The organism is Streptomyces sp. NPDC012888 (genome assembly GCF_042900645.1).
Classification (GTDB): Bacteria; Actinomycetota; Actinomycetes; order Streptomycetales; family Streptomycetaceae; genus Streptomyces.
Window position 1 is genome coordinate 1 of the sequence record NZ_JBIBBM010000001.1, and the last position, 54,993, is coordinate 54,993.

Annotated in this window: 53 protein-coding genes, 1 other RNA gene and 1 riboswitch (1 of these 55 only partly in view); of the genes, 27 read left to right on the top strand and 27 right to left on the bottom strand. The window is 74.8% G+C overall.

Features of this window, described 5'->3' with window-relative positions; translation table 11 throughout:
- Positions 1-251 precede the first annotated feature (251 nt).
- From ACFY61_RS00005 to ACFY61_RS00025, 5 genes are read right to left on the bottom strand one after another with little or no spacing between them, the layout of a single operon-like run.
- Positions 252-1,115 (bottom strand): ECF transporter S component, encoded by an 864-nt coding sequence (locus ACFY61_RS00005; protein ID WP_389464709.1) that lies wholly within the window; start codon positions 1,113-1,115, stop codon positions 252-254.
- Positions 1,112-2,998, bottom strand: coding sequence for an ABC transporter ATP-binding protein (locus tag ACFY61_RS00010; protein WP_389464712.1), 1,887 nt, complete (start codon positions 2,996-2,998; stop codon positions 1,112-1,114). The genes ACFY61_RS00005 and ACFY61_RS00010 overlap by 4 nt, the downstream gene beginning before the upstream one ends.
- Positions 2,995-4,101 (bottom strand): energy-coupling factor transporter transmembrane component T, encoded by a 1,107-nt coding sequence (locus tag ACFY61_RS00015; protein ID WP_389464715.1) that lies wholly within the window; start codon positions 4,099-4,101, stop codon positions 2,995-2,997. The genes ACFY61_RS00010 and ACFY61_RS00015 overlap by 4 nt, the downstream gene beginning before the upstream one ends.
- Positions 4,098-4,820 (bottom strand): SCO2322 family protein, encoded by a 723-nt coding sequence (locus ACFY61_RS00020; RefSeq protein WP_389465881.1) that lies wholly within the window; start codon positions 4,818-4,820, stop codon positions 4,098-4,100. Before ACFY61_RS00020 ends, ACFY61_RS00015 begins: the two co-directional genes overlap by 4 nt.
- Entirely contained in the window at positions 4,820-6,100 is a 1,281-nt protein-coding gene (locus ACFY61_RS00025; RefSeq protein WP_389464717.1) for a prenyltransferase/squalene oxidase repeat-containing protein, read from the bottom strand. The genes ACFY61_RS00020 and ACFY61_RS00025 overlap by 1 nt, the downstream gene beginning before the upstream one ends.
- Positions 6,101-6,203: 103 nt before the next feature.
- A riboswitch (cobalamin riboswitch) is annotated at positions 6,204-6,282 on the bottom strand.
- Between the two features lie 196 nt (positions 6,283-6,478).
- Here ACFY61_RS00025 and ACFY61_RS00030 point away from each other — a divergent pair.
- Positions 6,479-6,619: a hypothetical protein gene (locus ACFY61_RS00030; RefSeq protein ID WP_389464720.1), complete on the top strand. Its 141-nt coding sequence runs from the start codon at positions 6,479-6,481 to the stop codon at positions 6,617-6,619.
- On the opposite strand, the gene ACFY61_RS00035 is transcribed toward ACFY61_RS00030, so the two are convergent.
- Positions 6,598-7,812: an MBL fold metallo-hydrolase gene (locus tag ACFY61_RS00035; RefSeq protein WP_389464721.1), complete on the bottom strand. Its 1,215-nt coding sequence runs from the start codon at positions 7,810-7,812 to the stop codon at positions 6,598-6,600. The genes ACFY61_RS00030 and ACFY61_RS00035 overlap by 22 nt on opposite strands.
- Positions 7,813-7,928: 116 nt before the next feature.
- Here ACFY61_RS00035 and ACFY61_RS00040 point away from each other — a divergent pair, with 116 nt between their 5' ends.
- The 3 genes from ACFY61_RS00040 to ACFY61_RS00050 all read left to right on the top strand — a co-directional run bounded on the left by ACFY61_RS00040 (position 7,929) and on the right by ACFY61_RS00050 (position 10,382).
- On the top strand, positions 7,929-9,401 hold the full coding sequence (locus ACFY61_RS00040; RefSeq protein WP_389464723.1) for an aldehyde dehydrogenase: 1,473 nt from the start codon (positions 7,929-7,931) through the stop codon (positions 9,399-9,401).
- On the top strand, positions 9,401-9,634 hold the full coding sequence (locus ACFY61_RS00045; protein WP_389464725.1) for a ferredoxin: 234 nt from the start codon (positions 9,401-9,403) through the stop codon (positions 9,632-9,634). The genes ACFY61_RS00040 and ACFY61_RS00045 overlap by 1 nt, the downstream gene beginning before the upstream one ends.
- Positions 9,635-9,719: 85 nt before the next feature.
- Entirely contained in the window at positions 9,720-10,382 is a 663-nt protein-coding gene (locus ACFY61_RS00050; protein WP_389464727.1) for a hypothetical protein, read from the top strand.
- A gap of 36 nt (positions 10,383-10,418) precedes the next feature.
- On the opposite strand, the gene ACFY61_RS00055 is transcribed toward ACFY61_RS00050, so the two are convergent.
- Positions 10,419-11,063 carry a TetR family transcriptional regulator gene (locus tag ACFY61_RS00055; protein WP_389464730.1) on the bottom strand — a complete coding sequence of 215 codons (645 nt, stop codon included), beginning with the start codon at positions 11,061-11,063 and terminating at the stop codon, positions 10,419-10,421.
- A 219-nt stretch (positions 11,064-11,282) separates the two neighbouring features.
- On the opposite strand from ACFY61_RS00055, the gene ACFY61_RS00060 reads away from it, so the two are divergent.
- From ACFY61_RS00060 to ACFY61_RS00070, 3 genes are read left to right on the top strand one after another with little or no spacing between them, the layout of a single operon-like run.
- The gene (locus ACFY61_RS00060) at positions 11,283-12,626 is read left to right on the top strand and encodes a glycosyltransferase family 4 protein (RefSeq protein ID WP_389464731.1); all 1,344 of its coding nucleotides are present in this window, start codon (positions 11,283-11,285) and stop codon (positions 12,624-12,626) included.
- Between the two features lie 43 nt (positions 12,627-12,669).
- Complete coding sequence (locus tag ACFY61_RS00065; RefSeq protein ID WP_389464734.1) at positions 12,670-13,404, top strand: class I SAM-dependent methyltransferase; 735 nt, start codon at positions 12,670-12,672, stop codon at positions 13,402-13,404.
- On the top strand, positions 13,401-14,483 hold the full coding sequence (locus ACFY61_RS00070; RefSeq protein WP_389464737.1) for a prenyltransferase: 1,083 nt from the start codon (positions 13,401-13,403) through the stop codon (positions 14,481-14,483). Before ACFY61_RS00065 ends, ACFY61_RS00070 begins: the two co-directional genes overlap by 4 nt.
- 46 nt (positions 14,484-14,529) lie before the next feature.
- Here the strand turns inward: ACFY61_RS00070 and ACFY61_RS00075 are convergent, their stop codons facing one another.
- Positions 14,530-14,826 (bottom strand): hypothetical protein, encoded by a 297-nt coding sequence (locus tag ACFY61_RS00075; RefSeq protein WP_389464739.1) that lies wholly within the window; start codon positions 14,824-14,826, stop codon positions 14,530-14,532.
- Between the two features lie 190 nt (positions 14,827-15,016).
- Between ACFY61_RS00075 and ACFY61_RS00080 the strand changes: the two genes are divergently transcribed.
- On the top strand, positions 15,017-15,505 hold the full coding sequence (locus ACFY61_RS00080; RefSeq protein ID WP_389465884.1) for a hypothetical protein: 489 nt from the start codon (positions 15,017-15,019) through the stop codon (positions 15,503-15,505).
- A 25-nt stretch (positions 15,506-15,530) separates the two neighbouring features.
- Here the strand turns inward: ACFY61_RS00080 and ACFY61_RS00085 are convergent, their stop codons facing one another.
- The 5 genes from ACFY61_RS00085 to ACFY61_RS00105 form a co-directional block, all read right to left on the bottom strand.
- Entirely contained in the window at positions 15,531-16,541 is a 1,011-nt protein-coding gene (locus tag ACFY61_RS00085) for an LLM class F420-dependent oxidoreductase (protein WP_389464741.1), read from the bottom strand.
- Between the two features lie 126 nt (positions 16,542-16,667).
- Positions 16,668-17,564: a DUF5336 domain-containing protein gene (locus tag ACFY61_RS00090; protein WP_389464744.1), complete on the bottom strand. Its 897-nt coding sequence runs from the start codon at positions 17,562-17,564 to the stop codon at positions 16,668-16,670.
- A 104-nt stretch (positions 17,565-17,668) separates the two neighbouring features.
- Positions 17,669-18,697 (bottom strand): N-acetylmuramoyl-L-alanine amidase, encoded by a 1,029-nt coding sequence (locus ACFY61_RS00095; RefSeq protein ID WP_389464747.1) that lies wholly within the window; start codon positions 18,695-18,697, stop codon positions 17,669-17,671.
- 1,531 nt (positions 18,698-20,228) lie between these two features.
- Positions 20,229-20,873, bottom strand: coding sequence for a class I SAM-dependent methyltransferase (locus ACFY61_RS00100; RefSeq protein ID WP_389464748.1), 645 nt, complete (start codon positions 20,871-20,873; stop codon positions 20,229-20,231).
- Positions 20,874-20,958: 85 nt separating this feature from the next.
- Entirely contained in the window at positions 20,959-21,462 is a 504-nt protein-coding gene (locus ACFY61_RS00105; protein ID WP_389464751.1) for a YfbM family protein, read from the bottom strand.
- Positions 21,463-21,559: 97 nt separating this feature from the next.
- Here ACFY61_RS00105 and ACFY61_RS00110 point away from each other — a divergent pair, with 97 nt between their 5' ends.
- Both ACFY61_RS00110 and ACFY61_RS00115 read left to right on the top strand, forming a co-directional pair.
- Entirely contained in the window at positions 21,560-23,722 is a 2,163-nt protein-coding gene (locus tag ACFY61_RS00110; RefSeq protein WP_389464754.1) for an acyl-CoA dehydrogenase, read from the top strand.
- A gap of 12 nt (positions 23,723-23,734) precedes the next feature.
- Entirely contained in the window at positions 23,735-24,922 is a 1,188-nt protein-coding gene (locus tag ACFY61_RS00115; RefSeq protein ID WP_389464756.1) for a lipid-transfer protein, read from the top strand.
- Between the two features lie 28 nt (positions 24,923-24,950).
- Here ACFY61_RS00115 and ACFY61_RS00120 read toward each other — a convergent pair whose 3' ends face one another.
- Positions 24,951-25,310 carry a DNA-binding response regulator gene (locus tag ACFY61_RS00120; RefSeq protein ID WP_389465887.1) on the bottom strand — a complete coding sequence of 120 codons (360 nt, stop codon included), beginning with the start codon at positions 25,308-25,310 and terminating at the stop codon, positions 24,951-24,953.
- Positions 25,311-25,538: 228 nt separating this feature from the next.
- Here ACFY61_RS00120 and ACFY61_RS00125 point away from each other — a divergent pair, with 228 nt between their 5' ends.
- Genes ACFY61_RS00125 through ACFY61_RS00135 form a run of 3 tightly spaced genes read left to right on the top strand, consistent with a single transcriptional unit; the run spans position 25,539 to position 28,480 of the window.
- Entirely contained in the window at positions 25,539-26,393 is an 855-nt protein-coding gene (locus ACFY61_RS00125; RefSeq protein WP_389464759.1) for a MaoC/PaaZ C-terminal domain-containing protein, read from the top strand.
- 33 nt (positions 26,394-26,426) lie between these two features.
- Positions 26,427-27,503, top strand: a complete 1,077-nt coding sequence (locus tag ACFY61_RS00130) for a Zn-dependent alcohol dehydrogenase (protein WP_389464761.1) — start codon at positions 26,427-26,429, stop codon at positions 27,501-27,503.
- 35 nt (positions 27,504-27,538) lie between these two features.
- Positions 27,539-28,480 carry a 3-oxoacyl-ACP reductase gene (locus tag ACFY61_RS00135; protein ID WP_389464764.1) on the top strand — a complete coding sequence of 314 codons (942 nt, stop codon included), beginning with the start codon at positions 27,539-27,541 and terminating at the stop codon, positions 28,478-28,480.
- Positions 28,481-28,632: 152 nt separating this feature from the next.
- Here the strand turns inward: ACFY61_RS00135 and ACFY61_RS00140 are convergent, their stop codons facing one another.
- On the bottom strand, positions 28,633-29,769 hold the full coding sequence (locus tag ACFY61_RS00140; protein ID WP_389464767.1) for a hypothetical protein: 1,137 nt from the start codon (positions 29,767-29,769) through the stop codon (positions 28,633-28,635).
- Positions 29,770-29,980: 211 nt separating this feature from the next.
- On the opposite strand from ACFY61_RS00140, the gene ACFY61_RS00145 reads away from it, so the two are divergent.
- The 3 genes from ACFY61_RS00145 to ACFY61_RS00155 are packed head-to-tail and all read left to right on the top strand — an operon-like array spanning position 29,981 to position 32,953.
- Positions 29,981-30,832 (top strand): Nif3-like dinuclear metal center hexameric protein, encoded by an 852-nt coding sequence (locus ACFY61_RS00145; RefSeq protein ID WP_389464770.1) that lies wholly within the window; start codon positions 29,981-29,983, stop codon positions 30,830-30,832.
- A gap of 10 nt (positions 30,833-30,842) precedes the next feature.
- Complete coding sequence (locus ACFY61_RS00150; RefSeq protein ID WP_389465888.1) at positions 30,843-31,586, top strand: zinc ribbon domain-containing protein; 744 nt, start codon at positions 30,843-30,845, stop codon at positions 31,584-31,586.
- Positions 31,586-32,953 (top strand): bifunctional RNase H/acid phosphatase, encoded by a 1,368-nt coding sequence (locus ACFY61_RS00155; RefSeq protein ID WP_389464772.1) that lies wholly within the window; start codon positions 31,586-31,588, stop codon positions 32,951-32,953. Before ACFY61_RS00150 ends, ACFY61_RS00155 begins: the two co-directional genes overlap by 1 nt.
- Before the next feature lie 76 nt (positions 32,954-33,029).
- Here the strand turns inward: ACFY61_RS00155 and rnpB are convergent.
- Positions 33,030-33,431: RNase P RNA component class A (gene rnpB / locus ACFY61_RS00160), an RNA gene on the bottom strand.
- 77 nt (positions 33,432-33,508) lie between these two features.
- Here rnpB and ACFY61_RS00165 point away from each other — a divergent pair.
- Positions 33,509-34,249: a MerR family transcriptional regulator gene (locus tag ACFY61_RS00165; RefSeq protein WP_389464774.1), complete on the top strand. Its 741-nt coding sequence runs from the start codon at positions 33,509-33,511 to the stop codon at positions 34,247-34,249.
- Positions 34,246-35,085: a hypothetical protein gene (locus tag ACFY61_RS00170; RefSeq protein WP_389464776.1), complete on the top strand. Its 840-nt coding sequence runs from the start codon at positions 34,246-34,248 to the stop codon at positions 35,083-35,085. The genes ACFY61_RS00165 and ACFY61_RS00170 overlap by 4 nt, the downstream gene beginning before the upstream one ends.
- On the opposite strand, the gene ACFY61_RS00175 is transcribed toward ACFY61_RS00170, so the two are convergent.
- Entirely contained in the window at positions 35,072-36,514 is a 1,443-nt protein-coding gene (locus ACFY61_RS00175) for an RNB domain-containing ribonuclease (protein ID WP_389464778.1), read from the bottom strand. The two genes, ACFY61_RS00170 and ACFY61_RS00175, sit on opposite strands and share 14 nt — an antisense overlap.
- Before the next feature lie 117 nt (positions 36,515-36,631).
- Here ACFY61_RS00175 and yaaA point away from each other — a divergent pair, with 117 nt between their 5' ends.
- On the top strand, positions 36,632-37,432 hold the full coding sequence (gene yaaA / locus ACFY61_RS00180) for a peroxide stress protein YaaA (protein WP_389464781.1): 801 nt from the start codon (positions 36,632-36,634) through the stop codon (positions 37,430-37,432).
- A gap of 389 nt (positions 37,433-37,821) precedes the next feature.
- Here the strand turns inward: yaaA and ACFY61_RS00185 are convergent, their stop codons facing one another.
- On the bottom strand, positions 37,822-38,565 hold the full coding sequence (locus tag ACFY61_RS00185; RefSeq protein ID WP_389464784.1) for a bifunctional DNA primase/polymerase: 744 nt from the start codon (positions 38,563-38,565) through the stop codon (positions 37,822-37,824).
- Positions 38,566-38,805: 240 nt separating this feature from the next.
- Complete coding sequence (locus ACFY61_RS00190) at positions 38,806-39,408, bottom strand: TetR/AcrR family transcriptional regulator (RefSeq protein WP_389464787.1); 603 nt, start codon at positions 39,406-39,408, stop codon at positions 38,806-38,808.
- Between the two features lie 163 nt (positions 39,409-39,571).
- Here ACFY61_RS00190 and ddaH point away from each other — a divergent pair, with 163 nt between their 5' ends.
- Entirely contained in the window at positions 39,572-40,381 is an 810-nt protein-coding gene (gene ddaH, locus ACFY61_RS00195) for a dimethylargininase (protein WP_389464790.1), read from the top strand.
- Positions 40,382-40,452: 71 nt separating this feature from the next.
- On the opposite strand, the gene ACFY61_RS00200 is transcribed toward ddaH, so the two are convergent.
- Positions 40,453-41,454 carry a small ribosomal subunit Rsm22 family protein gene (locus ACFY61_RS00200; protein WP_389464791.1) on the bottom strand — a complete coding sequence of 334 codons (1,002 nt, stop codon included), beginning with the start codon at positions 41,452-41,454 and terminating at the stop codon, positions 40,453-40,455.
- 9 nt (positions 41,455-41,463) lie between these two features.
- Positions 41,464-42,891 (bottom strand): Bcr/CflA family multidrug efflux MFS transporter, encoded by a 1,428-nt coding sequence (locus ACFY61_RS00205; protein ID WP_389464794.1) that lies wholly within the window; start codon positions 42,889-42,891, stop codon positions 41,464-41,466.
- 105 nt (positions 42,892-42,996) lie between these two features.
- Between ACFY61_RS00205 and ACFY61_RS00210 the strand changes: the two genes are divergently transcribed.
- Positions 42,997-43,758, top strand: coding sequence for an SDR family oxidoreductase (locus ACFY61_RS00210; protein ID WP_389464796.1), 762 nt, complete (start codon positions 42,997-42,999; stop codon positions 43,756-43,758).
- A gap of 108 nt (positions 43,759-43,866) precedes the next feature.
- Complete coding sequence (locus ACFY61_RS00215) at positions 43,867-44,727, top strand: PhzF family phenazine biosynthesis protein (RefSeq protein WP_389464799.1); 861 nt, start codon at positions 43,867-43,869, stop codon at positions 44,725-44,727.
- 354 nt (positions 44,728-45,081) lie between these two features.
- Here the strand turns inward: ACFY61_RS00215 and ACFY61_RS00220 are convergent, their stop codons facing one another.
- The 3 genes from ACFY61_RS00220 to ACFY61_RS00230 all read right to left on the bottom strand — a co-directional run bounded on the left by ACFY61_RS00220 (position 45,082) and on the right by ACFY61_RS00230 (position 48,302).
- The gene (locus tag ACFY61_RS00220) at positions 45,082-45,948 is read right to left on the bottom strand and encodes a heme ABC transporter ATP-binding protein (RefSeq protein WP_389464802.1); all 867 of its coding nucleotides are present in this window, start codon (positions 45,946-45,948) and stop codon (positions 45,082-45,084) included.
- Positions 45,945-47,057 (bottom strand): FecCD family ABC transporter permease, encoded by a 1,113-nt coding sequence (locus ACFY61_RS00225; protein WP_389464805.1) that lies wholly within the window; start codon positions 47,055-47,057, stop codon positions 45,945-45,947. Before ACFY61_RS00225 ends, ACFY61_RS00220 begins: the two co-directional genes overlap by 4 nt.
- 177 nt (positions 47,058-47,234) lie before the next feature.
- On the bottom strand, positions 47,235-48,302 hold the full coding sequence (locus ACFY61_RS00230) for a hemin ABC transporter substrate-binding protein (protein WP_389464807.1): 1,068 nt from the start codon (positions 48,300-48,302) through the stop codon (positions 47,235-47,237).
- 118 nt (positions 48,303-48,420) lie between these two features.
- Between ACFY61_RS00230 and ACFY61_RS00235 the strand changes: the two genes are divergently transcribed.
- The 3 genes from ACFY61_RS00235 to ACFY61_RS00245 all read left to right on the top strand — a co-directional run bounded on the left by ACFY61_RS00235 (position 48,421) and on the right by ACFY61_RS00245 (position 52,190).
- A complete protein-coding gene (locus ACFY61_RS00235; RefSeq protein ID WP_389464810.1) occupies positions 48,421-49,968 on the top strand; it encodes an HtaA domain-containing protein in 1,548 nt (515 codons plus the stop codon).
- A 61-nt stretch (positions 49,969-50,029) separates the two neighbouring features.
- On the top strand, positions 50,030-51,484 hold the full coding sequence (locus ACFY61_RS00240; protein WP_389464813.1) for an HtaA domain-containing protein: 1,455 nt from the start codon (positions 50,030-50,032) through the stop codon (positions 51,482-51,484).
- A gap of 19 nt (positions 51,485-51,503) precedes the next feature.
- Entirely contained in the window at positions 51,504-52,190 is a 687-nt protein-coding gene (locus ACFY61_RS00245) for a PhzF family phenazine biosynthesis protein (RefSeq protein ID WP_389464815.1), read from the top strand.
- A 15-nt stretch (positions 52,191-52,205) separates the two neighbouring features.
- Here ACFY61_RS00245 and ACFY61_RS00250 read toward each other — a convergent pair whose 3' ends face one another.
- Positions 52,206-52,853, bottom strand: coding sequence for a heme oxygenase (biliverdin-producing) (locus ACFY61_RS00250; protein ID WP_389464818.1), 648 nt, complete (start codon positions 52,851-52,853; stop codon positions 52,206-52,208).
- Between the two features lie 130 nt (positions 52,854-52,983).
- A complete protein-coding gene (gene map / locus ACFY61_RS00255) occupies positions 52,984-53,841 on the bottom strand; it encodes a type I methionyl aminopeptidase (protein ID WP_389464821.1) in 858 nt (285 codons plus the stop codon).
- Positions 53,842-53,900: 59 nt separating this feature from the next.
- Here map and ACFY61_RS00260 point away from each other — a divergent pair, with 59 nt between their 5' ends.
- Positions 53,901-54,155, top strand: coding sequence for a hypothetical protein (locus ACFY61_RS00260; protein ID WP_389464824.1), 255 nt, complete (start codon positions 53,901-53,903; stop codon positions 54,153-54,155).
- Between the two features lie 15 nt (positions 54,156-54,170).
- Here the strand turns inward: ACFY61_RS00260 and ACFY61_RS00265 are convergent, their stop codons facing one another.
- Complete coding sequence (locus tag ACFY61_RS00265) at positions 54,171-54,773, bottom strand: hypothetical protein (RefSeq protein ID WP_389464827.1); 603 nt, start codon at positions 54,771-54,773, stop codon at positions 54,171-54,173.
- A gap of 94 nt (positions 54,774-54,867) precedes the next feature.
- On the opposite strand from ACFY61_RS00265, the gene npdG reads away from it, so the two are divergent.
- Positions 54,868-54,993 carry the beginning of an NADPH-dependent F420 reductase gene (npdG, locus tag ACFY61_RS00270; RefSeq protein ID WP_389464830.1) on the top strand. The gene runs 579 nt beyond the window's last position, so the window shows 126 of its 705 coding nt (coding positions 1-126); it begins with the start codon at positions 54,868-54,870; its stop codon lies off the right edge, out of view.

Genomic DNA, 54,993 nt, shown 5'->3' on the forward strand with positions numbered 1-54,993 from the left:
GTGAGCCACTCACGCCAGGGAGAGGGGTTCGTCAGCGGGGGATCGGAGGACCCCGTCCGCTCTGCGACAACACCAGTTAGCCAGCCCCCCGCCCCGCTGGCAACGCCCCCACCTACTAGCCACGACCGCAGACCGGACCGCACCGACCGGCGGTAGCCGCGGTGCAGGGCGGGTGGAAGGGCTACTGTCCCGGGTCGTATGTGACGTGGGTCCTGTGGGCCGCCTCACCGGATACCGGCCCTAATGTCACCTTACGTGTCTGGTTGTACCCCTTTGAGGGGTGTGTCGCGGGCCACTCCCACCCCCGAATCGAAGGCCACGGCCGCGTCGAACGCCGCTTTCCTCGTCGCCCGCCGCAGGGCCCGCAGCACCGTCCCGCCCAGGGCGAGCGTCAGGACGACCGTCAGCGCGGCCCGTCCCAGGTCCCAGCCGAGGCTGGTGGCCACGCAGTACGCGAGGAAGCGCGTGAGGTTCGCGGACAGCGGGTCGCCCGGGTGGAAGGAGACGCCCTGCCCCATGCCCTGGAGGACCACCCAGCCCTGCAGGTTCATGACCGTGCCGTACGCGAACGAGCCGGCGAACCCGTAGGCCGCGAGCATCCAGAGCTCGGCCCGCCCGCGTATCCGCCCCGGCCCCGGCAGCAGGCCCGCTCCCAGCGCGAACCAGCCCATGGCCAGCATCTGGAACGGCATCCAGGGGCCCACCCCACCGGTGAGCAGGGCCGACGCGAACATGGTCACGGCGCCCAGCACGAAGCCGAAGCCCGGCCCCAGGACGCGGCCGCTGAGCACCATCAGGAAGAACATCGGTTCCAGGCCGGCGGTACCGGCACCCAGCGGACGCAGGGCCGCCCCGACGGCGGCGAGCACGCCGAGCATCGCCACGGCCTTGGCGTCCATGCCCTGGTCGGCGATGGTCGCGACGACCACGGCGACGAGCAGCGGCAGCAGGGCCGCGAAGAGCCAGGGCGCGTCCTGGGAGTGCGCGAACCCGGACTGCCGGTCGGCGAGCAGCGGCCAGCCGAAGGCGGCGATGCCGATGAGGGTGACCAGCACCAGGGCGGCGGCGGCGCGGGGGCCGATGCGCACGGGCCGGACGGGGCGGGCGGTCGTCATGGGGTGGGCCCCGTTGCCGCATGCCCGGGCGTGGGGCCGCTGCGGTAGGTGCGGCCGGGGCGCGGGGGATGGTCTCGGGGGCCGGGGACGGGCGGGGGAGCGGCGCCCAGGCGGGCGGCCACCTGGGCCACCGTGAGCCAGTGGCCAGGCGCGAGGACCTTCGCCACCTGGGGGGCGAAGGCCGGGGAGGAAACGACCACCTCGGCGGTCGGCCCGTCGGCGACGATCTCCCCACCGGCCAGGATGACCACCCGGTCGGCCAGCTCGGCCGCCAGTTCCACGTCATGGGTGGCCAGGACGATCGCGTGGCCGTCGGCCGCGAGGCCGCGCAGGATCCCGACCAGCCGGGCCTTGGCGGCGTAGTCCAGGCCGCGGGTCGGCTCGTCCAGGAGCAGCAGCGCCGGGCGGGCCGTCAGCACCAGCGCCAGGGCCAGGGCGAGGCGCTGGCCTTCGGACAGGTCGCGCGGATGGGTGTCGTCGGACACGTCCGGGAGCAGGGCGGACACCAGCTCGCGGCAGGTGCCGGGCGGCGTACCGGCGTCGGCGTCGGCCGCCGCGCACTCCGCGGCGACGGTGTCGGCGTACAGCAGGTCGCGGGGGTCCTGCGGGACCAGGCCGACCCGGCCCACCATGTCGGCGGGAGGCGTCCGGTGGGGGACGGCTCCGCCGACGGTCAGGGTGCCCGAGGAGGGCTCCAGCATGCCGACGAGGGTGCTGAGCAGGGTGGACTTGCCGGCGCCGTTGCGGCCCATGAGGGCGACGGTCTCGCCGGGGGCGACGCCGAGGTCGACGGAGCGGAGGATCTCGCGGCGGGCTCGGCGGACGGCGAGGGCGGTCGCGGTGACGGGTTCGGACGCCGCCGGGGCCGCGGACGGGGCCGCCGGGGTGGTGGGTGCGCCGCGGCGGCGGAGCAGGCGGGCGAGCAGGGTGGGGCGGGGGCTGGGCCCGCCGCCCAGGGCACCCTCTCCGCCCCGCCCTTCCCCGGCCACCGCCGAAGGTGCCTCCGGCTCCTCGAACGCCGGAGGGGCCGAAGCGGCGGCATCGGCCGGCCGGGCGGCCGGGCCGGTTCCGGTCAGGCGGCTGCGGAGGGCCGGAGCCGCTCGGCGGGCGTCGCGGACGGTGAGGGGGAGGGGGGACCAGCCGGCCAGGCGGCCCAGGGCCACCACCGGGGGGTGGACCGGGGAGACGGCCATGACGTCCCCGGGCTCGCCCAGGACCGGCGCCGCGCCCGGGGCCGGGATCAGCAGCACCTTGTCGGCGTACTGCACCACCCGCTCCAGCCGGTGTTCCGCCATGAGGACGGTGGTCCCCAGGTCGTGCACCAGCCGCTGGACGACGGCCAGGACCTCCTCCGCGGCCGCCGGGTCCAGCGCCGAGGTCGGCTCGTCCAGGACCAGCACCCGCGGGTGCGGGGTCAGCACCGAGCCGATCGCGACCCGCTGCTGCTGGCCGCCGGACAGGGTCGCGATGGGCCGGTCGCGCAGCTCGTTCAGGCCGAGCAGGTCGAGCGTCTCCTCCACCCGGCGCCGCATCACCGCGGGCGGCAGCCCCAGCGACTCCATGCCGTAGGCCAGCTCGTCCTCCACCACGTCCGTGACGAAGTGGGCCAGCGGGTTCTGGCCGACCGTGCCGACCACGTCCGCCAGCTCGCGCGGCGGGTGCGTACGGGTGTCCCGGCCCGCGACGGTGACCCGGCCGCGCAGCGTGCCGCCGGTGAAGTGCGGCACCAGCCCGGACACCGCGCCGAGCAGGGTCGACTTGCCCACGCCCGACGGGCCGACGAGGAGGGTGAGCTCACCCTCGGGAACGGTCAGGTCCACGTCCCGCAGGGTGGGTGCGGACGAGCCGTCGTACGTGACGGACACCTGCTCGAAGCGGATCACGGTAGGCGGGTCTCCTTCGGCGGAACGGGCGCCACCAGGGCGGGGAGCAGGCCGACCAGCACCGCCGCGGCGGGCCACAGCGGCAGGCCGGGAGCCACCAGCGGCACCACCCCGGGCCGCAGCCCCTCCGGGTCGGCCGTCCCGGACAGGACCATCAGCGCGGCCACCGCGGCACCGGACCCGGCGACCAGCCAGGCCCGGGCGCCCCACCGGTCGGGCCGGTAACGGGTGCGGAGGCTGCGCCGGCCGCCCAGCCGCAGCCCCGCCAGGGCCAGGACCAGCCCGCCGCCGAGCAGCGGCAGGCCGTATCCGGCGCCTTCGGCGGCGAGCAGGCCGTAACTGCCGGCGCACATGCCGAGCAGCCCGCCCAGGGTGAGGGCGGTGGTGGCGTGGCGGACGGCCGGCGGTACGGCGGCGGTGCGGCCGTAGCCGCGGGCGTCCATGGAGGCGGCCACGGCGACGGAACGCTCCAGCGCCCCCTCCAGCACCGGCAGGCCGATCTGCAGGACCGCCCGCACCCCGCCGGTGGGGCGGCCGCGCAAGCGGCGGGCGGTCCGCAGCCGGACCACGTCCGCGACCATGTTCGGCGCGAAGGTCATCGCGACGACCACGGCGACCCCGGCCTCGTAGAGCGCGGCCGGCAGCGACTTCAGCAGCCGGGCCGGGTTGGCCAGGGCGTTCGCCGCGCCCACGCAGATCAGCAGGGTGGCGAGCTTCGCGCCGTCGTAGAAGGCGAAGACCAGCTGTTCGGCGGTGACCCGGCCGCCCAGCCGGACGCCCTGCGCCCAGTCCGGCAGCGGCACCTCGGGCAGGGTGAGCAGGACGTGGCTGCCGGGGATCGGCGAGCCGAGCAGGGCGGAGAACACCAGGCGCAGGCCGAGGACGGCGAGGCCCAGCTTGACGAAGGCGCCGTAGGAACGGGCCCAGGGCGCGTCGGTCCGGCGGGCCGCGACCACGTAGCCGGCCACGCCGACGATCAGGCCGAGCAGCAGCGGGTTGGTGGTGCGGGAGGCCGCGGTGGCCAGGCCCAGGGCCCACAGCCACCACGCCCCCGCGTGCAGGGCGTTGCCCCGGCTCGCCTCGGGTGCGGCCGGCAGCCTCATCGGCCGTGGCGGCGGCGGGACTGCCAGATCGCGGCGGCGCCCAGCGCGAGGACCGCCGCGATGCCGCCGAGCAGGCCGAAGGACGGGCCCGAGTCGGCCCGGGCCGGCTCCGCCGAGGCCGGGGGAGGCGTCGTGGTCGCGGGCTCGCCGGCACCGGTGCCCGTGCCGGCGCTGGTGCTCGTGCCGGCGCTCGTGCCCGGGTCGGAGACCTGGTCGCCGCAGCCCTGGGACGGGTACCCGGAGATCGCGCACAGCAGCGCCGCGCTGTCGTAGCGGAGCGGTTTCGCGACCGCCGCCAGCGCCTCCGCGGCGGTGGCCCCCGGGGCGACCTGGGCGCAGGCGGTGCGCGGGCCGGCCTGCGGCGGGGCCTCGCCGGAGGGCGCGTCGGCCTGGACGCCGAAGTCGATGACGAGCGCCACCCGCTTGCGGCCCTCGGCCGCCGGGGTCGTCCCGCACACCGCCGCGAAGTCCGCGGCGGCCCGCGGCCGTGCCGCCTCCGCCGCCGCGTCCTGGCTCACCGCGAAGCGGAAGCCCAGCACCTCGCCGTCGGCCGGCCGGGCCGTCGAGGGCCCCTGCGAGGCGTACTTCCACGGGCCGCCCGTGCCGCCGTCCCAGAACGACCAGTACCGGTAGCCCGCGGCCTGCGCGGGCGCGGCCGACAGCACGGACAGCAGCGGGACGACGAGCACGGCGGCCAACGCCGGCGCCAGGCGCCGGATCACGGCTGCTGCTTCTTGCGGCGGCCGCTGAGCAGGATGCCGATGCCCACGCCGGCGGCGGCGCCCGCACCCACGATCCACCACACGGAGGAAGACGAGGAGGAGCCGTCCTCCTTCTGCCGCTGCTCCTCGTCCTTCTTCTCCTGGGCGCCGGCCGCCTTGGGTGCCGGGCCCTGTGCGTTCAGTTCCGCCACCAGGTCGGTGCCGCCGAAGGCCCGGGGGTCTGCGCCGGTCGCGTGCGCGGCGAGGATCAGCTGGGCGTACGCGGCGGGCCCCGCCGTCTTCGCCCACCCGGCGGCGTTCTGCCGCAGCCAGGCCAGCGGCTTCTCAGCGGCCGACTTGTGGCCGCCGGCGGCGAGCGCCACCACGGCGTCCGCGGTGTTGCCGAAGTCGGGCTGGTCGGTGGCGCCGGGCATCGAGGACATCAGGTGGTGGCCGGAGGAGGCCAGCTTGACGTTCAGGTAGTCGGCCGCGGCCGACGCCGACTCGGCGGGGTCCTTCGCGCCGCCCGCCTCGCAGGACAGCGGCTTGGCGGGGACCGGCCGGTCGGCGGCCGGAGCGGGCACGACCATGCCCTTGCCGAGCACGCCCAGGGCGGCCGCGGCGGTCGCGTCCGCGTTGGCCGCGAGCCCGCCCGCCTTGTCCGGCTGGAAGGCGAAGGCGCCCAGGTCGTCGGGGGCGGAACCCGGCTGCGGGCAGGCGAGCTGGAGTGCGCGCAGCGCCTCGTACGGGGTCTTGCCGCCCTTGGACCTCACCGCGTCGGGCTTCTCGCCGGCCGCCGCGAGGGCACCGGCCACGATGCCGGTGGAGTTGGCGTCGGTGCCGGTGTCCATGGCGCCGCCGGGGCCGTAGCTCCAGCCGCCGTCGGCGTTCTGCACGGACTTCAGCCAGTCCGCCGCCTTCTTCACCTGCTCCTGACGTCCGCCCAGCGCGGCCAGTGCCTGCACGGCGGCCGCGGTGGCGTTGGTGTCCAGCATGGTCGTGGCGTCACAGGCCTTCGCCGGGTCGGGGCGGAACGCCGCGAAGGCGCCGTTCGCGCACTGCTGCCCGACCAGCCAGTCCACGGCCTGGGGGGCCGGGGTCACGCCGGAGGCGTGCTGGGCGAGGAAGGCCAGCGACTGGCGGAACACGCCGTCGTACGTCGGGTCGCCCTTGCCGTAGAGGCCGGCTGGCAGCACGGGCGCGGGTGAGGGAGACGGTGCGGCGAGGGCGGCGGGAGCGGCGGCCGCGCAGAGCACGGCGGAAGCGGCGAGCGCGGCTGCGCTGCGGCGGATGTTCATGGCGGGGCGGATGCCTCTCCTGCTGGGGAGCGGGAGGCGGGCACGCGCGGCACCGGGCTCCGGCTCCGTTGACCTCGACGGTGCCGGTCACCTCTCCCGTTCGGGGCATTCCGGCTTCCGACGGCCCCGGGGGGCGGCGGTACACGGTTGCGGGTCAGCGCCGGATTCGCACCGGCTTCCCCCCGTGAGGAGCGTGGACGACGGCCTTCACTGTACCGGCCCGTAGCGTCGGGCCCGTGGGCCGGTACGGGGCCGGTGCGGGGCCGGGTACGGGGCCGATACGGGGCCGGCCGGGCGGCGGTCCGGGCCGCGGGGCCGACGCCGGTCCAGGGTCCGGGGCATGACAGAGGATCAGCGGAACCAGGCGGCTGGGAGGCGGTGCCGGCCCAGGCCGGGCCCGCGGTGGCGGAGACCGCCCGGCGGGCCCGCGTGCTGCTGCGGGAGCCGGTCCTGGACGCGGTCGACCCGATGCGCAGCGAGGGCGCCGGGCCGGCCGGTCAGGCCGGCACGGCCCGGTAGGTGATGGGGTCGCTGCCCGGCACGGCCTCGGCCCGGCCCAGCTTCACCAGCCGGCGCAGATGGGCCTCCGCCTCGGAGACGGCGATGTTCCGGGAGCCGTACGGGATCTGCTCCCAGGGCCGGTTCCACTCCATCCGCTCGGCCAGCGCCCACGGCGTGAGCGGTTCGGCGAGCAGCTCCAGCAGCCCGGCCAGCCGTTCCGCGTGGTGGGCGAGGAGGTCCCGGACGCGGGCGGCCGCGCCGGTGAACGGGTGCTGGTGCGCGGGCAGGACCTCGGCCGGGCCGAGCCGGGCGATCCGTTCGAGCGAGTCGAGGTAGTCGCCGAGGGGGTCGGTGGCCCGGGTGACCCCGTTCTCGTCGGGGGCCTCGTACAGGCCGATGTGCGGGGTGATCCCGGGCAGCAGGTGGTCGCCGGAGAAGAGGCGGCCGTTGCCGGGCAGGTCCGCCGGGTGCCGTTCGTCCAGGTGCAGGCAGACGTGGCCGGGGGTGTGGCCGGGCGTCCACACGGCGCGCAGCCGGCGTCCGGCCAGCGGCAGCAGCTCGCCGGGGACGATCTCGCGGTCGGGGACGGCGGCGTGCAGCCCGGGCAGGGTGCGCACGCGGCCGGCGCGGCGGGCGGCGCGCAGCGGGGTGACGTGTTCCTCGGGGGCTCCGGCCAGGCTCAGCTTCTCGGCCATGTAGTCGAACCAGACGCCCGGCTCGGCGGAGCGGGTGCGCAGGACGACCTCGGTGTCGGCGGCGTGCATGGCGATCCAGCAGCCGGAGGCCTCGCGGACCCGCCCGGACAGGCCGTGGTGGTCGGGGTGGTGGTGCGTGATGAGCACCCCGTGGAGGTCGGTGACGCGGATGCCGAGGGCGGCGAGTCCGCCGGTCAGGGTGGACCAGGAGGCGGGGTCGTCCCAGCCGGTGTCGATCAGGACCGGGCCGCGGTCGGTGTCGAGGACGTGGACCAGGGTGTGGCCCAGGGGGTTGTCGGGGATGGGCACGCGCAGGGACCAGACGCCCCCGCCGTGGTCGGTGACCCCGGAGGTGGTGACCGCACCCGCACCCGCCTCCGTACCCGTGCCCGCCCCCGCGTCTGAGCCTGCGTTCGACATGCGATCCCCCTGTGTCCCCTGTGTCCGCGGCGAGAACTCGTTCCACTGGTAGTAGTAGCCCAAGTCGACCATCCGGCGCACCTGTCGGTCGCGCATCGGCTCTCCCGTCGCACTTCCGTCCGGGGCGTGGACTCCTGCAACTAGAACTGGTATCAGTTCTGAAGCATCGTCAGGCCGTCACGGTGGTCGCGCAGCCAGCAGGAGGCAACAGCATGACCGAGCTCGTGGAACACGGAAGACTGTTCATCGGCGGCGAGTGGACGGATCCGCTGGGCGGCGACACCATCGAGGTCGTCTCCCCGCACACCGAGCAGGTCATCGGCCGGGTTCCGCACGCCTCGAACGCCGACGTCGACCGGGCCGTCGCGGCCGCCCGCAAGGCCTTCGACGAAGGGCCCTGGCCCCGGATGACGCTGGACGAGCGGATCGCGGTCGTCTCGCGGATCAAGGACGCGATCGCCGTCCGGCACGAGGAGATCGCCCGCTCGATCAGCTCGCAGAACGGCTCCCCCTACTCCTGGAGCGTCCTCGCCCAGGCGCTCGGCCCGATGATGGTCTACGACGCGGCCATCACCGTGGCCCGCGAGTTCCCCTACGAGGAGCACCGCGCCGGGGCGCTCGGCCCGATCCTGGTCCGGCGCGAGCCGGTCGGGGTGGTCGCCGCCGTCATCCCGTGGAACGTGCCGCAGTTCGTGGCGGCCGCCAAACTGGGGCCGGCCCTGCTCAGCGGGTCCACCGTGATCCTCAAGCCCTCGCCCGAGGCGCCGCTGGACTCCTTCATCCTGGCCGACATCGTCCGGGAGGCCGGCCTGCCGGAGGGCGTGCTGTCGATCCTGCCCGCCGACCGGGAGGTCAGCGAGTACCTGGTCGGGCACCCCGGCGTGGACAAGGTTGCCTTCACCGGCTCGGTCGCGGCCGGCAGGCGCGTCATGGAGGTCGCCGCCCGCAACCTCACCCGGGTGACGCTGGAGCTCGGCGGCAAGTCGGCCGCCGTCGTCCTGCCGGACGCCGACCTGGAGACCGCCGTACCGGGACTGGTCCAGTCGGCCTGGATGAACAACGGCCAGGCCTGCGTGGCCCAGACCCGGATCCTGGCCCCCCGCAGCCGCTACGACGAGGTCGCCGAGGCCCTCGTCGCCGCGGTCCGCGCGCAGAAGGTCGGCGACCCGCTGGACCCGGCCACCCAGATCGGCCCGCTGGTGGCCCGCAGGCAGCAGCGGCGCTCCCTCGACTACATCGGCATCGGTCAGGAGGAGGGCGCCAAGGTGCTCACCGGCGGTGGCGTGCCCGCCGGACTGGACCGCGGCTGGTACGTGGAGCCCACCCTCTTCGGCGACGTGGACAACTCCATGCGGATCGCCCGCGAGGAGATCTTCGGACCGGTGGTGTGCCTGCTGCCCTACGGCGACGAGGACGAGGCGGCGCGGATCGCGAACGACTCCGACTTCGGGCTCAGCGGCAGCGTCTGGACCGCGGACGTGGAGCACGGCATCGACTTCGCCCGCCGGGTGCGGACCGGCACGTACAACGTGAACACCTTCAGCCTGGACATGCTGGGCCCGTTCGGCGGCTACAAGAACAGCGGCCTGGGACGGGAGTTCGGGCCGGAGGGCCTCTCGGAGTACCTGGAGCAGAAGATGATCCACCTGCCCGCCGGCTACCGGGCCCCGGGGACCGGCGCCTGATGGGTGACCGCTGGCACGTGGAGGTGGACCGGGGCGTGTGCATCGGCTCCGGCATGTGCGTGAACCACGCCCCCACGGGCTTCACCCTGGACTCGGCCCGCCAGTCCCACCCGGCGCGCTCCGAGACCGACGCCAACGAGGGGGTCCTCGCAGCCGCCGAGGGCTGCCCCGTCGAGGCCATCATGATCACCCTCCAGGGCTCCGGCGAGCCGGTCTTCCCACCCGAGGAATAGCCGTCCGGCACTCCGTGGGACACTCCTGCGGCACCGCCGGGCGGACCTCGCCCGGCGGTACGGCTATCAGGAGCGGGACATCGGCATGGGCGGGAAGACGGCGGTACGGGTCACCACGGCCGCCGCGGTGGCGGCGGCGCTGACGGTGCTCGCGGCGGGCTGCGGTACGACGGCGGCCACCGGGGACCGGGCGGCCGGCCGGCAGCAGGATCCGGGTGCGGCGACGGCCCCGGCGTCACCCGCGCCCGCGCCCTCGCCCACGGCCTTCGACCGGAACGCCGCACAGACCGACCTCGACCGGTCGGTCGCCGCGGCCGGGCTGTCCGTCGCCGCGGGGAAGCGGCGGGAGACGGCGGCGCCGTCCGGGCAGCCGCTGTCCGCGAAGGACGCCGTGGTCGCCCGGATGGTGAAGTGCAGCGTCACCTGGCAGTCCCTCGGCGGCGGGAAGAGCGAGGCGGCCGGGACCGGCGCGGGGGACGAGCGGGCGAAGTACGACGCGGTCGTCACCGAACTCGGGCGCCGCGGCTGGCAGGTCGACCACCCGGCGCGCGAGGAGCCCCTCGACGAGGAGAGGGGCGAGGGGGCCGCCGTGCACCAGGTCCTCGAGAAGCGGGGCTGGACCCTGAGGGCCGGCTACTACGACATGAGCGGCATCCGGATGCTCAGCTTCCAGGGCTTCGAGGACGCCTGCGAGTCCCGGTTCAGCGAAGACGAACTCGCGCTGCTGGAGAGGCAGGGCGAGGGCTGACCCGACGGTGCCGCCCCGCCGGCAAGCCCGGCAGCGTCAGCTTCCGGACGAATCCCGGGGCGCCGCCGGCGGCGCCGTCAGGTCGATCAGGCGGCACACCGTCTCGATGTCGATCTTCACCTGGGCGATCGAGGCGCGCCCCGACAACCAGGTGATCAGGGCCGAGTGCCAGGTGTGCTCGATGACCCGCACCGCCGAGAGCTGCTCGGCCGTCGGCGGTGCCTCCAGCCCCATCGCGTCCAGGATGATCGCCGTCGTCAGCCGGGAGACGGTGTCGACCTCCGGGCTCACGCTGCGGTCCGCGAAGGTCAGGGCGCGCACCATCGCGTCCGCCAGGTGCGGTTCGCGCTGGAGCGCCCGGAAGGCCCGCATCAGGGTCTCGGCCACCCTGGCCGCCGGATCGTCGCCGGCCGGCGGCCGCTTCCGCAGCGTGGTGTGCATGTGCTGGAGCTGGTCCTGCATCGTGGCCACGAGCAGGTGCACCTTGGACGGGAAGTAGCGGTACAGCGTGCCGAGGGCGACCTGGGAGGACTCGGCGACCTCCCGCATCTGCACCGCGTCGAAACCGCCCCGGCTGGCGAGCTGCGCGCTCGCGTGCAGGATCCGGCGGCGGCGGGCCTCCTGCCGCTCCGTCAGGGGCGGGGACGCCGGGGTGGTCACGGCCTTCGCTTCCGCTGTCATGTGTCCCGTTCCGAGGTGAATGTTTCGCACTGTCCGAGGCTTGGCCAAAGGCCAGCATGGCAGGCGGTGCGGCCGTGGCGCGAATCACCTGCTCCGCCTCTTACGGTGTGGTTTCCGACCGGTAGATTCAATCTCCTTGAAGGATCAAGTCTGAAACTTGTTCTACATTATCCGAGCGGTTACGCTCCGGCGAAAGTCGCAGGCAGAAGGGGGCCGAGAGTGACCGCTGAGGCCATGGTGGCGAGCCCTTCCGAGGCCCTCGCCGCCGACGGTGAGCGCCCGTTGCGCATCGCGCTGCTCACCTACAAAGGGAACCCGTTCTGCGGCGGCCAGGGCGTCTACGTCCGCCACCTCTCCCGCGAACTGGTCAAGCTGGGCCACACCGTCGAGGTGATCGGCGCCCAGCCCTACCCCGTCCTCGACGAAGGCGCCACCCTCACCGAACTCCCCAGCCTCGACCTGTACCGCCAGCCCGACCCCTTCCGCACCCCCGGACGGGGCGAGTACCGGGACTGGATCGACCTCCTGGAGGTCGGCACCATGTGGACCGGCGGCTTCCCCGAACCGCTGACCTTCTCGCTGCGCGCCCGCCGCCACCTCGCCGCCCGCGCCGGGGAGTTCGACGTCGTCCACGACAACCAGACCCTCGGCTACGGACTGCTGGCCGACCTCGGCGCACCCCTCGTCACCACCATCCACCACCCCATCACCGTGGACCGCCGCCTGGACCTGGCCGCGGCCAAGGACCGCAAGCGGCGCGTCTCCGTCCGCCGCTGGTACGCCTTCACCCGCATGCAGAAGCGCGTCGCCCGCCGCCTGCCCTCCGTCCTCACCGTCTCCGGCTCCTCCCGGCAGGAGATCATCGACGACCTCGGCGTCGCCGACGACCGCATCCACGTCGTGCACATCGGCGCCGACACCGACCTCTGGTCCCCGGACCCCTCCGTCGCCGAGACCCCCGGCCGGATCGTCACCACCTCCAGCGCCGACGTGCCCCTCAAGGGACTCGTCCACCTCGTCGAAGCCCTCGCCAAGGTGCGCACCGAACACCCCGACGCCCACCTCGTCGTCGTCGGCAAACGCGCCGAACGCGGCCCCGTCGCCAAGGCCATCGAGCAGTACGGGCTCCAGGACGCCGTCCGGTTCGTCAAGGGCGTCACCGACGCCGAACTCGTCGACCTCGTCCGCGGCGCCCAAGTCGCCTGCGTCCCCTCCCTCTACGAGGGCTTCTCGCTGCCCGCCGCCGAGGCCATGGCCACCGGCACCCCGCTCGTCGCCACCACCGGCGGCGCCATCCCCGAGGTCACCGGCACCGACGGCGAGACCTGCCTCGCCGTGCCGCCCGGCGACGCCGACGCCCTCGCCCACGCCCTCGGCCGCCTCCTCGGCGACCCCGCCCTCCGCGCCCGCCTCGGCACCGCCGGCCGCGACCGGGTGCTGGCCAACTTCACCTGGGCCAGGGCCGCCGAAGGCACCGTCGCCCGCTACCGGGCGGCCATCGCGGCCCAGCCGCCCCGCAAGCCCGCCCGCAAGTCCGCCCGTACGTCCGCTCGTACGTCGTGAAGCTCCACCCTCACCACCCCCTCGACCGCGAAGGCAGGACCTCGTGCTGACCGTCGATTTCTCCCGCTTCCCGCTCGCCGCCGGAGACCGCGTGCTCGACCTCGGCTGCGGCGCGGGCCGGCACGCCTTCGAGTGCTACCGGCGCGGCGCCCAGGTGGTCGCCCTCGACCGCAACGGCGAGGAGATCCGCGAGGTCGCCAAGTGGTTCGCCGCGATGAAGGAGGCCGGCGAGGCCCCCGCCGGAGCCACAGCCACCGCCATGGAGGGCGACGCGCTGGCCCTGCCCTTCCCCGACGAGTCCTTCGACGTCGTCATCATCTCCGAGGTCATGGAGCACATCCCCGACGACAAGGGCGTGCTCGCCGAGATGGTCCGCGTCCTCAGGCCCGGCGGCCGCATCGCCGTCACCGTCCCCCGCTACGGACCCGAGAAGATCTGCTGGGCCCTCTCCGACGCCTACCACGAGGTCGAGGGCGGCCACATCCGCATCTACAAGGCCGAGGAACTCCTCGGCAAGATGGAAGCCGCCGGCCTCAAGCCCTACGGCACCCACCACGCCCACGGCCTGCACTCCCCCTACTGGTGGCTCAAGTGCGCCTTCGGCGTCGACAACGACAAGGCCCTCCCGGTCCGCGCCTACCACAAGCTGCTCGTCTGGGACATCATGAAGAAGCCCCTCGCCACCCGGCTCGCCGAGCAGGCCCTCAACCCCCTCATCGGCAAGAGCTTCGTCGCCTACGCCACCAAGCCCCACCTCCCCCTGGACGCGGCCCAGTGAGCTCCCCCGGGCGCACCGAACACCTCGTACTCCCAGGCGTCCTGACGGCCGAACAGGCCGCCCGCACCGTCGCCGGGATCCTCGCCGTCCAGCGCTCCGACGGCGCCATCCCCTGGTTCCGCGGCCACCACCTCGACCCGTGGGACCACACCGAGGCCGCCATGGCCCTCGACGCCGCCGGCGAACACGAGGCGGCCGGACGCGCCTACGCCTGGCTGACCCGGCACCAGAACGAGGACGGCTCCTGGTACGCCGCCTACGCCGACCGGCCGGACGGCGTGGACACCGCCACACCCCAGGACTCCGGCAAGGAAACCAACTTCACCGCCTACATAGCCGTCGGCGTCTGGCACCACTACCTCGCCACCGGCGACGACACCTTCCTCGACCGGATGTGGCCGGCCGTCTACGCGGCCGTCGAGTTCGTCCTCGGCCTCCAGCAGCCCGGCGGCGAGATCGGCTGGAAACGCGAACCCGACGGGACCGCCGTCCCCGACGCCCTGCTGACCGGCTCCTCCTCCATCCACCAGGCGCTGCGCTGCGCCCTGGCCATCGCCGACCACCGCGGGGAACCCCAGCCCGACTGGGAACTCGCGGCCGGCGCGCTGGGCCACGCGATCCGCAGCCACCCCGAGCGGTTCCTCGACAAGAACCGCTACTCCATGGACTGGTACTACCCGGTCCTCGGCGGCGCGCTGACCGGCGCCGCCGCCAAGGCCCGCATCGAGGAACGCTGGCAGGAGTTCGTCGTCCCCGGCCTCGGCGTGCGCTGCGTGCTCCCCAACCCGTGGGTCACCGGCGGCGAGAGCTGCGAGCTGGCACTGACCCTGTGGGCGATGGGGGAGTCCGAGCGGGCCCTGGACGTCCTCCGCTCGATCACCCACCTGCGGGACGACGACGGCATGTACTGGACCGGCTACGTCTTCCAGGACGAGGCGGTCTGGCCGGTCGAGAAGACCACCTGGACGGCGGGCTCCCTGCTGCTGGCCGTCGCCGCACTCGGCGGCGACCCCGCCACGGTCGCCGTCTTCGGCGGTACCGACCTCCCCGCGGGCCTGGAACCCGCCTGCTGCGCCTGACCGGGCGCCCCGGCCGCGTCGGCGCACCCGACGCGGCCGGCACGCCTCAGGCACGGGGCCGGGCCAGGGCGCGGGCCAGGGCGTGGCCCGCGACCGCGTACACCACCGCGGCCAGGCCGTAGCCGACGACGACGCGCGCCCACTCCGCGTCGAACGAGAAGATGTCGACCGACCAGCCGGCCAGCCAGCTCGCCGCGTCATGGAACCACTCCACCACCTCGTTCGCCCGGTTGGCGCCGAGGAGTGCCATCACGATCCAGACGACGATGATCGCGCAGACCACGTCGGTGACGAGCGCCACCAGCCGGGCCGCGGATCCGCCTCCACTGCGGTAATACGGCATGCCCCTCGTCTTGCCCCGCCGCCGCCGTCGAAACCCGAACGGATCCCCCGGGTGGTGGAAGGCCCCGGACCGGGCGAGGCTGCGGAAGGTCAACCGCACCCCGGAGGTACCCGTGCCCGTACCCGCGCCCGTACGCAGAAGCACCGCCCGGTTCCGCCGCGCCCTGCTGGCGCTGCTCCTGTCCTGCGCCATGCTGGCCGGAGCCACCGCCTGCGGGGGCGGCGGCGGGGACACGGCCGCCCCCACGGCCTCGCCGGCCAACTCCGCCGAGCAGCAGAAGTTCGCCAAGACGCGGTTCGTGGCCAACGCGGGCCTCGCGGCGGGCGCGACGTACCAGTGGATCGTCAAGCCGTACCGCGAGGGAAGGTTCCGGCAGGGCGCGGAGGGCCGCACCCTCGCGCTGGTCAAGGCCGGCCTCGCCGGCGCCTTCACCTACAACCGGCTGAAGGCTGCCCTGAACAACGCCAAGGGCGACGAGCTGCTGTCCCGGGCCGTGGCGCCGCTGGAGGACGGGATCGAGTCCCTCAAGAACCTCGGCACCAAGCTGCGCAAGGGCGAGGCCAGCGAGGCGGACATCGGCAACTTCGAGAAGATGATCAACGACGTGAAGACGGCGGGGGCGAGCGCCGGAGCCCCCGTCCGCGACCAGGTGCCCTCCACCTCCCAGCTCGGCGGCTGACCCGCCGGCCCGGGGGTGCCGGCCCTCAGGAGTTCAGCTCCGCCAGCACCCGCAGGGTGTGCGGGTCGGGCGCCGTGACCAGCAGGTCCGTCACCGGACCCTTCCGCCACAGCTCCAGCCGCTCGGCGATCCGCTCGCGCGGCCCGACCAGCGAGATCTCGTCCGCGAACGCGTCGGGCACGGCGAGCACCGCCTCCTGCCTGCGGCCGGCCAGGAACAGCTCCTGGATCCGCCGGGCCTCCTCCGCGTAACCCATGCGGGCCATCAGGTCCGCGTGGAAGTTCCGCGCCGCGTGCCCCATGCCGCCGATGTAGAAGCCCAGCATCGCCTTCACCGGGAGCAGGCCCTCCGCCACGTCCGCGCAGACCTTCGCGCGGGCCATCGGCGCGACCACGAAGCCGTCCCGCAGGCCGGCGAGGGAGTCCTGGTAGACGTCCGGGCGGGACGGCGACCAGTACAGCGGGAGCCAGCCGTCCGCGATCCGGGTCGTCTGGGCGATGTTCTTCGGGCCCTCCGCGCCCAGCAGCAGCGGCAGGCCGGCGCGCAGCGGGTGGGTGATCGGCTTGAGGGGCTTGCCGACGCCGGTGCCGTCGGAGCCGCGGTAGGGGTGGGAGTGGAAGCGGCCGTCCAGCTCCACCGGGCCTTCGCGCCGCAGCACCTGCCGGACCACGTCGACGTACTCGCGGGTGGCCGTGAGCGGGCTCGCCGGGAACGGCCGCCCGTACCAGCCCTCCACCACCTGCGGCCCGGACAGGCCCAGGCCCAGCATCATCCGGCCGCCGGAGAGGTGGTCCAGGGTGAGCGCGTGCATCGCGGTCGCGGTGGGCGTGCGGGCGGCCATCTGCGCGATCGCGGTGCCCAGCCTGATGCGGGAGGTGCGGGCGGCGATCCAGGTCAGCGGGGTGAAGGCGTCCGAACCCCAGGCCTCCGCCGTCCACACGGAGTCGTAGCCCAGCGCCTCCGCCTCGACGGCGAGGTCGACGTGGGCCGGGTCGGGGCCGCGCCCCCAGTAGCCGAGTGCGAGTCCGAGGCGCATGTACGTCCCCCTCCGCCGGCGCCGGGCCGGCAGCTGATCTGACGAGTCGTCAGGGGACTGTATGGCAACGGCCCCCCTGCCGGAAGAGCAGGGGGGCCGTCGCCGTCGTACGCCGCAGCGGGCCGGTCAGCCGCGCTGGATGTCCGAGGTGTCGTTCAGCACGCCGCGCCGGCCGTCCTGGGTCTGCGCCACCAGGGCACCCGGGCCCCGCTGGTCGACCGCCAGGTACCAGGTACCGGGCGCCAGCTCGGCGATCGGGTTCGGCGAACCGTCCTCCGGGAACAGCGGACGCGCCACCGGGACCGCGAACCAGAACGGCGCGAAGTCCGCGGCCGGCGCGGGCTGCGCCTGCTGCTGCGGCTGCACGTCCTGCGGGCCCTGCTGGCCGTGCTGGCCCTGGGCGCCGCCCTGGCCGGCGTACGGCGGCACCGGCTGCGGGGTCGCACCGTACGGCTGGTGCCCGCCCGGGTACCCGTACCCGGCGTCAGGCTGCCCGGGCTGCCCGCCGTACGGCGGCACCGCGGCCGGGGACGGCGCGGGCAGCAGCGGCCCGGCGAGCGCGGGCACCTTCGGGCCGGCGATGGCGACGCCCGCCAGCAGCACCGTCGCGAGGAACGAGACGATCGAACCGGCGCCCACGTCGGCACCACCGGGCACGATCAGCGACCACAGGGCGGACCAGGCCGCGGCGACGGCCAGGACCGTGCCCCAGCCGGCGAACGGGATGCCCAGCAGCTTGCGGCCCTCCGGCAGGAAGCGGGAGGCGATGATCAGACCCGCGGCGACGAAGCCGAGGAGGAAGATCGACGGCAGGACGATGCCGATCGAGTCGGTGTCCCACGCGCTGGGGATCGAGTCCTCGCAGCGCGCCACGGCGGCGTCACCGACGCCCGGTGCGAGGTCGAGGCCCACGGACCGGGCGGCGCAGTCGATGGAGTAGTAATCGAGGAACGAGGCGATGAACAGCAGCACCGCTGCTCCGATCACCACGCCGTCGCCTCGAGTGAGGGAGCGGATGTTCACGTCGTCGGTGTCCTTCTAGGTCTCGGTCGCGGGCGGGGACCATCGTACGGATGTTTCCGTTCCCGGGTCCGAGCGGGTCGGGGATCCCTTCGGGCCCCGACTCCCTACCCGCCGAGGAAGCCGACGATGCCGTCCGCGATGCCCTGCGCCGCCCGCTGCCGCCATTCCGGATTCGTCAGCAGCGCCGCGTCTTTGGCGTCACGCATATTGCCGCATTCGACGAACACCTTGGGCCGCGTGGACAGATTGAGCCCGCCGAGATCGTCCCGCACCACCAACCCGGTTCCTCCGCCGACGTAGTTGGAGGGGGCCATGGAAGTGGTCCGCACGTAGTTGCCGACGATCCGCTCGCCCAGCTCGCGGGAGGGGCCGACGATCGGCGCGGTGTCCGCGGTGCCGCCCTTGACCCGGGCGGGCAGGATGACGTGGAACCCACGGTTGCCGGCGGAGGACCCGTCCGCGTGCACCGAAACGACGGCGTCGGCCTTCGCCTCGTTGCCGCGCCGGGCGCGCTCGTCGATGCAGGGCCCGAACGGGCGTTCCGCCGTGTGCGTGAACACCACGCGCACGCCGTGCGCCTCCAGGGCGGTGCGAAGCCGGCGCGACACGTCGAGCGTGAAGTCCGCCTCCCGGTAACCGGCGTTGGTGGTGGTGCCGGTGGTGTCGCACTCCTTGCGGTGCGTGCCCACGTCCACCAGCTTGTTGATCTCGCGCGCGTGCTGGAAGTTCCCCGGGTTGTGCCCGGGGTCGATCACCACGACCTTCCCGGCGAGCGGCCCCTTGGCGGGCGCGGGCGCGGGCACCTGGGTGGCGGGCGTGGGCGAACCGGCCGGGCTGGCAGGACTGGCCGGACCGGCCGGCGTGCCCGCAGTGGCCGGTGCCGACCCACTGGCCTTGGCGTCCCCGGCCCCGGGCGCGGACGTGGAGTGGGTGGCGGGCAGCGGCACGACCCTGGGCTGCTCGCCCACGGTCCCCGTCCCGGAACTCACCTGAAAGAGGACCCAGCCGGCCAGACAGGTCGGCGCGAGCGCGGCGAGCGCGACGGCATAGCTGGAACGGCGCGCGAACCAGGGCCGGTCGGGGCTGACCGAGCCGGAGTATTCGGGCGGCGGAGGACTGTCGTCGTACGGCACGTCGCGATGCTAGACCGCCCCACGCCCCTCCGTACGCACCCTCCGCCATCCGGGGGCGAGTACGGGGGGAAGGCGGGGGCGGGGATCGGGGGCGGGGGTGGGGGCGCTGGGCGTGCTCGGGCGGGGTGGGAATGCGGGGCGGGGGTGGGGGTGGGTGAGCCCACAGGACCGGAGTGTGAACGCGGGGCGGGGGTGGGGCGGGTGGGCTCACTGGGGCGGTGGCGTTGGTTGCGTCGGGGTGGTTGCCCGTCCGTCCCATCGTCCTTCCGTGGCCGTCCGCCCTGTCAAGGGCGCTCCTTCGTCGCGTCGCTGCGCGATGGCCTTCGGCCACCCTTGACAGGGCGGCCGTCCCCGGAAAAACGACAGACGACCGGACAACCCAAAACAAGGGCAAGGGGTGTGTCCAGGGATGCGGCCCTGCCCGGCTGCCCGCCGGGGCCGGGGGCGGCGGCAGCCGCCCTCCGGGCGGGAGCCCCACCTTCACCCACCCGGAAGGTGCACCAGACGGGTCGCCCCAGGGCACCCCACACCGCTACACCCTCCACTCGGCAAAGTGTCCCCGTCTGATCGGTGGCCGGACATAGGCCGCCATCGATCGCTACGCGCTCCGGCGGTCTCGGCGGCCGAAAGACCGTCTGGGGTCGATGTCCGCAACGAAAGACCGTCTGGCGCGTCGTGGATTGCAGTCAGGCGCCCCTCGGGCTGACGGAAGGGGTGGCAAAGCCCCTCAAATAGGGCATATCGCGAGCCCTTTGGGCTCGACCGGTCTCCTTGCCTCACTCCAGGACCGTCTGGCGCTCACTAACGACCCACCACGCCCCAAAGGACTCCAGGGGCCGCCAACGAGGCGGATGGCCCTCCGCCCTTGGGCGGTCTATGTCCCGCCACCGACCAGACGGGGACACTGAGACGGCCGAAGCGCGTAGCGATCCGGGGTGCCCCTGGGACGGGTCGTCTGCTGCACCTTCCGGGTGGGTGAAAGTGGGGCTCCCGCCCGGAGGGCGGGTTGGGCCGCCGCCCCCGGCGCCGGACAGCTAACGGGCGGACCCGTAGGGAACGGGCACCCCTTGCCCTTGTTTTGGGTTGTCCGTTCGTCTGTCGTTTTTCCGGGGCGGGTGGCGGGGTCAAGGGTGGCCGGAGGCCATCGCGCAGCGACGCGACGAAGGAGCGCCCTTGACGCCGACGCACGCCCCGGAAGGACGATGGGACGGACGGGCAACCACCCCGACGCACCCAACGCCACCGGTCCGGTGGGCCCAGCCGCCCCCACCCCCGCCCCGCATTCGCGCTCCGGTCCGGTGGGCCCAGCCGCTCCCACCCCCGCCCGGCATTCGCGCTCCGGTCCGGTGGGCCCAGCCGCTTCCACCCCCGCCCGGCATTCGCGCTCCGGTCCGGTGGGCCCAGCCGCTTCCACCCCCGCCCGGCATTCGCGCTCCGCCCCAGTGGGCCCAGCCGCCCCACCCCCGCCCGGGATCCAGGTCGCGCCCCAGCAGGCCCAGCCGCCCCCGCGCCCGCCCCCGCCCCGCCCCCCTCAGATCCCCGGGCCCGTGCGGCGCAGGACGCGGAGGGAGTCGGTGACCGAGGTCTCCTCGAAGGCGCCGGAGGCCAGGGCGCGCAGGTAGATGCGGTAGGGGGCCTGGCCGCCGTCGGCCGGGTCGGGGAAGACGTCGTGGATGACCAGCGTGCCGCCCTCCGCCAGGTGGGGGGCCCAGCCCTCGTAGTCGCCGGTGGCGTGTTCGTCGGTGTGGCCGCCGTCGATGAAGACGAAGCCGAGGGGGCCGCCCCAGGCGGCCGCGACCTGCGGGGACCGTCCGACGATCGCGATCACGTGCTCTTCCAAGCCGGCCCGGTGCAGGGTCCGGCGGAACGTCGGCAGGGTGTCCATCAGCCCGATCTCCGGGTCCACGACGGTCGGATCGTGGTACTCCCAGCCGGGCTGCTGCTCCTCGCTGCCACGGTGGTGGTCCACGGTGACGGCCGGGACGCCCGCCTCGCGGGCGGCGTCGGCGAGGAGGATCGTGGACCGCCCGCAGTAGGTGCCCACTTCGAGGAGCGGCAGGCCGAGCGCCGCCGCTTCCGAGGCCGCCTGGTACAGGGCCAGCCCCTCGCGTACGGGCATGAAGCCCTTCGCGGCCTCGAAGGCGGCGAGGGTCTCCGGCTTGGGCGTGGCGGCCATGGTGCCTCCGGTGGTGGGACGTGGACGTGCGGGGCCTCATGCTGCCCTACCGCCCGGTAGGGGGCCATGCCCGGGGGTGCCGTCGCTAGTCGAGCCAGATGAGCACGGCGTCTCCGGCGCGGGCGGCGGCCTGGAAGAACGGGACCAGCTCCTGGTAGTGGCTGGTCACGTGGTCCAGCGGTTCGCCGCGTTCCCAGACGACGTGGGGATAGATGCCGGCCTCGGCGAGGTCTGCCGGACCCACGCCCTCGGTCAGGGCGTGGTGCGGCGTGACGGTGAGGGCCTCGGCGGCGGCGCGGACGCGTCCGGGGGTGAGGTAGCGGGGCGGGCCGTAGCCCCAGTGCGGGGCTCGGGGGAGCTTCTCCTCGCCGTGGACGACGTCGACGGGGAAGGTGATGCGGTCCAGCAGGAAGTCCAGGGCGTGCCACATCTTGCCGACGTCGTGGCGGCGCGCCCGGGACGCGTCGGGTTCCTCGTCCGGTTCGGTGTCGATCAGTTCGTCGACGAACTGCCGGGCCCAAGCGGGGTCACGGACCGCGCGGTCGAGTTCGGCAGGGGTCAGGCGGGCGTACTCGCCGATCATGCTCATGGTCGGACGCTAAGGGCGGGCACTGACAGCGGCGTGTCCGGGAACACGTTCCATTCTGACCTTCCGTCAGAATGGAACGTGTTCTACCCTGCCGCGCATGGGCATCGGAATCACCACGGAACAGCGGGAGTTGGCCGAAGCCGTGCGCGGGTGGGTGGCGCGTGCCGTTCCGGTCGAGGAGGTGCGGAAGCTGCTCGACGCCCCGCCGGGTGCCGCCGGGCGCCGGCCCGGCTGGTGGGACGCGATGGCCGCGCAGGGGCTGCTCGCCCCGCACCTGGAGGGCGGCAGCCTGCTGGACCTCGCCGTCGTCCTGGAGGCCGCCGCCCGCGAGGCGCTGCCCGGGCCGCACCTGTCGCACGCCCTCGCCTCCGCGCTGCTCGACCGGGCCGGGGCCGGCGAGCTCACCGCCGGCCTCGCCGACGGGTCCCGGATCGCCGCCGCCGCCCTCGGCCCCGGCGGCATGACCGCCGTGGCCGTCGAGGGCGGCGGCCACCTCCTCGACGGGACCGCGCCCCCGGTGCTCGGGGGCGGTGGGGCCGACCTGCTGGTCCTCGCCGCCGAGGCCGCGCACGGCACCCTGTGGTTCGCCGTGGACGCCGCCACCCTGGACGTCCGCACGCACGACAGCGCCGACCCGACCCGCCCCACCGCCGAGGTCCGGGCCCGCGGAACGACCGTACCGGCGGGCCGGCTGCTGGCGCTGGACCCCGCCCTCGTGCACGACCTGGCCTGCGCCCTGTTCGCCGCGGACGCCTGCGGAACCGCCGCCCGGGCCCTGCACACCGCCACCGAGTACGCCAAGGTCCGCGAGCAGTTCGGCCGGCCCATCGGGCGCTTCCAGGCCGTCAAGCACCTGTGCGCCGACATGCTCGTCCGCGTCGAGCAGGCCCGCGCCCTGGCCTGGGACGCCGTGCGCGCCGCCGGCGAGACCCCCGAGCCGGACCCCGAGGTGCGCGCCCTCACCGCCGCCCTCGCCGCCGGCACCGCGCTCGACGCCGCCTACTCCTGCGCGAAGGACTGCATCCAGATCCTCGGCGGCATCGGCTTCACCTGGGAACACGACGCCCACCTCCAGCTGCGCCGGGCCCTGGTCGCACGGGCGCTGCTCGGCCCCGGCGACGGCCACCGCACCCGGGCCGTCCGCCTGGCCGCCGCCGGAGCCCGCCGTGAGCTGCGTACGGAGCTCCCCGCGGAAGCCGGGACGTACCGCGCCCGGGCCCGCGAGGCCGTCCGGGACGCCCGGGGGCTCGACCCGGCCGCCGCCCGGCGGGTCCTCGCGCCCACCGGCTACACCGCCCCCTACCTGCCGCCGCCGTACGGGCTCGGCGCCGGCCCCGTCGAACAGCTCGTCGTACAGCAGGAACTCGAGGCCGCCGGCGTCAGGATCGCCGAGCTCGGCATCGCCACCTGGGTGGTCCCCTCGCTGATCGCCTACGGCACCGACGAACAGCGGCAGCGCTACGTCATGCCCACCCTGCGCGGCGAGATCACCTGGTGCCAGCTGTTCTCCGAGCCGGAGGCCGGCTCCGACCTCGCCTCGCTGCGCACCCGCGCCGAACGGACGGACACCGGGTGGAAGGTCAACGGGCAGAAGGTGTGGACGAGTTCCGCCCACACCGCCGACTACGGCATCCTGCTCGCCCGCACCGACCCGGCCGCACCCCGGCACGAGGGCCTCGGCTACTTCGTCGTCGACATGAAGAACACGCCCGGCATCGACGTACGGCCGCTGAAGGAGATCACCGGCGAGGCCCTCTTCAACGAGGTGTACTTCGACGACGCGCCCCTCCCGGCGGACGCCCTGGTCGGCGAGGCGACCGGCGGGTGGCGGGTGGCCCGCAACACCCTCGGCAACGAACGGGTGCACATGGCCGACCAGATGACCTTCGACAGCGGACTGGAGGCGCTCCTCGGCCGGGCGGCCGACCTCGACGGCGCCTGCCGGGCCCGGGTCGGGGCGCTGGCCGCCGAGGCCCACGCCCTGGCCTGCATCGGGCTGCGGACCACCCTCCAGCAGGTGTCCGGGCTGGAGCCGGGCGCGGGCGCCTCGGTGCGCAAGCTGATCCAGACCCCGCACCAGCAGCGGACCGCCGAGCTCGCGCTCGAACTGCTCGGCCCGGCGGGCGCCGTGTGCGAGGGGGCGGGGGAGCGGGCGGTGCACGGGATGCTGATGTCCCGCTGCCTGACCATCGCCGGGGGCACCACCCAGGTCCAGCTGAACGTCGTCGCCGAGCGGATCCTCGGCCTCCCCAGGGACTAGGAGTCAACGCGGATGAAGTCGTACATCGTGGGCGTCGGCATGACGAGGTTCGAGAAGCCGGAGTCACGGGACTGGCAGTACTGGGACATGGTCCGGGAGGCGGGGAGCGCCGCGCTGGCCGACGCCGGCGTCCCGTACGACCTGGTCGAGCAGGTCCCGGTCGGGTACTGCTTCCAGCCTTCGACGGCCGGCCAGCGAGCCGCGTACGAGCTGGGACTGAGCGGGGTGCCGGTCTACAACGTCAACAACAACTGCGCGACGGGCTCGACGGCGCTGATGATGGCGCGCCAGCTCGTCGAGGGCGGCATCGCCGACTGCGTGCTGGCGCTGGGCTTCGAGAAGATGAAGCGGGGCTCCCTCGGCGGCGGCGCGGACGGCGGCGACTTCAGGACGTCCCCCGTGGCCAGGCACTACGGGATCATGTCCGCCGGGCACGGCTTCGAGATGACCCCGCCCACCGCGCAGATCTTCGGCAACGCGGCGCGCGAGCACATGGAGCGCTACGGGACGACGGCGGCGCAGCTGGCGGCGGTCGCGGAGAAGAACCACCGGCACTCGGCGGACAACCCGAACGCGCAGTTCCGGGACGTGTACACGGTGGAGGAGGTCCTCGCCGCCAAGGAGATCCACCGCCCGCTCACCAGGCTCCAGTGCTCGCCCACCTCGGACGGCGCGGCGGCGGCCCTGGTCGTCTCCGAGCGGTTCCTGGTGGGGCACGGCCTGCACGGCAGGGCCGTGGAGATCCTCGCGCAGGCGATGACCACCGACACGGAGGAGTCCTTCGCCTCCGGCTCCTGCATCGACGTGGTCGGCAAGCCGATGACCGCGGCGGCGGCCCGCCTGGCGTACGAGCGGTCCGGGCTGGGGATCGAGGACGTCGACGTGATCGAGCTGCACGACTGCTTCTCCGTCAACGAGCTGCTGACGTACGAGGCGCTGGGCATGTGCGGCGACGGCGCCTCGGGGAAGCTGGTCGAGTCGGGCGCCACCACGTACGGCGGCCGGTGGGTGGTCAACCCCTCCGGCGGCCTGATATCGAAGGGTCACCCGCTGGGGGCGACCGGCCTCGCGCAGGCGGCCGAACTGGTGTGGCAGCTGCGCGGCGAGGCGGGCCCGCGCCAGGTGCCGGACGCGCGCGTGGCCCTGGCCCACAACATCGGCCTGGGCGGCGCGGCCGTGGTGACGCTGCTGCGCCGCTGACGCCGGCCGGGCGCCCGCGGCGGCCCGGTCACGGGCCCCGCAGGCCGGGGTCGACCACGTTCTCGCCCATGGAGGCGCGGCGGATGGCGTCGGCCAGGTCCTCGACCGGGCCGTCGCGCAGCACCAGGCCCGACGCGCCGACGGCCAGGACGGCGTCCAGCAGGCCCGGGTGGGCGGAGCCCGTGGTGACCAGGACCCGGCACTCCGGGTCCTCCGCCAGCACCTCCGCGGCCCCGGCCACCCCGTCGACGAGGGCGACCGCGGGGCGCTGGATCGGCGAGGCGACCACCTCGATGTCCGGCTGGAGTTCCAGCAGTACCGCCAGCGCCGGGTCCGGCGGGACCATCAGGACCCGCAGGGACTTGGCGGGACGCAGGTTCCGGGGCATTTCGTCCACCCGTCAAGGGTAGGCCCCGGGTGTCCACGGCGCCTGATCTGACGTGACGTCAGCGGTCTTCACAAGTGCCGGGGCGTGCGTTATACATTCCCTCACCGGAGCGGATAGAACGCGTTCTAGAAGAGCGCCGACGGCTCCGGTCCGCATACGACCCCGGTGCGGCCGACGGTGCGGACGGCCGCACCGGGGTCTCCCAAAGGAACAAGGAGCAGCATCCTCATGCCGATCGATGCCGCCAGGGCCCTCGCAGCCGAACCTCGCCTGAGCGAGATCGGCTGGGACCACAAGGACATCCAGCTCTACCACCTCGGGCTCGGCGCCGGCGTTCCCGCCACCGACCCCGACGAGCTCCGCTACACCCTCGAGTCCAAGCTCCACGTCCTGCCCAGCTTCGCGACCGTCGCCGGAGCCGGCATGGCCATGCTGGGCGGGCTCGGCGCCCCGGGGATCGAGGTCGACCTCGCGGCCGTGCTGCACGGCGGGCACTCCATCGAGCTGCACCGGCCCATCCCGGTCAAGGGCAGGGCCACCTCCCGCTCCAAGGTCGCCGCCGTGTACGACAAGGGCAAGGCCGCGGTGATCGTGCTGCGCTCCGAGGTCACCGACGACGACGGCCCGCTGTGGACCTCCGACGCGCAGATCTTCGTACGCGGCGAGGGCGGCTTCGGCGGGGAGCGGGGCCCCTCCGAGCGGATGGAGCTGCCGGAACGGGAACCGGACCGGGTGGAGGACCGCCGCATCCGCGACGAGCAGGCGCTGCTCTACCGGCTGTCCGGGGACTGGAACCCCCTGCACGCCGACCCCGAGTTCGCGAAGCTGGCCGGCTTCGACCGGCCGATCCTGCACGGCCTGTGCTCGTACGGCATGACCCTCAAGGCCGTGGTGGACACCGCCCTGGACGGGGACGTCTCCCGGGTCAGGTCCTACCGCACCCGCTTCGCCGGGATCGTCTTCCCCGGCGAGACGCTGCGGATCCGGATGTGGCAGGAGCCCGGCCGCGTCCAGGTGTCGGTGACCGCCGTCGAACGGGACGACGCGCCGGTCCTCGCGGACACCGTCGTCGAACACGCGTAAGCACCCGCTGGACCGAACCCAAGGAGCCGCACCGTGCGCGCAGCACTGCAGAGCGAGATCGGCCAGGACAAGCTCGAAGTCGTCGACGACATGGAGGCCGTGGGCTTCGGCCCCGGCAAGGTCAGGGTGCGGATCAGGGCCACCGGCCTGTGCCACTCCGACCTCTCCGCGATGAACGGCGTGCTGCCGCAGCCGGCCCCGTTCGTCCCCGGCCACGAGGGCTCCGGCGTCGTCACCGACATCGGTGACGGCGTGACCGGGCACCAGCAGGGCGACCGGGTCCTCGTCTGCTGGCTGCCGCCGTGCGGCCACTGTCCCGCCTGCAAGCGCGGCCAGGGCCACCTGTGCCTGGAGAGCTTCGGCAACGTCGCCACCCCGAACTTCCGCCGGGGCGGCGGGGACGTCTTCGGTTTCGCCGGGACCGGCACCTTCGCCGAGGAGATGGTGGTCCCGGCGAACTGCGCGATACCGATCCCCGACGACGTCCCGTTCGACATCGCCGCGCTGATCGGCTGCGGTGTCACCACCGGTCTGGGCGCCGCCATCAACACCGCGCGGGTGGAGGCCGGTTCCTCCGTCGCCGTCATCGGCTGCGGCGGCGTCGGCATCTCCGTGGTCCAGGGCGCGAAGGTGCAGGGGGCCTCGCAGATCGTCGCCGTGGACCCGGTGGAGTCGCGCCGCGAGGCGGCCCTGCGGTTCGGGGCCACGGAGGCCGTCTCCCCCGAGGCCTTCGCCGACGCCCGGAGCCGGATCACCGGCGGCGAGGGCTTCGACTACGTCTTCGAGGTGGTCGGCAAGTCGTCGACCACGCAGACCGCGTACGAGATGACCCGGCGCGGCGGCACCGTGTGCGTGGTCGGCGCGGGAGGCCTCGACGACAACTTCCAGATCAACATGTTCTCGCTGTTCTTCGACGAGAAGCGGATCCTGCCGTCGATGTACGGCGGCGGGGACGTGCTCCGCTCCTACGAGCGGACCATCTCCCTCTGGCGGGCCGGCCGCATCGACCTGGCGGGCCTGATCACCCACCGGGTCCAGCTGGCGGAGATCAACGACGCGCTGGACCAGATGCGTACGGGTGTCGCCCTGCGCACGTGCATAGAGATCTGACCCTGCTTCGCTCCCTCCCCGAGAGGAACGGCTAGATGGCACTGCCACTCGAAGGACTCTCCGCCGTCGTCACCGGCGCCGGCCGCGGACTCGGCCGGGCCGAGGCGATCGAGCTCGCCCGGCTGGGCGCGAGCGTGGTCGTCAACGACTTCGGACAGCCCGGCCGGGACGGCTCCGGCGAGGCCTCCGCCGCACCGGCCGAGGAGGTCGTCGCGGAGATCCGCGCGGCGGGCGGCCGGGCGGTGGCCCACCTCGGCGACGTGGCGGACTTCGACCAGGCGCGGGAGCTGGTCGGGCTCGCGGTGAGCAGCTTCGGGAAGCTGGACGTCCTGGTCAACAACGCGGGCATCCTGCGGGACCGGATGATCTTCTCGATGAGCGAGGAGGAATGGGACTCGGTGATCCGGGTCCACCTCAAGGGGCACTTCAACACCACGCACTTCGCGGCGGCGCACTGGCGGGAGCGGTCGAAGGCGGCGGGTGGCCCGGTCTACGGCCGGATCGTCAACACCTCGTCGGAGGCGTTCCTCGGCGGGTCGGCCGGGCAGCCGAACTACGCGGCGGCGAAGGGCGGGATCGTGGGCCTCACCACTTCGACGGCCTTGGCGCTGGCGAAGTACGGGGTCACGGCGAACGCGATCTGTCCGCGGGCGCGGACCCGGATGACGGAGGACGTCTTCGCGGGCTTCGAGGTCCCCGAGGAGGGCGAGCTGGACCCGCTGGCGCCGGAGCACGTCGCACCGCTGGTCGGCTGGCTGGCGTCGCCGGCGTCGGCGAGGGCGAACGGGCAGCTGCTGGTGGTGCACGGGGGGATCGTGGTGGTGATGGAGCGGCCGAGGGTGGCGGCGAAGTTCGACACGGCGAAGGAGTGCTTCTCGTTCGAGGAGCTGGACGGGGTGCTGGGCGCGCACTACGCGGCGCGGCCGGCGGGCGAAACCTTCGCCGCCCCCGAAGTCCTCTCCCTGAAACACCCCTGACCGGCCCCGGCCCCTGACCGGCCCCAGCCCCTGACCGGCCCCAGCCCCGGCCCGGCGCGGCGGCCGGGCCGCACCCCCGCCCGGCGGCCCGATGCCCGGGCCGGGGCCGGGGCCCTGCGCGCGGCGGGGCGGAGGGCGGCCGCCCAGGGCGGTCAGGAGGCTGTGGCCAAGGGGGCCTGGGCCAGGGGGACCGGGCGGGGTGGGGGGTCCACGCGGAGCGCGGGTGGTGGGGGCTGCGGCATCGCCAGCGCCGCGACCCCGCACGGCACCTCGGCCGTGGCGTACGGCAGCCTCAGCCGGCCGTCGTACGTCCACAACCCCGCCCCACCCAGCCACCCCGCCGGCGCCCCGAGCCGGAACACGTGCCGGTCGGCCGGCCGCCACAGGGCCAGCGCGTCCCCCGAGCCCCCGAACCCCGCACCGCCCCCCACCGGCGCATCGGCCAGCCGCAGTGCCACCGCGCAGGTCTCCGGCATCAGCGCCTGCCCCGGCTGCGCCGCGAACGGCACCGCGTCCGCGCCCAGCGCCCGCAGGCACTCCGGGAAGCGGACCGGCCGGGAGCTGCCCAGCACGCCCCAGCCGAGCCGGGGTTCGCCCGGCGCGTCCGAGCGGATCAGCAGCAGCCCGCTGTCGGCGTCGGCCAGCAGCAGCCGGTCCTCGCTGGTGTCGGAGATCTGCAGCAGCGGCGAGACCTCCCCGCCCCGCCCCAGGTCCACCGCCACCGCCTTGGTGTGGCCGTCGCGCTCGCGGTCGAGCGCCAGCAGCAGGCCCGCCCGGTCCAGCCACACCCCGCCGGAACAGCGGCCCGGCAACCGCGCCGCCCGTTCCGGGCCGGTGCCGCCGGCCCCGCCCGTGATCCGCCACACCGTGGTGACCGGGTCCTCCCCGCCGCCGACCGCCAGGGCGTACGCGCTCCGGCCGTCCGGCGCCGGCGGCAGCAGCGTCACCCGCCCTTCCCCCCGCCCCTCCCCGGGATCCTCCACCGTGCCCAGCAGGAGTTCCCCGGTGCCCGGCCCGGTCGGGTAGAGCAGGGCGAACGCGTGCCGTTCGGCCACCCTGCGGTGGATCAGCACCCGGCCGTCGGCGAGCGGCAGCACCTCGCTGTCCGCTTCCTCGGGCTGGTCCAGCGGCAGCGGCACCGCGTAGGGCTCGGGCCCGGAGAGCGTCCAGCGCTCGGGGTAGCGGGCCTCGTCCGTTCCGGCGAGCCGGGCCGCGTACGACCCGTCCGCGGCGATCGTGAACGGAACCGGCGCGGATCCCACGGCAGCGGCCGCGGTACAGGCAGTCATCCGTGCGTCACCTCCGGTGGGCAAGCTAGTTTTCGCTTTTCCTGCCGAACAACGCGAGCCTTCCCGCTTCACACATAAGGGTGGCCGCCCGGCGATTCGGCTGTGCCGCGGTGGCCGGTTGTGCTCGGCCCCCCACCGGGCCGCCGGTGATCGCCCCGCACCCGGCCCTCGCGGTCGGCGGGGCGGCCACGACGGACGGTAGCCTTGGCCCGTGCCCCGTCTCTCTGAAGTCATCGCCGCCCTCGACGCCCTCTGGCCGCCCGCCCGCGCCGAGCAGTGGGACGCCGTCGGAACCGTCTGCGGCGACCCCGACGCCGAGGTCTCCCGCGTCCTGTTCGCCGTGGACCCCGTCCAGGAGATCGCCGACGAGGCGGTGAAGCTGGGCGCCGACCTGCTGGTCACCCACCACCCCCTCTACCTGCGGGGCACCACCACCGTCTCGGCGGGCACCTTCAAGGGCCGCGTCGTGCACACGCTGATCAAGCACGACATCGCGCTGCACGTCGCCCACACCAACGCCGACACCGCCGACCCCGGCGTCTCCGACGCCCTGGCCGGCGCCCTCGACCTGCGCGTCACCGGCCCCCTCGTGCCCGACCCGACCGACCCCTCCGGCCGCCGCGGCCTGGGCCGCATCTGCGAGCTCGACCACCCCGAGACGCTCCGCGAGTTCGCCGCCCGCGCCGCCGCCCGGCTGCCGCGCACCGCGCAGGGCATCCGCGCCGCCGGCGACCCCGACGCCCTGATCCGCACCGTCGCCGTCAGCGGCGGCTCCGGCGACAGCCTCTTCGAGCAGGTGCGCGCCGCCGGCGTGGACGCCTTCCTCACCGCCGACCTGCGGCACCACCCGGTGTCCGAGGCCCGCGCGCAGAGCTCGCTCGCCCTCGTCGACGCCGCCCACTGGGCCACCGAGTGGCCCTGGTGCGAGCAGGCCGCGGCCGAGCTCGACGCCGTATCGGAGCGCCACGGCTGGGGTCTGCGGACCCACGTCTCGCGCACCGTCACCGATCCCTGGACGGCCCACGCGCCGTCCGACGCCCCTTCGCAGTCCCCTTCTCTCTAGGAGCCCCCAACTGAACGCCGAGCCCGCCGACCAGATCCGACTTCTCGACGTCCAGGCCCTGGACACGCGGCTGTCGCAGCTCGCCCACAAGCGCAGGTCGCTGCCCGAGCACGCCGAGCTCGACTCCCTCACCAAGGACCTCACGGCGCAGCGCGACCTGCTGGTCGCCGCGCAGACCGAGGAGAGCGACACCGCCCGCGAGCAGACCAAGGCGGAGCAGGACGTCGACCAGGTCCGCCAGCGCGCGGTCCGCGACCAGCAGCGCCTGGACTCGGGCGCGGTGAGCTCGCCCAAGGACCTGGAGAACCTCCAGCGCGAGATCGCCTCGCTCGCCAAGCGGCAGGGCGACCTGGAGGACGTGGTCCTGGAGGTGATGGAGCGCCGCGAGTCCGCGCAGGAGCGCGTCGCCGAGCTGACCGACCGGGTGGCCGCGCTCCAGGTCAAGGCGGACGACGCGAAGTCCCGCCGGGACGCGGCGACCGCCGCCATCGACGACGAGGTCGCCGCGGTCTCCAAGGACCGCGAGGTCGTGGTCGGTTCCGTCCCCGCCGACCTGGTCGCCCTGTACGAGAAGATCCGCGCCAAGCAGGGCGGGGTCGGCGCGGCCAAGCTCTACCAGAAGCGTTGCCTGGGCTGCCAGCTGGAGCTGGACATGGCCGAGGTCAACGAGGTCAAGGCGGCCCCGAAGGACAAGGTGCTCCGCCACGAGAACTGCGGGCGCATCCTGGTCCGCACGGCCGACTCGGGCATCTGATGAGGCTGGTGGTCGAGGCCGACGGCGGCTCCCGGGGCAACCCGGGGCCCGCCGGCTACGGCGCGGTCGTGCTCGACCCGGTGACCGGCGAGACGCTGGCGGAGCGGGCCGAGTACATCGGCGTCGCCACGAACAACGTCGCCGAGTACAAGGGGCTGATCGCGGGCCTGAAGGCGGCCCGCCAGCTGTCGCCGGACGCGGTCGTCACCGTCCGGATGGACTCCAAGCTGGTCGTGGAGCAGATGTCCGGCCGCTGGAAGATCAAGCACCCGGACATGAAGCCGCTGGCCGCCGAGGCGGGCGGGATCCTGCCGCCCGCGCAGGTGTCGTACGAGTGGATCCCGCGCGAGCGGAACAAGCACGCGGACCGGCTCGCGAACGAGGCGATGGACGCGGGCAAGCGCGGCGAGCAGTGGCAGCCGGCGGACTCCTCCGCCGCCCTGGACCGCGGTGCGGCCCGGGCCCTGGCCGGCCGGCCGCCGGCCGGCGCGCCCGGCGACCAGGCCGCCGGCGCGGCAGCGGCCCGCGCGGCGCTGGCCTCGGCGCGGTCCGGCTCCGCCGGCGCGGCGGCCACCGCCGGGTCGGCCGGGGCCGCCGCCGCGGAGCCGGAAGCGGCAGACGCCCTGTTCGGCTCCGGCCGTGCCGGCGGCACCTCGGCGCTCACCGCACCCGGCACGGGCTCCGGGGTCCTGCCGGCGCAGGCGGGTACCGCGCCGTCGGCCGGCTGGGCCGCGCCCGACCTCGGCACACCGGCCACCTTCGTGCTGCTCCGGCACGGGGAGACCGCCCTCACCCCGGAGAAGCGGTTCTCCGGCAGTGGCGGCGGCGACCCCGAGCTGTCGCCCGCCGGGCGCCGGCAGGCCGAGGCCGTCGCGGCGGCGCTGGCCGCCCGCGGCACCGTGCAGGCGATCGTCAGCTCCCCGCTGCGCCGCTGCCGGGAGACCGCGCAGGCGGTAGCCGACCGGCTGGGTCTGCCGGTCGCGGTGGAGGAGGACCTCCGCGAGACCGACTTCGGCGCGTGGGAGGGCCTGACCTTCGCCGAGGTGAAGGACCGCTATCCGGCGGACCTCCAGGCCTGGCTGGACTCCCCGCGGTCGGCCCCGACCGGCGGCGGCGAGAGCTTCACCCACGTCACCCGCCGGGTGTCGGCGGCCCGGGACCGGCTGCTGGCCGCGCACGCGGGCCGTACGGTGCTGCTGGTCACGCACGTGACCCCGGTCAAGACCCTGGTCCGGCTCGCGCTGGGCGCGCCGCCGGAGTCGCTGTTCCGGATGGAGCTCTCCGCGGCCTCGCTCTCCGCGGTGGCGTACTACGCGGACGGCAACGCCTCGCTGCGGCTGCTGAACGACACCTCGCACCTGCGCTGAGGAAGCGGCGAAGGCCGCGGCCCCCGCCGGACGGGCGGGGGCCGCGGCCTTCGCGGACTTCGATGCACGGGGAAGGCAGACGAGCCGGCCTGTACGCCGGGTTCTGTCACCCGGGGTCCTCGCGGTCCCCGGGGAGACGGCCATCCATCTAGGACCGGTGTTGCCACCGGCCTCGTGCGGTCTACCCGCGGACTCGGGCGGGCAGCCCTCGATCGTCCGCGCAGAGCCGTCCGAGAACGACTCCTCTTGACCTTGCTCCGGGTGGGGTTTACCTAGCCGCCTGGGTCACCCCAGGCGCTGGTGGTCTCTTACACCACCGTTTCACCCTTACCGGGGACCGAGGTCCCCGGCGGTCTGTTTTCTGTGGCACTGTCCCGCGGGTCACCCCGGGTGGGCGTTACCCACCACCCTGCCCTGTGGAGCCCGGACGTTCCTCGGCGGGACCCTGGGGTCCCGTCGCGGCCGCCCGGCCGACTCGTCTGCCGTGGTGACCATGCTACCGGCTGCCCCGGCGCCGCTTGACCTTGACGCAGCGGCAGGGTTTCTACTGGCCGCATGCGGATCGGAGAAATCGCCGGACTGGTCGGGCTCACCACCCGGGCCGTCCGGCACTACCACCATGTCGGGCTGCTCCCGGAGCCGGAGCGGCGGGCCAACGGCTACCGCTCGTACACGGTGCGGGACGCCGTCCTGCTGGCCCGGGTACGGCGGCTGACCGAGCTCGGTCTGAGCCTGGACGAGGTGCGCGACGTGCTCGCCGACGACGCCGGGCGGGAACTGGCCGAGGTGCTGGAGGAGCTGGACGCGGACCTGGCCCGGCAGGAGGCGGAGATCCGCGGGCGCCGGGAGCGGCTCGCGGCGCTGCGGGCCGCCCCGCCCGGCGGGACCGAGCCGGTGTCGCCCGCGCTGGCGGCCCTGCTGGCCGGCGCTCCGGAGACGACGTCGGCCACCGCCCGCAAGGACCGCGAGCACCTGGAGCTGCTCGACGCGGCCGGCGGCGGCGAGTCGCTGTACGCGGTGCTGGGTCCGCTGGCCGCGGATCCGGCCGTCCTGGAACTGTACGAGCGGCTGGACGAGCTGCACGACGCCCGCACGGACGACCCCCGGATCCCGGGCCTGGCCCGCGATCTGATCGCGGCGGTGCCGGACGAGGTGTTCGCGGCGGTCACGGCGGACGACCGGCCCGTGCGTCCCGCGGAGGGTTTCAAGGAGGCCCTGCTGGCGGAGTACGCGCCGGCCCAGGCCGAGGTGGTGCGCCGGGTGATGGACGCCTTCCTCGGACGGGGCCGGGCATGACGGGTCTGGTGCGGGCGGCACGGATCGCGGTGGCGGCGGTGGTCCCGGCCGAGCTGGTGCTGGCGACCTGCCTGGGGGCGGGGCTGCGGCTGCCCGGCTGGGCGGTGGTCCTCGCCGAGGTGCTGGTGCTGTGCGTGCTGCTGCTGGAGGCGGTGACGCTGTGGTCGCTGTACGCGGCCGGGCGGGCCCGGGGCGACGGCCGCCGGGAGGCCCTGCGCGGCGCGGTGACCACGGTGGTGCCCGTGCAGGCGCGCCGGCTGCTGCGGCACGAACTGCGGGCGGGCGCTTCGCTCGGCCTGTGGGTCCTGCGCCGGCGGCACGGGGTGCGCGAGGGCGACCTGGCGGCCGCGTACACCGGGCCGCAGACCGCGATGATGTACGGGATGGTGTTCGTGTCGGTGGTGGAGACGGTGGCCCTGGCGCTGCTGATCCCCTGGCCGGCGGTCCACCAGGTGGTGCTGGTGCTCGACGTGTACGGCGTGCTGATCGTCCTGGCGATGCACGCCGCCTGCGTGACGCGGCCGCACGTGCTTCGGGCCGACGGGTCGCTGAGGCTCAGGTACGGGGCGCTGTTCGACCTGACCGTGCCCCGCGGGTCGGTCGTCTCCGCCCGGGTGGACCGGCGGTACCCGGAGGGGCGGATCGTCACGGTGCGGGAGGAAGGGGTGCTCGACCTGATCGTCGGCAGCCAGACCAGCGTCACGGTGGAGCTCGACCGGCCGGTCGGCTTCGTCCGTCCGCTCGGCGCCCGCGGCGAGGCCCGCACCATCCGCTTCCACGCCGACGACCCGGGCGCCGTGGTCGCCGCCCTGCGGGCCGCCTCTACGCGGGACTGAACAGCACCTTCGCCGCCACCGGGTCGGCCCGGTCGAGGCGGACCCGGAGCCGGTCGCCCAGCGGGAGGTCCGCGCCGGGGGACTCGATCCGGCCCACCACGGCCGGTTCGGTCAGGTGGACCGTGCCGACCCGGGGGTCGTTGTCCTTCACGTCGATCACGGTGGCCTCGAAGGTCTCCCCGACCCGGTCCTCGAGCAGGGCGGCCTCCACCAGGTCCACGCACTCGCGTTCCACGGCGTTGGCGAGGCGGCCGCCGTCCGCCATCCGCCCGGGCAGCGCCGGCAGGGCGGCCAGCACCCAGTCCGGGGGTGCGGTGCCGGCTGCCGCGGCCAGGCAGAGCTCGCCGGCGTACCGGTCGGCGAGCCGGCGCAGTGGGGCCGTGCAGTGCGCGTACGGGGCGGCCACCGCGGCGTGGACCGCCGGGTCGGGGGACCGGCCGCCGGTGAAGACGGTGTAGCCGGCGCCGCGGAGCAGGGTGGTGCACTCCTGGAGGAAGGCGGCGTGGGCGGGGCGGCGCGGGTCGAGGGAGCGGACCAGCTGCGCGTACGGCACGTGGTGGGGCCAGTCGATGTGCAGGGCCGTCGCGGTGCGGCGGAGCCGGCCGACCGCGCCGTCGGGGGCGGTGGGCAGGGTACGGAGGATGCCGGTGCCGGCGGCGAGCATCAGTTCGGCGGCGGCCATGCCGGTCATCAGCGAGATCTGGGCGTTCCAGCCGTCGGCGGGGAGCGGTGCCCGGTAGGCGAGGGCGTAGCCGCCGTCGTGGGCCGTGATCTCCTGCTCGGGCACGTTGAGGGAGACGCCGCCGCGTTCCGCTTCGAGGGCCTCCCGGAGCCGGCCGATCTCGCGGAGCAGGGCGAGTGGTTCGTGGGCGGTCCCGGAGTCGATGGCCCGCTGCGCGGAGGCGTAGTCCAGTTTCGCCCGGCTCCGGACGAGGGCGCGGTGGACGTCGGTGGACTCCACCCGGCCGTCGGAGTCCAGGTCGAGCCGCCACAGCAGGGCGGGGCAGGTCTGGCCGGGCAGCAGGCTGGCCGCGCCCTCCGAGAGCGCGGCCGGGTGCAGCGGGACCTTGCCGTCGGGGAAGTAGAGGGTGGTGACCCGGCGCTGGGCCTCGCGGTCCACGGCGCCGCCAGGGGTGACGAACGCGGCGACGTCGGCGATGGCGTAGTGGACGCGGTAGCCGCCGCCGGTGCGGCGGGCCAGGTGCATGGCCTGGTCGAGGTCGACGGAGGCGGGCGGGTCGATGGTGAAGAAGGGGATGTCGGTGGCGTCCGGGGCGGGTGGCCGAGGGGACTTGGCGGAACGTTCCGCCTCCTCGGTCGCACGGGCCGGGAACGCCTCCGGCACCTCCAGCCTGATCCGCAGGCCGTCCAGCGCGACGCGCAGGGCGGCCCCGTCCGCTCCGGTCATGTGCATGTGGCGGCGTGGCATGAACCGAGCGTATGGCGGTCGGCGGGGGTTCGCTCATGTTCGGCCGGTCCCGCCCGCGGGCTACCCTCGTGCGGGGGCCGCACTCCCCGTGCCGTGTCCGTGAGAAGGAGAACCACCGTGCTCGTGCTGCTGCCGCCGTCCGAAGGAAAGGCCGCCGGCGGCTCCGGCGCACCCCTGGACGCCGGGTCGCTGTCGCTGCCGGGGCTGGCCGGGGCGCGGGCCGCGGTCCTGGACGAATTGGTCGAACTGTGCGCGGGCGACGAGCTCAAGGCGCGCGAGGTCCTGGGGATCGGCGAGGGGCTGCGGGCCGAGGTCGCGAAGAACGCCGGCCTGCGGACGGCGGCCGCGCTGCCCGCCGCGGAGATCTACACCGGGGTGCTGTACGACGCCCTGGACCTGGCCGGGCTGGACGCCCCGGCCCGGGCGCTGGCGGAACGCTCGCTGCTCGTGTTCTCCGGCCTGTGGGGCGCGGTCCGCATCGGCGACCGCATCCCGTCGTACCGCTGCTCGATGGGCGTGAAGCTGCCGGGGCTGGGCGCGTTGGGCGCGTACTGGCGGGCGCCGATGGCCGAGGTGCTGCCGGAGGCGGCGGGGGACGGGCTGGTCCTGGACCTGCGGTCCTCGGCGTACGCGGCGGCGTGGAAGCCGAAGGGGGAGCCGGCGGGGCGGACGGCCACGGTGCGGGTGCTGCACGCGCAGGTGGTGGACGGGGTGGAGAAGCGGTCGGTGGTGAGCCACTTCAACAAGGCGACGAAGGGGCGGCTGGTGCGGGACCTGCTGCGGGCGGGGGCGGTGCCCTCGACCCCGCTCGAGCTGGTGTCCGCGCTGCGGGACCTGGGGTACGTGGTGGAGGCGGAGCCGCCGGCGAAGCCCGCGAAGCCGTGGTCCCTGGACGTGGTCGTCACCGCGATCCACTGACCGCCCCCGGCCCGGCCCGCCCCGGCGCCCCGCACACCCGGCCGGAGCCCCGGGCCTGAGCCCCGCGTGCTCGGGCGGAGCTCCGGCTGGGCCCGCTCAATAGTCCCCAGCTACCGCTGGGAGGTGCCCCCAGCTCGGGCTTGGAATGCCGCTGCGCGGCATTCCGCCCGGCGGGCATGTGCTGGCGGGCCATTTCAGCCTCGCCGGCGTTTGAGGCGCGGGGTGTGGGGCGGCGCCCCGCGTGCTTGGCCGGAGCTCCGGCTGGGCCCGCTCAGGTGCGGCTCGGGCTTGGGATGCCCGGCCGGGGTCTGGGCGCGGGGCGGCAGTCCAGCCCCGCCGGCGTTCGAGGCGCGGGGTCGGGCCGCCGGGTGGAGCGGCGCCCCGCGGGGTCAGCGGCTCAGGGGCCAGGCGATGGCGTGGTCGGGCTGGGTGTGCTGGGCGCAGGCGTCCGTCAGGGTTTCCAGCAGCGTCAGCGGATCCGGCAGCGCGTGCTCCATGCCGCGGACCCAGGTGACCGCCAGGTCACCGGGGAGCGCGGCCGGCGGAAGCAGCACGTAGCTTCCGCGGCAGTGCCAGCGCAGTCCGGGGTGTTCGTCCATGGTCTCGGGGTGGCAGTCCAGCTCGCACGGCCACCACTCGTCCTCGTCCTCCGGCGTGCCCCGCGTCGCGGTGAAGAAGAGCATCCGCGCCTGCCCGCCGGTGTCGCCCGAGCCGGACTCGGCGACCGGGCCGACCGCGATGCCCGCCGCGAGGAGCCGGTCGAGGGCCTCGCGTCCGGCGTCCAGCGGGACGTCCAGCACGTCGTGGACCATGCCGGTCGCGGTGACGAAGTTGGCCTGCGGCTGGTTCCGCGCCCAACGCTCGATCTGCGCGCGGTCGGTGGTCGACTGGGTCTGCCAGGCGAAGGAGAGCGGGTGGCGGGCCGGGGTGGGACACCCGATGCGTTCGCACGAGCACCGGTAGCCGACCGGGTGCGCGGCGGGCGCGATCGGCAGGCCCGCGGCGGCCACGGAGAGCAGGAGCGCCTCGCGCTCACGTCCGGGGTCTTCGGCGGTGGGTTTCTGCCGCCGGCTCAGCCACTGCGAAATCCTGCTGCGCTCACCGCGTTTGAAGCGGCCAGACTCGGACCCCATCTATCCCCTCACCGTTCGTCGCCCCGGCAGACCCTCACATGGTCCCACCATCCTGCGCCCGGGGTGACCGGACTTCCCAACCGGGGGGTCCGGCCCACCGGGGCGGCAATAGCGGCGAAATCGCGACATAGAGGCGCTTCTCGGCCAGCGGTGGCGGCCGATTGCGCCCCGGTGAAGCCGCGGTGACTTTGCTCACCGCACCTTCACCGTCCCTTCACCCGCGGCCTCTCACCCGCGCCTTCAGCGCGGAGCGACCCCCGTCAGCCACCGCTCCACGAGCGCGTCCGCGAAGTCGTGGGTCAGCGGCCCGGTCCGCTGGAGCCAGCGGTACGTCAGCGGGCCCAGCAGCATCTCCACCGCGAGCCGCAGGTCGGTGTCCTCCGCGAGCCGGCCGGCCTCCCGGGCCGCCCGCAACCGCTCCTCGTAGAGGGCGAGCTGGGGCTCCAGCAGCTGCTCGGTGAAGCGGGCGCCGAGCTCCGGGTCGGTGGCCCCGGCCGCGGTGAGGGCCCGGGCGGGCGCCTCGTACTTCTCGTCGTTGAACTCGTCCACCGTCGCCCGCAGTACCTGCTTGAGGTCGGCGGCCAGGTCGCCGGTGTCCGGGAAGCCCGTCCACTGCCCCTCCTCCGCCGCGTCGCCGGCGAGCGCGAGCGAGGCGTCCAGCAGCACCGCCGCCTTCGACGGCCACCAGCGGTAGATGGTCTGCTTGCCGACCCCGGCGCGGGCCGCGATGGCCTCGATGGTCAGCTTGTTGTAGCCGACCTCGCCGACGAGGGCGAGGGCGGCGTCCAGGATCGCGCGGCGCGAGCGGTCGCTGCGTCGCGATGCGTCAGGCGTCTTACCCATGGCGGCAGGGTATCAATCCGAGACGTCTCGTCTTCATGCCGTACCGGTCGCATCGACTGTTCGTCCGGTAAACCACCCGAACAGTTCACTGCGCCGTACCGGTTGAGGAGAGACGATTCTCTCCACCACTCTTCACCCACATCCGCTTCGTGAGGAGCCTTCTTTGCGCAGAGACGCCACACCCCGGCGCTACCTGATGTGCCCACCCGAGCACTTCAAGGTCACCTACTCCATCAACCCCTGGATGGACCCCGCGAAACCGGTGGACCTGCCGCTCGCCCTGGCCCAGTGGGAGGACCTGCGGGACCGCTACCGCTCGCTCGGGCACACCGTCGAGACCCTCGACCCGCGCCCCGGCCTGCCCGACATGGTGTACGCGGCCAACGGCGCCACCGTGATCGACGGGCGGGTGCTCGGCGCCCGGTTCGCCTACCCCGAGCGGGCCGCCGAGGCCGAGGCCCACCTGGAGTGGTTCCGGGCGAACGGCTTCACCGACGTCCACGAGCCCTCCCACATCAACGAGGGCGAGGGGGACTTCGCGGTCACCGCCGACTGGATCCTGGCCGGTCGCGGCTTCCGGTCCAGCCCGCTCTCGCACGACGAGGCGCAGGAGTTCTTCGGCCGCCCGGTGATCGGCCTGGACCTGGTCGACCCGCGGTACTACCACCTCGACACCGCGCTCTGCGTGCTCGACGCCCACGAGGTCATGTACTACCCGGAGGCGTTCTCGCCGGGCAGCCGGGCCGTGCTGCGCCGGCTCTTCCCGGACGCGCTGATCGCCACCGCCCAGGACGCGTCGGTGCTGGGCATGAACGCCGTCTCGGACGGCCGGCACGTCGTGCTGCCGCAGGGCGCCACCGGCCTGTTCGGGCCCCTGCGGGAGCGCGGGTTCGAGCCGATCGGCATGGACCTCGGCGAGCTGCTCAAGGGTGGCGGCAGCGTGAAGTGCTGCACGCTGGAGCTGCGGGCCTGAGGCCCGGGCCGCCCGCGCGCCCGGTACGGGTCGCCCGTGCCGGCGCGCCGCGTCCGGCCGCCGCCGTCCGGCTAGTCGCCGGCCGGTGGCGGCCAGGCGTCGCCCCACTCCGCGTCCCTGGCCGCCTTGTACGTGTCGCCGTGCCGTTTGCTCACGGTGGCCCGGGTCAGCCCTTCCGCCTCAGGCCCGCACAGGTCGAGCAGCACCAGGCCCTTGCGGATCTGCGGCCTGCGGGTGATCCGGGCGGCGGCCGGGGCCACCGGGAAGCGGACCGCCGCCACGTAGCCGAACTTCTCGTCCTCGTACGCGAGCGAGCCTCCCTTCACCTGCCGGTGCAGGGAGGACCGGCTCACCCGGGCTGAGAAGTGGCACCAGTCCTCGCCCACCACGATCGGGCAGGTCCCGTCGTGCGGGCAGGGCGCCGCCACCGTGAACCCGGCGGCGATCAGGGCGTCCCGCGCCTCCCGGATGCGGAGGTAGCCCTCGGGGGTGCCCGGCTCGACGACCACCACCGCCTGCCCGGCGCGGGCCGCCCCGGCCACCACCGCACGGCGGGCCTCGGCGGTCAGCTCGCCCAGTACGTAGGAGACGGTCACGAGGTCCGCCGCGGGCAGCTCCAGCCCCGTGCCGATGGCCGCCTTGCGCCACTCGGCGCCGCGCAGCACGCCGGAGCCGGAGTCCGCGGCGAGCTCCCGTCCCAGGGCCAGGGCCGGCTCCGCCCAGTCCAGTACGAGGGTCTCCCGCGGGCCCGCCCAGGTGGCGTCCACCGCCCAGGTCGCCGCGCCGGTGCCGCCGCCCACGTCCACGTGCGAGGCCGGTGCCCAGCCGGGAGCGGCCTCCACCAGACCGGCCAGGGCCGCCCGTACCGCCTCGAAGGTCGCAGGCATCCGGTACGCCGCGTAGGCCGCCACGTCGGACCGGTCGCGCAGGACCGGGGCGTCGGTGGGGGTCCGGCCCCGGTAGTTGGCGATCAGCCGGTCGACGGCGGCCGCCGCCTGCTTCGGCGGCAGGCCGTCGAGCAGACCGGCGAGGGTCGCGCGCAGGGTTTCGGCGGTGGTGGGTTCGGGGTTCACCTGCGAAGTTTACGGCGCGTCGGGCCCCGGGGCGGAGGCGGAGGCCGGACCCGATGCCGACGCCGGGCCGGAGGCCTGCGCCGGGCCGGAGTCCGGCGGGGTGGCGGAGGCCGGCGGGGTGGCGGAGCCGGGAGGCGGGGTGGCGGCCGAGGCGGCCGCCGCCGGCCGCCAGGGCCGGCACAGGCCGAGGAAGCAGGCCGCGGCCAGCAGGGAGCAGGCCAGCTGCACCACGGCCATCGGCACCGCGGTGTCCTCCCCGGCGATGCCCACCAGCGGCGAGGCCACGGCCCCCACGAGGAACGAAGAGGTGCCGAGCAGGGCGGAAGCGGTGCCCGCCGCGTGCGGGGTGCGCATCAGGGCCAGGGCGTTGGTGTTGGGCAGCACCAGGCCCATCGCGGACATCAGCACGAACAGCCCGGCCGCGACCGGCAGCAGCCCCACCTCGCCGAACACACCCGAGGACATCAGGAGCAGCGCCGCCGAGGCGGCGGTGATCACGGCTATGCCGGCCGCCAGCACCTTGTCCAGGCTGACCCGGCCGACCAGCAGCTTGCCGTTGACCTGGCCGACGGCGATCAGGCCCACCGAGTTCACGCCGAAGAGCAGCGAGAAGGTCTGCGGGGAGGCGCCGTAGATCTCCTGGATGACGAAGGGGGAGGCGGATATGTACGCGAAGAGGGTGGCGAAGCCGAAGCCGCCCGCCAGCATGTAGCCGGCGAAGACGCGGTCCGCGGCCAGCCCGCGCATGGTGCGCAGGGCCGCGCCGACGCCGCCGGTGTGCCGCCGCTCGGGCGGCAGCGTCTCGCCGAGGCCGAACCACATCACCACGGTGAGCACGGCACCGACGGCGGTCAGCACCACGAACACCCCGCGCCAGTCGGAGAACCGCAGGACCTGGCCGCCGATCAGCGGGGCGATGATCGGGGCGGTGCCGGATATGAGCATCAGGGTGGAGAAGAACCGGGCCATCTCGACCCCGTCGTAGAGGTCCCGGACCACCGCCCGGGCGATCACGATGGCCGCGGAGCCGGCCAGGCCCTGGAGCAGCCGGAAGCCGATGAGCAGTTCGGCGGTCGGGGCCAGCGCGCAGATGGCGGTGGCCAGGACGTAGACCACCATGCCGGCGGCCAGCGGGCGCTTGCGGCCCCACTTGTCGCTCATCGGGCCGATGACCAGCTGCCCGAGGGCCATGCCGGCCAGGCAGGCGGTGAGGGTCAGCTGGACTGTGGCGGCGGTGCTGCCCAGGGCGGTGGTGACCTGCGGCAGCGCCGGCAGGTACATGTCCATGGACAGCGGGGGGAGGGCGGTGAGCCCGCCGAGGACGAAGACCACCAGCAGGCTGGTCCGGCGCGCGGCCGCGCCGGCGCCGGCAGTGTCGGTGGGGGCGGGTGTGGGGACGGTGGTGGAGGGGGCCTTCGCGGGACCTCTCTCTGACATGGGCACTCCAGTCCTATGGTCGTCTCTTCACACCCGGCCGACCCATGTTCTCAGCTATCGGAACGTCCCGGGCCCGGAGCCCGCGGTGCCGTACCCTCCGGCCTCATGAACGCAACCGGGAACAAGATCGCTGTCGTCACGGGCGCGGGCTCGGGCATCGGCCGTGCCGTCGCCCTGACCCTGGCCGGGGCCGGCTGGTCCCTGGCCGTCGCGGGGCGCCGGGCGGAGCCGCTGGAGGCGGTGGCCGCGGCCGCGCCGGATCCGGCGCGGGTGCTGCCCGTACGGGCGGACGTCAGCGACCCGGACGACGTGACGGCCCTCTTCGCGGCGGTCCGCGACCGGTACGGGCGGCTGGACCTGCTGTTCAACAACGCGGGCACGTTCGGGCCGGCCGGGGTGCCGCTGGAGGACATCGGCTACGAGGCGTGGAAGCAGGTCGTCGACGTCAACCTGACCGGTTCGTTCCTGTGCGCGCAGGCGGCGTTCCGGATGATGAAGGAGCAGGACCCGCAGGGCGGGCGGATCATCAACAACGGCTCCATCTCGGCGCACGTCCCGCGGCCGAACTCGGTCGCCTACACGGCGACCAAGCACGCGATGACCGGCCTGACGAAGTCCCTGTCGCTGGACGGCCGCCGGTACCGGATCGCCTGCGGCCAGATCGACATCGGCAACGCGGCGACGGAGATGACGGAGCGGATGCAGACCGGGATCCTCCAGGCCAACGGGCAGCTGGCGGTCGAACCGGTGATGGACGCGGCGGACGTGGCCCGCACGGTCCTGCACATGGCGGAGCTCCCGCTGGAGGCGAACGTCCAGTTCGCGACGGTCATGGCCACGACCATGCCCTACATCGGCCGCGGCTGACCCCACCCACCCCCACCGAACCCCTGCCCGCCGACCCCGGACGCCCCGACGCGGCCGACCGACGCCCCGGCCGGGAATGCCCTGCGGAGGGCCCGGGTTGGGGTGGGCATGACCGAAGTGCTTCGCTACACCGCGTTCTCCGCAGACCCGGAGGGCGGCAACCCCGCCGGGGTCGTCCTCGACGCCGCCGAGCTCGACGAGGCCGGGATGCTCGCCATCGCCGCCGAACTCGCCTACAGCGAGACCGCCTTCCTGACCGCGCCGCCGGACGGGCTCGGCGGGGAGCCCGGCCGGGCCTTCACCATCCGCTACTTCAGCCCGAAGGCGGAGGTGCCCTTCTGCGGGCACGCGACCGTGGCCACCGCCGTCGCGCTCGGCGAGCGGCTGGGGCCGGGCGAGCTGCTGTTCGCCACGCAGGCGGGGACGGTGCCGGTCACGGTCGCCGAGGGGGAGGGCGGCGTCCTGCGGGCCACGCTCACCAGCGTCGAACCGCACGTCGAGGACGTCCCGGACGCCGACCTCTCCGAGGCGCTCGCCGCGCTGGACTGGCCCGCGGCGGACCTCGACCCGGCGCTCCCGCCCCGGATCGCGTACGCAGGCGCCCGCCACCTGGTCCTGGGCGCCGGCACCCGGGCCCGGCTCGCCGACCTCGCGTACGACTTCGCGCGCCTGGAGGCGCTGATGCGGCGGCTGGACCTGACCACGGTCCAGCTGGTCCACCGGGCCGGGCCGGACGTGTTCCACGTACGCGACCCGTTCCCGGTCGGCGGGGTCGTCGAGGACCCGGCCACCGGCGCGGCGGCAGCCGCGTTCGGGGCGTACGCCCGCGAGCTGGGGCTGGTGCCGGCCGAGGCCCGGCTCACCCTCCACCAGGGCGAGGACATGCGGCGGCCGGGCGTGCTGACCGTCGAACTGCGGGCGGGGGACCCGCGGGTACGGGTCGGCGGCGAGGGCACGCGCATCCCCTGACCCGCCGGGGCGTCCGGGCGGAGCCTGGCTGCGCGGCCAGAACTCCGCCCGGGCACTCGGGGCTCCGCCCCGTGCCGCGTGGGCGGTGTTTCCAGCCCGAGCGGCGTTTGAGCGGGCTCCGGCGGAGCCTTGGCTGCGCGGCGGGGGGCTCCGCTCGGCCACGCGGGGTGCTGCCCCGTGCCCCGCGCCTCGATCGCCGGCGGGGCTGGGTTTGGCCGTGCGGGGCCGGGTTGTGCGGGGTCGCGCGGTGACCGTTCGGGCGGCGCTTCGAGCCCGAGCGGCGTTTGAGCGGCTGGGGCGGAGCCTTGGCTGCGCGGCGGCCAGGGCTCCGCCCGGGCACGCGGGTCCCGCGCCTCAGCCGTCCGCCGGCCCGGGCGGAACCGCCGTCACGCGGGTCGGGAGTACGAGCGGCGTGCCCGTACGCGGGTGAGGGAGCACCTCCACCGGCTGGCGGTAGACCCGGCTCAGCAGCCCCGCCTCGAACACCTCCGCCGGCGCCCCGGCCGCGGCGATCCGGCCCCCGTGCAGCACGGCCACCCGGTCCGCGTAAGCCGCCGCGAGCCCCAGGTCGTGCAGGACCACGACCACCGCGTCCCCCGCCCCCGCCCGCTCCCGGCAGATCCGCAGAACCAGCTCCTGGTGCCGCAGATCCAGCGCGGCGGTCGGCTCGTCCAACAGCAGCAGCGGCGCCCGCTGCGCCAGCACCCGGGCCAGCGCGACCCGGGCCCGCTCCCCGCCGGACAACGCGGAGAACGGCCGCCCGGCGAACCCGGACACCTCGGTCGCCGCCATCGCCCCGGCCACGGCCCGGTCGTCCTCGGCCTCGTCCCCGTACGGCGTGCCGGCCCAGGGCGCCCGCCCCATCCGTACCACCTCCGCCACCGGGAACGGGAAGGACAGCGCGGCCGCCTGCGGCAGCACGGCGCGGCGCAGCGCGAGTTCGGGCGCGGACCACTCCCCGGCGGGCCGCCCGCAGATGCGGAGCTCCCCGCCGCACGCGGGCAGGTCGGCGGCGAGCGCGGCCAGCAGGGTGGACTTGCCGGCCCCGTTGGGGCCGACCAGGGCGAGCACCTCTCCGGCGCGCACGGTCAGGTCGATGCCGGACAGCACCTCCCCGGCGCCCAGCCGGATCCGCAGCCCGGTGGCCTCGGCGACCACCTCGCCGGCGCCGGGCCGGGCCGGCACGCTCCGCCGGCGACGCCGCAGTCGCAGCGGGTTCATGCCCACCCTCCCTGCCGACGGCGGGTCCGGCGCAGCAGCCAGAAGAAGAACGGGCTGCCGAGGAGAGCCGTCAGGACCCCCAGCGGCAGCTCGGCCGGCTGGGCGGCGGTGCGGGCGGCCAGGTCGCCGGCGACCAGGACGACCGCTCCGGCCAGCGCGCTGCCCGGCACGAGGAAGCGGTGCCCGGGGCCGTTGGCCATCCGCAGCAGGTGCGGGACGAGCAGCCCGACGAAGGTGATGACGCCGGCGACGGCCACGGCGGCGGCGGTGAGCAGCGCGACCAGCAGGACCAACGCGGTCCGCAGCCGCTCCACCTCCACGCCGAGGTGCCGGGCCGGGCGCTCGCCGAGCGCCAGCAGGTCCAGCCGACGGGAGTACAGGGGAGCCAGCAGCAGACCGGCCGCGGCGCAGGGGAGCACCGCGAGGACCTTGGGCCAGGTGGCCTGGGCGAGGGAACCGAGCTGCCAGAAGGTGATCTGGTTGACCTGGCCGCTGTCGGCGAAGAAGACGAACAGGCCGATGAGGGCTCCGGCGAAGGCGTTGACCGCGATACCGGTGAGGATGAGGGTGACGACCTCCGTCTTCCCGCCGCTGCGGGAGAGGGCGTACACGACGGTGACGGTGCCCAGCCCCGCGGCGAACGCGCAGGCCGCGACGGTCCAGTTGCCGAGGAAGGTCAGGCCGAGCGCGATGGCGGCGACGGCGCCGACGGCGGCGCCCGCCGAGATCCCGATGACCCCGGGCTCGGCGAGCGGGTTGCCGAACACACCCTGCATGAGGGCGCCGGCGCAGCCGAGAGAGGCCCCGACGAGCAGCGCCAGTACGACCCGGGGCAGCCGTACGTTCCACAACACGCTCTCCCCGACCCGGTCGAGCGGGGCACCGCCCAGGCCCAGCCGGTGCGCGGCGGAGGCGAGGACGTCGCCGGTGGGGATGCGGTAGGCACCGATGCCGGCGGAGAGGAGGGCGAGCAGGACCAGGGCGATGACGAGACCGGCGGCGAGCAGCCCGCCCCGCCCACGCCGCCGGGGCACGGCAGCTCCGGGCGTGGCCCCTGGCCCGGCCTGCGGCGCGGTCTCCGGCGGGGCTCCGGGCGCCGTCCCCGGCACGGCCTCCGGCGGAGCTGCGGGCGTGGTCCCGGGTGCGCTGTGGGGCCGGGCTCCGGGTGCCGGCTCCCGCTGGGCTTCGCGGGTCGCCCCGGTCGGGGCCTCCGGGGCGGGGGTCTTCCGGGCCGCGGCCGGTGATGCGGGCCGTGCGGGGTCTTCGTGCGGGAGGTTCACCGGAGGTCACGCCCCGCGCGGGTGGTGCAGCTGGGACACGAGCGAGGCCAGTACCCGGTCGGTCCGGGGGCCGTAGCTGAGCAGTACGCCGTCGTCCACGACGACCACCCGCCGGTCCATGCCCGCCGGGGTCTGCGCCACGCCGGGGATCCTCACCAGGCCGTCGACCCCGCCCACCGATTCGAGGCCCTTGGCCATCACGAGGATCGCGTCCGGCGCGGCCGCGGCCAGCGCCTCGCTGGTGATCGGGGTGAAGTCCTTGGCCAGGCCCGACTCCTTGCCCGCGTCCACCGCGCCGGCCGCCTCCAGCAGGGACGACGCGCCGGAGTCGGCGCCGCCGAGCATGTAGACGGAGGCGCTGCCGCGGAGGTACAGGAAGGCCACCCGGGGCCTGGCCGCGGCGCCACCGCCGGAACCGGAACCGGAACCGGAGCCGGAACCGGACGACGGTATCCCCGCGCGGGCGGCCGCGATCCGGTCCGCGGTGCGCTTTCCGAGCTGCTCCCCGGCCTGCGGGACGCCGAGCGCCCGGGCCACCGTGTCGATCCGCCGCGGTACGTCCTCCAGCGACTTGGCCGGCGCCACGACGAGCAGCGGGACGCCCGCGTCGCGGATCTGCCGCACCGCCTCGGCCGGGCCGGTGGTGGTCTCCGCGAGGACCAGGGTGGGGCGCAGCGACAGCACGCTCTCCGCGGAGACGTCGTGGGCGCGCGTCACCACGGGCAGGGCGGCGGCCTGTTCGAAGGTGGTGGTGACGTCGCGGGCGACGACGCGGCCGCCCAGGCCCAGCGAGTAGACGATCTCGCTCAGGCTGCCGCTCAGCGGGACGATCCGGTCCACCGAGCCGACCGTCACGGTGCCGCCGTCCGCCGAGGCGACGGTCGCGGGCAGGGCCGGGACCGGTGCCGGTTCGAGCGGCTCGACCCGGTCGGGGGCCGCGGCCGGGCGGGCCGCCGGGCCGCCGGAGCTGCCGGAGCCGTCGGCCGCGCCCCCGCAGCCCGTCAGGGCGAGGGCCAGGGCCGTCACGGCGGCGGCCAGGCGCGGGAAGCGGGTCGGGGTGGCGGGGTGAGGCACGAAGACACCCTTCTGGACACGGACTTGAGGTTCTGTCAGCCGGAGGGGTTGCCAAACCCGGCCAGGCGTAGCTTAGGTTAGCCTAACCTTGCTTGCCAGACCCTGGAGGGGATTCCCCATGCCGGTGAGAGCCGTCCGTGCGTACGCCGCAGCCGTCCTGCTGGCGGCCCTGCTGGGAGCGCTGCTCCCCGCCGCGGCCGCGGTGGCGGCCGCTCGTACCGTGCAGGGCGGCCGGCTCGACTGGGGCGTCAAGTCGTCCTTCCAGAGTTACGTCACCGGTCCCATCGGGAAAGGCGAGTTCCAGCTGAAGGACGGGGCCGCCACGGTGGGCGGCGGCCTGTTCCGCTTCCACTCCGCGACTGGCTCGTACGACCCCGCCACCGGCGCGTTCGACGCCGCGTTCACGGGCGGGGTGCGCTTCCTGGGCCACCGGAAACCGGACGGCTCGCACGAACTCGACCTCACCATCAGCCGCCCCGCCGTCCGCGTCTCCGGCGGCAAGGGCGTGCTCCACGTGGACGTCACCGGCCGGGCCAAGGACACCGGTGCCGTCACCCGGCGCTCGCAGGTGCCCTTCGCCACCCTCGGCCTCGGCGGCGTGAACATGGCGGGCGGTGGCAGCCCGGTCGTCCTCGAACGCGTCCCCGCGACCCTCACCGCGCAGGGAGCCGAGGCCTTCGCCGGCTACTACGCGGCCGGCACCGCCCTCGACCCCGTCTCCCTCTCCGCCGACGTCGGGGACACCGCCGCCGGGTCCGCCCCGAGCGCCACCCCGCCGGGACCCGAGCCCAGCCCGGCCGCCTCCACCCCGCGGGGCTCCTTCGCCGACGCCGCCGTCGACTGGGGCGTCCGCCGCACCTTCCGCGAGTACGTCACCGGTCCCGTCGGGCAGGGCAAGTGGACCCTGGCCGATGGCGCCCTCGACGGCGGGGCGCTGTTCCGGTTCCCCCGGGGCAGGGGCGTCTACGACGCCCGGTCGGGCAGGCTCGACGCCGCGTTCGCCGGCACCGTGCACTTCACCGGCGCCCACCTCGACCTCAAGCTCGGCAGGGTGGCCGTCCGGATCGCGGACGGCAAGGGCGTGCTCTCCGCGGACGTCACGTCCGGCGGGCGGACCGAACCGGCCGTCGCCCTGGCCGAGTTCGACGCCCCCGGCCTGAGGACCGAGGGCCCACTGGCCGTCCTCGGAGAAGCCCCCGCCACCCTCACCGAGGGCGGCTCCAGGGCCTTCGGCTCCCTGTACAGGGCCGGCACCGCGATGGACCCCGTCTCGCTCGCCGTCGCCCTGGACTCCACGGCCCGGCTGCCGGCCCTCCCCGACCTCGGCTCCACCGCCCCGCCGTCCGCCGCGGCCCCCGCGCCGCCGTCCGCCGCGGCCCCCGCCCCGGCCGCCGCCGAGCGGTCCGCCACCCCCGGCGCCGCGGAAGCACCCGCGCCGGACACCGGGCTGTACGCCGCCCTCGGCGCGGCCCTGCTCCTGCTGCTCGGCGCGGCCGCCTACCCGGCACTCCGCCGGCGCCGCGCCGCCTCCACCTCCGCTGCCTCCACCTCTGCCGCCTCCGCCGCCACCGGCACGCCGGCCCCGCACGACGGCGCACCCGCCGACGGCACGCCGCCCGGCAGCGCCCCCGCCGGCGATACACCGACCACCGAGGCGCGGGACTGACCGCCCCGCGCCCTCACCCTCCGATCAACCCGACTCCCCGTCCGTTCAGGAGAACCCACCCATGTCCTCGTCCTCCCGCCGCCCGATCGCCGTCGCGGCGGCCACCCTCACCGCCGCCGCCCTCGGCGCCACCGCCCTGATGCTCCCCGCCACCGCCGCGGAACGCCCCACCGGGCCCGTCAAGATCACCGGAGGCACCCTCGACTGGGGCGTGCGCGAGAGCTACCGGAAGTACGTCACCGGCATGGCGCACGGCCGGATGACGGTGGCGGACGGTGCCCGGCGGAACGCCGACGGCACGTTCCGGTTCGGCGCCGCGACCGGCCAGTACGACCCGGCGGCCGGACACGTCGTCAAGGCCGCCTTCAAGGGCAGCGTCACCTTCTTCTCGCCCGCCCCGCCGACCGGCCACGGCTTCGAGGTCAAGCTCTCCGACTTCCGCTTCGACACCGGCACGAAGAAGCTGACCGCCGACGTCACCAAGTCCGGCAAGACCGACCAGGACGTCCCGCTGGCCGGCGTCGCCTTCGCAGGGCAGGCCATGACCAACCTGGCCACCACCCTTACGGAGCAGGCCGCCACCGCCCTCGGCTCGGCCTCGTACGCCGGCACCCCGGGCGACCCGCTCACCGCCGCGCTGGAGTTCGAGAAGCCGCGGCCGAGCCCCTCGCCCAGCAGCACCAGCGCCAAGCCGACCCCGCCCACCGGCGGCCCGACCGTCAAGCCCAGCTCCACGGCGACCACGCCCCCGGCGACGGGCGGCCCGCAGAAGGTCCTCGCCGGCAGGGCCACCTGGGGCATGAAGGAGTCCTTCCGCCGCTACGTGCAGGGCGCGGGCGGCACGGTCACCCCGGCCGGCGGCGCGGTGAAGAACGGCGAGCTGTTCGACTTCTCCTTCGGCCGGGGCGAGCTGGACACCGGCGGGCGCAGGCTCACCGCCTCCTTCGACGGCAGCCTGAGGTTCCTGTACGCCGCCCACGGCATCGACATGACCTTCGGCAACCTCAGGGTCGAGGGCGCCGGCCGGACCGGCACCCTGGTCCTGGACGTGAAGACCGCGTCCGGGCAGAAGACCGGCGTCCGCTTCGCCACCCTCGACCTGTCCGGGACCGACTACAAGCCGAACAAGGGCGTCCTCGCCCTCGGCGCGGTCCCGGCCGCCCTCACCGCCGATGGCGCCGCCGTCTTCGCCAACGGCACCACCGGCTCCCCCTACAAGGCGGGCGACCCCGTCGACCCGCTGACGCTGTCGGTCTCCGTGGCCGGGAACGCCCCGCTGCCGAACGGCGGCACGGCCGGCAGCGGCACGGGCACCGGCACCGCGGGCACCACCACCGGCACCGGTACCGGCACCGCGGGCACCATCACCGGCGGGGGCGGCACCGTCGGCGGCAACCTCGCCGCCACCGGCGCCGAACTCCCGGCAGGCGCACTGCTCGCCGCCTCCGGCACCGCGGTCGCCCTCGGGGCCGGGGCCGTGTACGCGGCCCGCACGCGCCGCACCGCCCGCGACTGACCCGTGCTTGAATGCCCGCGTGAACGATCTCGACGTACTCAGGGTCTTCTGCGCGGGCGACGGGCGGTACGGCAACGCGCTCGGCGTCGTCCGGGACGGGCGGACCTGCCCCGACGACGCCGGCCGCCAGGCCCTGGCGGCCGAACTCGGTTACAGCGAGACGGTGTTCGTCGACGACCCCGAGCGCGGGGTCGTCGACATCCGCACGCCCGGGACGAAGATGTCCTTCGCCGGGCACCCGCTGGTCGGAGTGGCCTGGCTGCTCGACATCGAGGAGCTCAACCCGCCCGCGGGGCCCGTGTGGACCCGTGACGACGGGGAGTTCACCTGGATCACCGGCCGCGCCGAATGGGTCACGGCCAAGCGCACGCAGCAGTACGCCGACCCGGCCGAGGTGGACGCGCTCCCGGCGCCGCCGCCCGGCGAGGGCTGGCTGTACGCGTGGGCCTGGGAGGACGAGGCCGCGGGCCGGGTCCGGGCCCGCGGCTTCCCGCGCCGTCCCGACGGCGCGATCGTCGAGGACGAGGCCACCGGCTCGGCGGCGATGCTGCTGACGGCACAGCTGAACCGCGCCCTGAACATCACCCAGGGCGCGGGCTCGCAGATCCTCACCGCCCCGGGCCCGGACGGCACCATCGAGATCGGCGGCCGAGTCCGCTTCGCGGACCAGCCGCCCGGCGGCCCGGGCCGGCGGGGCCGGGACTGACCCAGCCGGGCGCCGCTACGCGGACCGGGGGAAGCTCTCGCCCAGTTCGCGGAAGACCGCGCCGTTGAAGTCGAAGGCGCGCTTGCACTCGTCGACGATGCGCTGCTTCTCCAGGTCGTCCGCGGCGATGGCGTCGAGCAGCTCGCGGTAGGCCCGCTTGAACGCCGCCGGGTTGGAGATCTGCTCGAAGACGTAGAACCGGACCCCGTCACCCTTGCGCTCGAAGCCCCAGGTCCGCTCCGCCTTGTCGCGGATGATCTGGCCGCCGGAGAGGTCGCCGAGGTAGCGGGTGTAGTGGTGGGCCACGTAGCCGCCCGGCCACTCGGCCGCGCACTCCGCCACGCGGGCCGCGTACGCCTCGGTGGCCGGCAGGGCCGCGAGGGTCGCGCGCCAGTCCGGCCCGCGCAGGTGCGCCAGGTCCCGCTCGATCTCGGCGACGCGCATCAGCTCGGGCCGGATGAACGGTCCGGCGACGGGGTCGTCCCGGAGGGCCTCGGCGCCGTCCTCCAGGGCCCGGTACACGAACCACAGCTGCTCGGTGTAGCGGGTGAAGGCGTCCACTCCGAGCCGGCCGCCCAGCAGGTCGCTCATGAAGGTCGAGCTCTCGGCCTCGGTGTGCTGTTCGTGCGACGCGACGCGGATGACCGTTGAGAAGGCGTCCAAGACAGGACCTCCGTAGGAAGGCGAACCGGGGTGGCGGCAGCGCCGCCACCCCCGATCCTGCTGCTTAGGTTTACCTAAGTCAATGTGTTCCCGACGCCCTGTCGGTAAAAACCTGTTCCGGCCCTCAGGCCTACGGCAGGGTGAGGATGTCCGCCCCCGACTCGGTCACCACGAGCGTGTGCTCGAACTGGGCCGTCCGCTTCCGGTCCTTCGTCACCACGGTCCAGCCGTCGTCCCACATGTCGTACTCGTGGGTGCCCAGGGTCAGCATCGGCTCGATGGTGAAGGTCATCCCCGGCTCCATCACCGTGGTGGCGTGCGGGCTGTCGTAGTGCGGGATGATCAGGCCGGAGTGGAAGGACGTGTTGATCCCGTGGCCCGTGAAGTCGCGGACCACGCCGTAGCCGAAGCGCTTCGCGTACGACTCGATGACCCGGCCGATGATGTTGACCTGCCGGCCCGGCCTGACCGCCTTGATCGCCCGGTTCAGCGCCTCCCGGGTCCGCTCCACCAGCAGCCGCGACTCCTCGTCCACCTCGCCGCAGAGGTAGGTGGCGTTGTTGTCGCCGTGCACCCCGCCGATGTACGCCGTCACGTCCAGGTTCACGATGTCGCCGTCACGCAGCACCGTGGAGTCCGGGATCCCGTGGCAGATCACCTCGTTCACCGACGCGCACAGCGACTTCGGGAAGCCCCGGTACCCCAGCGTCGACGGGTAGGCGCCGTGGTCGCACATGTACTCGTGCGCGACCCGGTCCAGCTCGTCGGTGGTGACGCCGGGGGCGATCAGCTTCGCGGCCTCCTCCATCGCCCGGGCGGCGATCCGGCCGGCCCTGCGCATGGCCTCGACGGTCTCCGCGGACTGCACCTCCGGCCCCTTGTAAGGAGTGGGCGCGGGCTTCCCCACGTACTCGGGACGGCGGATGTTGCCGGGAACGGAACGGGTGGGGGAGAGCTCCCCTGGAACGAGCAGCGACTGGCCAGACATGCAAGCGAGTGTAACGAGCGGGGATCGGGCAGCATGGCGGCAGAGAGAGGAGACCGTACATGGCCCTGTTCAAGAAGCGGCAGGTGGGCAAACCCGGCGAGTGGTACTACTGCCTGGTCCATCGGAAGGTGGAGGAAGGGCCCGAATGCCCGGCCAAGGACCGGTTCGGCCCCTACACCACCCCCGCGGAGGCCGCCCACGCCATGGAGACCGCCCGGGAGCGCGACCTGGAGTGGCAGAACGACCCCAGGTGGAACGACAAGTCCCGCGAGGGGGACGAGGACGGCACCGGCGGCGGCACCTCCGGCGGCTGAACCACCCGGGCCGGCTCACCAGCGGCTGGGCGGCGGCGCGGTCAGCCGGTCGGCCAGCCGCGCCAGCCGGTCCCGGAACCGCCGCGACCCCCGCTGCGGCGACGGCCCGTTCTCCCCGGCAGCCGCGCTGACCAGGTGCTGCACCGTGTCCAGGTCCAGGTCCGCGTCCGCCGGCACGGACAGCGCGTCGTGCGCCAGCCCCTCCAGCCCGGCGTCCCCGCCGTCCAGGGACAGTACGGTCGCCCCCGCCCGGCGCGCGTCGTGCACCCGCCCCAGCAGCCCCTCCCCGGGCCGCTCCGGAGCCACCACCAGCAGCGTCTCCCCCCGTCGGGCCGCCTCCAGCCGGCCCAGGCCCACCGACAGGTGGGGCGGCTCCCCGGGCGCCACCCGGTGCCGCACCAGCGTCGGCGCCAGCGCCGGCAGCCCCGACCAGGCCGCCTCGTCCACCAGGTGCGCCGCCAGGTGCCAGGGCTCGTACTCCTCGGTGCCGACCAGCAGCAGCCCGCCCCCGGCGGGAACCACCGAACCGCGCAGCGCCCCCGCGAACCGCCGGGCCGCCCGCGGCCATTCCGTACCGGCGAGGACCTCCCGCAGCAGCGCCACCCTGACCGCATCCATACGCCGCATCCTGCCGGACCCGCGGACCGGCCGTGGGCAGATCCACCGGCCGCACCCGTTCGGCCTTCGGCTACCCGGCAGTACCCTCGCCCCCATGACTTCCACGGACAACACCAGCAAGCCCCCGGCCAGGGACCCCTGGGACCTGCCCGACGTCTCCGGCCTCGTCGTCGGCGTCCTCGGCGGCACCGGCGACCAGGGCCGCGGCCTCGCCTACCGG

What these genes read in the sequence shown, in the direction of transcription:
- ACFY61_RS00005 (WP_389464709.1), bottom strand. Translation starts at nt 1,115, where the DNA reads ATGACGACCGCCCGCCCCGTCCGGCCCGTGCGCATCGGCCCCCGCGCC.
- ACFY61_RS00015 (WP_389464715.1), bottom strand. Translation starts at nt 4,101, where the DNA reads ATGAGGCTGCCGGCCGCACCCGAGGCGAGCCGGGGCAACGCCCTGCAC.
- ACFY61_RS00025 (WP_389464717.1), bottom strand. Translation starts at nt 6,100, where the DNA reads ATGAACATCCGCCGCAGCGCAGCCGCGCTCGCCGCTTCCGCCGTGCTC.
- ACFY61_RS00035 (WP_389464721.1), bottom strand. Translation starts at nt 7,812, where the DNA reads ATGCGCGACCGACAGGTGCGCCGGATGGTCGACTTGGGCTACTACTAC.
- ACFY61_RS00040 (WP_389464723.1), top strand. Translation starts at nt 7,929, where the DNA reads ATGACCGAGCTCGTGGAACACGGAAGACTGTTCATCGGCGGCGAGTGG.
- ACFY61_RS00045 (WP_389464725.1), top strand. Translation starts at nt 9,401, where the DNA reads ATGGGTGACCGCTGGCACGTGGAGGTGGACCGGGGCGTGTGCATCGGC.
- ACFY61_RS00050 (WP_389464727.1), top strand. Translation starts at nt 9,720, where the DNA reads ATGGGCGGGAAGACGGCGGTACGGGTCACCACGGCCGCCGCGGTGGCG.
- ACFY61_RS00055 (WP_389464730.1), bottom strand. Translation starts at nt 11,063, where the DNA reads ATGACAGCGGAAGCGAAGGCCGTGACCACCCCGGCGTCCCCGCCCCTG.
- ACFY61_RS00075 (WP_389464739.1), bottom strand. Translation starts at nt 14,826, where the DNA reads ATGCCGTATTACCGCAGTGGAGGCGGATCCGCGGCCCGGCTGGTGGCG.
- ACFY61_RS00080 (WP_389465884.1), top strand. Translation starts at nt 15,017, where the DNA reads ATGCTGGCCGGAGCCACCGCCTGCGGGGGCGGCGGCGGGGACACGGCC.
- ACFY61_RS00085 (WP_389464741.1), bottom strand. Translation starts at nt 16,541, where the DNA reads ATGCGCCTCGGACTCGCACTCGGCTACTGGGGGCGCGGCCCCGACCCG.
- ACFY61_RS00100 (WP_389464748.1), bottom strand. Translation starts at nt 20,873, where the DNA reads ATGGCCGCCACGCCCAAGCCGGAGACCCTCGCCGCCTTCGAGGCCGCG.
- ACFY61_RS00105 (WP_389464751.1), bottom strand. Translation starts at nt 21,462, where the DNA reads ATGAGCATGATCGGCGAGTACGCCCGCCTGACCCCTGCCGAACTCGAC.
- ACFY61_RS00110 (WP_389464754.1), top strand. Translation starts at nt 21,560, where the DNA reads ATGGGCATCGGAATCACCACGGAACAGCGGGAGTTGGCCGAAGCCGTG.
- ACFY61_RS00115 (WP_389464756.1), top strand. Translation starts at nt 23,735, where the DNA reads ATGAAGTCGTACATCGTGGGCGTCGGCATGACGAGGTTCGAGAAGCCG.
- ACFY61_RS00120 (WP_389465887.1), bottom strand. Translation starts at nt 25,310, where the DNA reads ATGCCCCGGAACCTGCGTCCCGCCAAGTCCCTGCGGGTCCTGATGGTC.
- ACFY61_RS00125 (WP_389464759.1), top strand. Translation starts at nt 25,539, where the DNA reads ATGCCGATCGATGCCGCCAGGGCCCTCGCAGCCGAACCTCGCCTGAGC.
- ACFY61_RS00135 (WP_389464764.1), top strand. Translation starts at nt 27,539, where the DNA reads ATGGCACTGCCACTCGAAGGACTCTCCGCCGTCGTCACCGGCGCCGGC.
- ACFY61_RS00140 (WP_389464767.1), bottom strand. Translation starts at nt 29,769, where the DNA reads ATGACTGCCTGTACCGCGGCCGCTGCCGTGGGATCCGCGCCGGTTCCG.
- ACFY61_RS00155 (WP_389464772.1), top strand. Translation starts at nt 31,586, where the DNA reads ATGAGGCTGGTGGTCGAGGCCGACGGCGGCTCCCGGGGCAACCCGGGG.
- ACFY61_RS00165 (WP_389464774.1), top strand. Translation starts at nt 33,509, where the DNA reads ATGCGGATCGGAGAAATCGCCGGACTGGTCGGGCTCACCACCCGGGCC.
- ACFY61_RS00170 (WP_389464776.1), top strand. Translation starts at nt 34,246, where the DNA reads ATGACGGGTCTGGTGCGGGCGGCACGGATCGCGGTGGCGGCGGTGGTC.
- ACFY61_RS00175 (WP_389464778.1), bottom strand. Translation starts at nt 36,514, where the DNA reads ATGCCACGCCGCCACATGCACATGACCGGAGCGGACGGGGCCGCCCTG.
- ACFY61_RS00185 (WP_389464784.1), bottom strand. Translation starts at nt 38,565, where the DNA reads ATGGGGTCCGAGTCTGGCCGCTTCAAACGCGGTGAGCGCAGCAGGATT.
- ACFY61_RS00190 (WP_389464787.1), bottom strand. Translation starts at nt 39,408, where the DNA reads ATGGGTAAGACGCCTGACGCATCGCGACGCAGCGACCGCTCGCGCCGC.
- ACFY61_RS00205 (WP_389464794.1), bottom strand. Translation starts at nt 42,891, where the DNA reads ATGTCAGAGAGAGGTCCCGCGAAGGCCCCCTCCACCACCGTCCCCACA.
- ACFY61_RS00210 (WP_389464796.1), top strand. Translation starts at nt 42,997, where the DNA reads ATGAACGCAACCGGGAACAAGATCGCTGTCGTCACGGGCGCGGGCTCG.
- ACFY61_RS00215 (WP_389464799.1), top strand. Translation starts at nt 43,867, where the DNA reads ATGACCGAAGTGCTTCGCTACACCGCGTTCTCCGCAGACCCGGAGGGC.
- ACFY61_RS00220 (WP_389464802.1), bottom strand. Translation starts at nt 45,948, where the DNA reads ATGAACCCGCTGCGACTGCGGCGTCGCCGGCGGAGCGTGCCGGCCCGG.
- ACFY61_RS00235 (WP_389464810.1), top strand. Translation starts at nt 48,421, where the DNA reads ATGCCGGTGAGAGCCGTCCGTGCGTACGCCGCAGCCGTCCTGCTGGCG.
- ACFY61_RS00240 (WP_389464813.1), top strand. Translation starts at nt 50,030, where the DNA reads ATGTCCTCGTCCTCCCGCCGCCCGATCGCCGTCGCGGCGGCCACCCTC.
- map (WP_389464821.1), bottom strand. Translation starts at nt 53,841, where the DNA reads ATGTCTGGCCAGTCGCTGCTCGTTCCAGGGGAGCTCTCCCCCACCCGT.
- ACFY61_RS00260 (WP_389464824.1), top strand. Translation starts at nt 53,901, where the DNA reads ATGGCCCTGTTCAAGAAGCGGCAGGTGGGCAAACCCGGCGAGTGGTAC.
- ACFY61_RS00265 (WP_389464827.1), bottom strand. Translation starts at nt 54,773, where the DNA reads ATGGATGCGGTCAGGGTGGCGCTGCTGCGGGAGGTCCTCGCCGGTACG.